A 55971-nucleotide genomic window follows, 5' to 3' on the forward strand; every position below is an offset into this window, starting at 1 on the left:
ATCAAGACTCCGATGGTCATGGACCGTTCGCTGTGGGAAGCCTCGGGCCACTGGCAGAACTATCGTGAAAACATGTTCACGACCGAATCGGAAAAGCGCGACTACGCGATCAAGCCGATGAATTGCCCCGGTCACGTGCAGGTGTTCAATCACGGCCTGCGTTCGTATCGCGACCTGCCGCTGCGTTACGCGGAATTCGGCTCGTGCCATCGGAACGAGCCGTCGGGCGCGCTGCACGGGCTGATGCGCGTGCGCGGTTTCGTTCAGGACGACGCTCACATCTTCTGCACCGAAGACCAGTTCATTCAGGAGTCGATCGCGTTCAACACGCTCGCGATGAGCGTGTACAAAGACTTCGGCTTCGACCAGATTGCCATCAAACTGTCGCTGCGGCCCGAGCAGCGCGCCGGCACCGACGAAACCTGGGATCGCGCGGAGCAGGGTCTGCGTGAAGCGCTGACCGCGTGCGGGCTGGAATGGGAAGAACTTGCGGGCGAAGGCGCGTTCTACGGTCCGAAGATCGAATATCACATCAAGGACGCGCTCGGCCGTTCGTGGCAATGCGGCACGCTGCAGCTCGACATGGTGCTGCCGGAGCGGCTTGGCGCCGAGTATGTGGCGGAAGACAACAGCCGCCGCCGTCCGGTCATGCTCCACCGTGCAATCGTCGGCTCGATGGAGCGTTTCCTCGGCATTCTGATCGAGCACCACGCCGGTGCAATGCCGCCTTGGCTCGCGCCGGTGCAGGCAGTCGTGCTCAATATTGCGGAAAGTCAGTCGGAATATGCTGCTTCTTTGGCCCAATCGTTGCAAAAACAAGGGCTTAGAGTTGAGAGCGATTTGCGCAACGAGAAGATTAGCTATAAAATACGCGAGCACACGCTGCAAAAGGTTCCGTATTTGCTAGTTGTCGGGGACAAGGAGCGTGAGGCGCAAACCGTAGCCGTGCGTGCTCGTGGCGGTGTCGATCTGGGTGTCATGCCGGTCGACGCATTCCTCGAACGTCTGCAGCAGGAAGTGCGGGCGTTCAAGTAAGTCACTCGCAGCGCGGCTTGTTTTTTCATTTTTAGAGGAAACGTAACATCGCTACTGATAAGTCGTCACATCGCATCAACGGTGAAATTACGGCACCGGAAGTGCGCTTGGTCGGAGTGGACAACGAGCCGCTCGGAATCGTGAAACTGGCCGAAGCGTTCCGTCAATCGGAACAGCTCGACGTGGATCTCGTCGAAATCGCGCCGCAGGCTTCGCCGCCTGTCTGCCGTTTGATGGATTACGGCAAGTTCAAGTATTCGGAAGCGAAGAAGCAGCACGAGGCGAAGCTCAAGCAGAAGATCGTGCAGGTGAAGGAAGTCAAATTCCGCCCCGGCACGGATGACGGTGACTACAACGTCAAGCTGCGCAACCTCACGCGCTTTCTCGAAGACGGCGACAAGACGAAAATCACGTTGCGTTTCCGCGGTCGCGAAATGGCGCACCAGGAAATCGGCATGCGCATGCTCGAACGTCTGAAGACGGATCTGGATGAAGTCGGCCAGGTCGAGCAGATGCCGAAGATGGAAGGTCGCCAGATGATCATGGTGCTTGCCCCGAAAAAGAAGGGTAAGTAACCGAAGGCAGTAAGGTGATGGATCGCGCGCCGCCCCACGCGGGAACAGGGCGGCTGGCGCGGCATTGCCGACGGTTTCAGGGCGGCGTCATTTCGGTGGCGTCGCTCATGAAAAGCGGCGGTTCTCAGGAACCGCTCGCCACAAGTGGAGCGTGGGTTTCGAAGGGCGGAAAGCGGTCTTGGCCGGCACGGAAAGATCAACCGCACACCCATGACCATCTAATAAACTGGAGTAGTTATGCCGAAGATGAAGACCAAGAAGAGCGCTGCAAAGCGCTTCGTGGTGCGTCCGGGCGGTACCGTCAAGCGCGGTCAGGCTTTCAAGCGCCACATTCTTACCAAGAAAACCACCAAGAACAAACGCCATCTGCGTGGCGCCACGGCCGTTCATGATTCCGATCTGAACTCCGTCCGCGCAATGCTGCCGTTCGCCTAACCTCAACTAACACTCCAAGGAGCGCAACATGCCTCGAGTAAAACGTGGGGTTACCGCACGGGCCCGTCACAAGAAAATCATTCGTCTGGCCAAGGGTTACCGCGGCCGTCGCAATAACGTCTATCGCATCGCCAAGCAGGCGGTCATGCGCGCAGGCCAGTACGCCTACCGCGATCGCCGCAACAAGAAGCGTGTGTTCCGCGCACTGTGGATCACGCGTATCAACGCGGCGGTGCGTCAGCACGACATGACCTACAGCGTGTTCATCAACGGCCTGAAGAAGGCTTCGATCGAACTCGACCGCAAGGTTCTGGCTGACATGGCTGTGTTCGACAAGGCTGCTTTTGCTGCGATCGTCAAGCAGGTGAAAGCCGCCGTTGCAGCCTAATTGCGAAATTAGTACTGCGTGGTTTGCCTTCTCGTCGCCGGGTCGTTGACGGCGGCGCTTCAGGCAGAAAACGGGGCTCTCACCGAGCCCCGTTTTCGTTGGACGGACGGTTTTGCGCATGACTTGCGAGCAATCATCAGGGCACGCGCAAAACCGTAATTCAGTTAGACCTTCGACGTTGAAAAGATGGGATCAATGGATCTGGACCAGATTGTCGCCGACGCGAAAAGCGCCTTTGAAAACGCCACCGATGCCGCCACGCTCGAAAACGAGAAGGCCCGCTTTCTCGGCAAGTCCGGCGCGCTGACCGAACTGCTGAAGGGTCTGGGTAAGCTCGATCCGGACGCGAAGAAGACCGAAGGCGCGCGCATCAACGTCGCGAAGCAGCAGGTCGAAGCGGCGCTCAACGCCCGCCGTCAGGCGCTGGCCGACGCGCTCCTGAACCAGCGGCTCGCCGAGGAAGCCATCGACGTCACGCTGCCCGGGCGCGGCGCGGGCGTCGGCACGCTGCATCCGGTGATGCGCACGTGGGAACGCGTCGAGCAGATCTTCGGCTCGATCGGTTTCGACGTCGCCGATGGTCCCGAGATCGAGACCGACTGGTACAACTTCACTGCGCTGAACAGCCCGGAGAACCATCCGGCGCGTTCGATGCAGGACACCTTCTATGTCGACGGCAAGGACGCCGAAGGACGCCCGCTGCTGCTTCGCACGCATACGAGCCCGATGCAGGTGCGTTACGCGCGCATGAACAAGCCGCCGATCAAGGTGATCGTGCCGGGCCGCACGTATCGCGTGGACAGCGACGCCACCCATTCGCCGATGTTCAATCAGGTCGAAGGGCTGTGGATCGAAGAGAACATCAGCTTCGCGGACCTGAAGGGCGTCTACACCGATTTCCTCAAGAAATTTTTCGAGCGCGACGACATCCTCGTGCGCTTCCGTCCGTCGTATTTCCCGTTCACGGAGCCGTCCGCCGAGATCGACATGATGTTCGAGCACGGCAAGAACGCGGGCAAATGGCTGGAGATCTCCGGTTCGGGCCAGGTGCATCCGGCGGTTATCCGCAACATGGGTCTCGACCCGGAGCGCTATATCGGCTTTGCGTTCGGCAGCGGCCTCGAGCGCCTGACCATGCTGCGTTACGGCGTGCAGGACTTGCGCCTCTTCTTCGAGAACGACCTGCGTTTCCTGCGCCAGTTCGGTTAAAGACGCCCAGCCCGCGGCGTTCGGCATCCAACGAGGCCGGACGAGAGACTCCAAACATTTTGAACGTAGACACACATGCAATTCCCCGAATCCTGGCTTCGCAGCTTCGTCGATCCCAAGCTCTCCACCGACGAGCTCGCCCACGCGCTGACCATGGCCGGTCTCGAAGTCGAAGACCTGCGCCCGGTCGCGCCGCCGACCACGAAGATCGTCGTCGGGCAAGTGCTGGAAGTGGCGAAGCATCCGAACGCCGACAAGCTCAACGTCTGCCAGGTCGATGCCGGCACGGGCGAACAGTTGAACATCGTGTGCGGCGCGCCGAATGTGTCGCCGGGCATCAAGGTGCCGGTCGCGCTGATCGGCGCGGTGCTGCCGCCGTCCGAAGCGGGCGGCGAGCCTTTCGCCATCAAGCCGACGAAACTGCGCGGCATCGACAGTCAGGGCATGCTGTGCTCGGCGCGTGAACTGAAGCTGTCTGAAGATCACAGCGGTCTCCTGATCCTTTCCGCCGATGCGAAGGTCGGCCAGGACATCCGCGAAGCGCTCAATCTCGACGACACCGTCTTCGAAATCAAGCTCACGCCGAACAAGGCGGACTGCCTCTCGGTGTTCGGCGTCGCGCGCGAAACCGCCGCCATCACCGGCGCGCCGCTGAAGGCGCTGGAGATGCCGCCCGTCAAGGTGACGCTCAACGAAAAGCTGCCGGTCAAAGTGCTCGCGCCGGACCTGTGCGGACGCTTCTCGGGCCGCGTGATTCGCGGCGTGAACGCGCACGCGAAGACGCCGCAATGGATGGTTGAACGCCTCGAGCGCTCGGGTCAGCGCAGCATTTCCGCGCTCGTCGATATCTCGAATTACGTGATGCTCGAACTCGGCCGACCGACGCACGTGTTCGACCTCGACAAGATCCACGGTGCGATCGAAGTGCGCTGGGGCAAAAAGGGCGAGTCGCTCAAGCTGCTGAACGGCAACACCGTCGAACTCGATGAAACGGTCGGCGTGATCGCGGATGATCGTCATGTCGAAAGTCTCGCGGGCATCATGGGCGGCGACAGCACGGCCGTCTCGCTCGACACGACCAACATCTATCTGGAAGCCGCGTTCTGGTGGCCGGACGCTATCCGCGGCCGCGCGCGCAAATACAACTTCTCGACCGATGCGGCGCATCGCTTCGAGCGCGGCGTCGATTATTCGACGACCGTCGAGCATATCGAACGCATCTCGCAATTGATTCTCGACATCTGCGGCGGCGAGGCCGGTCCGGTCGACGATCAAATTCTCAACGTGCCCGAGCGTCGTCCGGTGTCGATGCGCGTGGCGCGCGCGCATCGAATCATCGGCGTGGAGATCGGCGCGGAAGAGATCGCGCAGATTTTCACGCGCCTGAACCTCGCGTTCGAGCGCGACGGCGATACTTTCCGCGTCACGCCGCCGCCGTATCGCTTCGATATCGAGATCGAGGAAGATCTGATCGAAGAAGTCGCGCGCATCTACGGCTTCGAGAAGATTCCGGCGCGCCCGCCGGTCGCCGCGAGCGAGATGCGCCCCACGAACGAGACGAAGCGCTCGATCCATGTGCTGCGTCACGCCGTCGCCGCGCGCGATTATTCGGAGACGGTCAACTTCAGTTTCGTCGATGCCGAATGGGAGCGGGACTTCGCCGGCAACGACAATCCGGTGAAGCTGATCAATCCGATCGCGAGCCAGCTCTCGGTCATGCGCACGACCCTGTTCGGCAGCCTGATCGAAGTGCTGCGTCACAACCTGAATCGCCGCGCGGATCGCGTGCGCGTGTTCGAGGCGGGTCGCGTGTTCCTGCGCGATGCATCGGTGAAGGCGGGCGAGCTGGCTGTCGAAGGCTTCGCACAGCCGAAGATGATCGGCGGTCTCGCGTACGGCCCGGCGGTCGAAGAGCAATGGGGCGTGGCATCGCGCAACGTCGATTTCTTCGACGTGAAGGGCGATGTCGAAGCGCTCTTCGCGCCCGTCGTGCCGCGCTTCGTGAAGGCGGAGCATCCGGCGCTGCATCCCGGACGCAGCGCGCGCATTGAAGTGGCGGGGCGCGCGGTCGGCTGGATCGGGGAATTGCATCCGCGCTGGCTGCAAAAGTACGACCTGCCGCACGCGCCGATTCTCTTCGAAATCGAAGCCGAAGCGTTGATGGAACGCGCGCTGCCGGTGCCGTCGGAAGTATCGAAATTCCCGCCGGTGCGGCGCGATATCGCGATCGTCGTCGACCAGTCGGTGCCGGTGCAGTCGCTCATCGACGAGCTTGAAAACGCCCGTTCCGAGCCTGCCTGCAAGTACGTCACGAGGGTTGCGCTTTTCGACGAATTTCGTCCAAAATCAAATACTTCCGGTGGTTTGGGGGAGCATGAGAAAAGTCTTGCCTTCCGTGTAACGTTGCAAGATACTGGCGGCACGCTACAGGACGAAACGGTCGACACGGCCATGAAAACGCTGGTGGATCGCCTGGCTCGAGTACACGGCGCGCGGTTGCGCGGATAGCCTGCAGTTGGCCCGTCCGTATGGATCGCCAAGTCAAATCATGTTTCGCGCCGTTTTACCGATATGAACCAAATGAACTCGAGTGATTTCGAAGCCCTTCTTTCGGCGCAGCGCAGCGCCATGACCCGAGACAACACCGCTTCGGGCGCGATGTCGAACGACACGCCGACGCTCACGAAGGCTGAACTGGCCGAAATGCTTTTCGATCACGTCGGCCTTAACAAGCGCGAAGCGAAGGACATGGTCGAAGCGTTCTTCGAAGTCATCCGCGACGCGCTCGAAAGCGGCGACAGCGTCAAGCTGTCGGGCTTCGGCAACTTCCAGTTGCGCGACAAGCCGCAGCGCCCGGGGCGCAATCCGAAGACCGGCGAAGCCATTCCGATCGCGGCGCGGCGAGTCGTCACTTTTCATGCAAGCCAGAAACTGAAGGCGCTGGTCGAAACGGGCGCGGAGACGAGCCTCGCTCGTTGACGCGTTCCATGCGCCGATAGGCGCTTCTTGCAGTCCGACCGCCGCGCTTCAATCGACATCACTCAAACGATGGTTGATCGACGATGGAAAAAGTCGTCTTGCCTCCGATCCCGGCCAAGCGTTATTTCACGATTGGCGAAGTCAGCGAACTGTGCGGTGTCAAGCCGCACGTATTGCGCTATTGGGAACAGGAGTTCACGCAGCTGAGGCCGGTCAAGCGGCGGGGGAATCGCCGGTATTATCAGCACCACGAAGTCTTGCTGATCCGGCGCATTCGCGAGTTGCTGTACGAGCAGGGCTTCACGATCAACGGCGCGCGCAATCGGCTCGATTCGCAGGGGCGCGCCATCGACGACGACGCCATGAACGCCGATGCTCGCGCCGTAGCCGAGCAGCAGCAACCGGTCGATGTAGACGCGTTGCGGCGAGAGATCATGCAAGTCATCGACTTGTTGGGCGGGTGACAAGGAAAGCCGCGATATTGCATCGCGGCTTTTTTCGTTCTGACGTCAAGCCTTAAGCGGGCGCGACGCGTGCGGTTTGCGTGGGTCCGGCCGCCGACCAATAGACGATGCTCGGGCCGACGCCCCACGGCGGATAGATGCGCCAATCGTCGACACCATGATGGAAGAAATAGAGCGCGAAGAATCCGCCGCGATGACGGTTGGGCGCGCTCAGACAAACGTAGCGGCTGCCGCCCGGATAAATACGACCGAAGCGCGTGACGCGCGCAGCACTCGCCGCGCTGAACCATCTTGCGATTTCGGCGCGTAGCGAGGATGGGGGACGATCAGGCAGGGCGCGGCGTGGCCGGACGGGGCCGCGGGCTGACGAAGGCATTGCAGTGCCGCTCCTTAAGTGTCACGCGAAGAATAGAGCTTAAGTTGCTGGCGGGCAAGTATTTGTTGCGGTTTTGGCGACTTGAGAAAGACGCGTGGCGGTTCGGAGAATTATCGGCAGAAAAGCAAAAAGCCCACGCGATGATGAATCGCGTGGGCTTTTTATTCTGGTCGGGGCGAGAGGATTTGAACCTCCGACCACCTGCACCCCATGCAGGTACGCTACCAGGCTGCGCTACGCCCCGAAAGAGCAAAAGTATATCAGAGCGAATCGAATAGTAGAACTGCTGCGGCGATTTTTGCTGCAAATCTCGCAGAATCCACTTCCGTCGCTGGAAGAGGAAACCGGATCAGGAAGCCGCCACCGACGACGGCTCACCGCGCACCGCCGATCCGCCATCCGCTCTGACAGGCGAGCCCGCGAACCGCTGACGCTTGCGAAACCGGAGCGCCATCACGAGCGACACAGCGCACGGGATCAGATAGACAAGCACGCGCCCGGACCACGCCGTCCGCGATGCAACGCTCTCATACTGCGTGTGGTCATGAAAAATAGCGGACGCGAAGACCATTGTCAGCGTGAAATCTAGAACCATCGCCAGAAAGCAGAAGACGAAATAGATCAGCGCGCCGTTCCACAGCAGTTTGCCGTGGCTCGCATTGATCGTGCGGCAAACGAACAGCACGATAGCAAGCAATAAGAAGTTGAAAAACAACGGAATCCAGGGGAAGTCCATGTGTGTGATGCCTCGTGCGAAGAAGGAAAGCCGGTCCGGAACCGGACGCCGGCGCGATCTTCACACGAGGTCGAGAACGCTTGAATAAGAGTATTCCTAATCAGTTTGGCTGATCCCCGAGCGTCTCAGAAAGGAAGTCGATGAACGTGCGGACCTTCGTCGTCATGTATTTGCGGCTCGTGTAGACCGCATAGACCGATGGCGCGAAGGCCGCATAGTCCGGCAACAGGCGCACGACCGCACCGGACGCCACTTCGTGGTCGATCATCCACAGCGGAAAATACGCGAGCCCCATGCCGGCATGGACGAGCTGCAGCGCCATGGAACTGTCGTTGGTCTTGAGCACGGCGTGATTCTTCGCGATGAACGCACCGTCCGGACCCGTCAGCGTGACGGATTCGATATTCGTATAAGTCGGCAGAATCAGTCGATGACGCGCCACGTCATCCGGATGACGCGGCTCGCCGTGGCGGTCGAGATACGCGCGCGAGCCCACCAGCACGAAGGGCGTCTTGCACAGCGGCCGGACGATCAGCGAAGGCGACGGCTCCGATGTCGCGCGCAACGCCATGTCGTAGCCTTCCTCGACGAGATCGACGAAGCGGTTCTCCAGCCGCAGATCGACGAGCACGTCCGGATAACGCGCCTGATACGCGACGAGCATGTCCGCGAACCGTCGATTGGCGAACCAGCCGGGCGCCGTCACTTTCAGCACGCCTTGCGGCTGCGCGGTCTGCACGCCGACCGCCGCCTCGGCCGCCTTCAGAATGTCGAGCGCCTCGCTGCATTGTTCGTAATAGACGCTGCCCGCTTCGGTGAGGCTCAGATGGCGCGTCGTCCGGTTAAGCAGCCGCACGCCCAGTTGACGCTCCAGATTGGCGACGTGCTTGCTCGTCATCGCGGTCGAGATGTCGAGGCGCTCGGCGGCCTTCACGAAGCTGCCCGCTTCGACGACTTCGCGGAACACGCGCAAGCTGGTCAGAGCATCCATCGGTTATTTCTTCGCGGGAAACAAAACGGCGATGTTAGCGCCATTTCCCGACGCGTTCACTTCGGCCATTCGTCGAGCGCGTCGTTGAAAAGCGAAGCGACGACGCCGCGCAGCCAGCGAATGCGCGAATCGTTATGAAACTTGCGATGCCAGTGCTGCCGCAAATCGAAGCGCGGCAGCGGAAGCGGCGGCTCGGCGAGCGTGATCGACGCATGTTCGGCGACATACGCGAAGCCGATCGCATGCGGCACCGTCGCGATGAGATCCGTGCGCGACAGGATGAACGGCAGGCTCATGAAGTGCGGCGTTTCGAGCACGGCGCGGCGTCGCACGCGTTCCTTGTCGAGATAATTTTCGAGCACTTCCTGGCTGCGTCCTTCGGCGCGCACGACGGCGTGTCCGCATTCGACGAAGCGCTCGAGCGTGAGCGGCTCGTTCGCGTACGGATGATCGCGCCGCATCAGACAAATGAATCGATGCGAAAAGAGCCGCTGTTGGAAAAAATTGTTGCCGCGCAGGTCGGGAAAGTAGCCGACGGCCAGATCGATTTCACCGGCTTCCAGCCCGCGTTCCACATCGCCATGCGATGCCGACACCGACCGCAGATTCGCGCGCGGCGCGTCCTTCGCGAAGGCCTGCAACAGACGCGGCAGGAACACGATCTCGCCGACATCCGATAACGCGATCGAGAACGTATCCGTGCTCGACGACGGATCGAAGTGCTGCGTATCCAGCAGCCCGCGTTCGATTTTGCCGAGCGCGTCGCGCGCCGCGGGCACGAGCGCGAGCGCGCGAGGCGTCGGTTCCATGCCGCGCGATGTGCGCACGAAGAGCGGATCGTTGAAATACTCGCGCAGCCGCCCGAGCGCCGTCGAGACGCGCGGCTGGCTCACGCCGAGCCGCTCGGCCGCGCGGCTCACGTTGCGCGTCTCCTCGATCGCGACGAGGTACGGAATCAGGTTGAGGTCGAGATCGTGCATGCGGGTGGCGTCGTCCACGCTATTTGCATTGGTCTAACCGCGCCGCGCGACCATGTCCGACACGCGCTGCGCCGCGTCCTGCAATGGGTCCAGAAACGCCTTCACCATCTGCTTCGCGTTCTTGCGCTGCGCGTTGCCGCTGATGTTGAGCGCCGCGATGATGCGGCCTTGCCGGTCGCGGATCGGCGCGGACATCGAAATCAGGCCTTCTTCCAGTTCCTGATCGACGATCGCCCAGCCCTGGCGGCGCACGACGGCGATCGCTTCCTTCAACGCGCCCCGGTCGACGATCGTATGCGGCGTGCGCGCGGAGATATCGCTTGCGTCGAGCACGGCGTCGAGGCGGTCGTCGTCGAGCGCGGACAGCAGCACGCGGCCCATCGACGTGCAGAACGCAGGCAGGCGGCTGCCGATCGACAGATTCTGCGTGATGATCTTGTGCGTCGGCACGCGCAGCACGTAGACGATCTCCGCGCCGTTGAGCACGGCCGCCGAACAGCTCTCGTGCACCTGTTCGACAAGATCTTCCATGACCGGCTCGGCGAGGTTCCAGAACGGCATCGAGGTGAGATAGGCGAAGCCCAGGTCCAGAATCTTCGGCGTAAGCTGAAACAGCCGGCCATCGGCTTCGACATAGCCGAGCGCCTGCAGCGTCAGCAGAATGCGCCGCGCGCCCGCACGCGTGAGGCCCGCGGCGGCCGCCACTTCGGTGAGCGTCTGCGCGGGGCGGTTCGCATCGAACGAGCGGATGACCGCGAGCCCGCGCGCGAACGACTGCACATAGGCATCGCCGGGGCGGGAGGGCGCGTCTTGCGCGTCGGACGGCATCGGTTGAGCGGTAGATGATGTGTTCATGGATCTCGCTTAAAGCAGCGCAAGCAGTTCCAACGGGTCGGTACAAACCCGAGAATCATGCGAGCTTCGTTGACACGGCAACGAACGCGGGACTAACATGCCGATGTTCGCTAAACGAATCCATGTTCGCATGACGAACATTTCGATGCAAGAGGGCGCGGGAGCGGGTATACCCCGGCTTCGAGCGCACATGCGCTGGCGGTTTCACAAGGCGGCGAGCAGGCGACGCCTGAGTCTCGTCGACAGGAGAGCAACGCAATGATCAACAAGATTTTCGATTCGCTCGCGTCGGCGGTGGCCGACGTCCACGATGGCGCGACCATCATGATCGGCGGTTTTGGCACGGCGGGCATGCCGTCCGAACTGATCGACGCGCTCATCGAGCAGGGCGCGCGCGATCTGACCATCGTCAACAATAACGCCGGCAACGGCGACACGGGTCTCGCCGCGCTGCTGAAGGCGAAGCGCGTGCGCAAGATCATCTGCTCGTTCCCGCGCCAGACCGATTCGCATGTCTTCGACGCGCTGTATCGCGCGGGGGAAATCGAACTGGAACTCGTGCCGCAGGGCAATCTGGCAGAGCGCATTCGCGCGGCGGGCGCGGGCATCGGCGGTTTTTTCACGCCGACCGGCTACGGCACGAAGCTCGCGGAAGGCAAGGAAACGCGCGAGATCGACGGCAAGCATTACGTGCTGGAATCGCCGCTGCACGCGGACTTCGCGCTCGTGAAGGCGTTCAAGGGCGACCGCTGGGGCAATCTGGTCTATCGTAAAACGGCGCGCAACTTCGGGCCGATCATGGCGAGCGCCGCGAAGACCGCCATCGTGCAGGTGTCGAAGGTCGTGCCGCTCGGCGAACTGGACCCTGAAAATATCGTGACGCCGGGCATCTTCGTGCAGCGCGTCGTGGAAGTGCCGCAAGCGGTGCATCAAGCCGAACTCGCTGCCTAAGGACGAAAAAGCCATGAAGAAACTCACTCGTGATGAAATGGCCAAGCGCGTGGCCGCGGACATTCCGGAAGGCGCGTATGTGAACCTCGGCATCGGCGTGCCGACGCTCGTCGCCAATCACCTCGCGGCGGATCGCGAAATCTTTCTCCATAGCGAAAACGGATTGCTCGGCATGGGCCCCGCGCCCGCGAAAGGCGAGGAAGACGACGAACTGATCAACGCCGGCAAGCAGCACGTGACGCTGCTGACGGGCGGCGCGTTCTTCCATCATGCGGATTCGTTCGCGATGATGCGCGGCGGCCATCTCGATTTCTGCGTGCTCGGCGCGTTCCAGGTGTCGGCCAAGGGCGATCTCGCCAACTGGCACACCGGCGCACCGGACGCGATTCCCGCCGTCGGCGGCGCGATGGACCTCGCCATCGGCGCGAAGCAGGTCTACGTGATGATGGAATTGCTCACGAAGCAGGGCGAAAGCAAGCTGGTCGCCGACTGCTCGTATCCGGTGACGGGCGTGCAGTGCGTGAACCGCGTCTACACGGATCTTGCCGTGTTCGATGTGACGCCGGAAGGCTTCGTCGTGCGTGAGATCGTCGATGGTCTGTCGTTCGACGAACTGCAGAAGCTGGCGAACGTGCCGCTGCAATACGCGCCGATTTCCGAAGCAGCCTGAGAGTCAGCCTGAGAGACACAACAGAAAACTGGAGCAACCGATGAAAGAAGCATTCGTATGTGATGCCATCCGCACGCCGATCGGCCGTTACGGCGGCGCGCTCTCGTCCGTGCGCGCCGACGACCTGGGCGCGGTGCCGCTGCGTGCGCTCGTCGAGCGCAACAAGGAAGTGGACTGGGAAGCCGTGGAAGAAGTGATCTACGGCTGCGCGAATCAGGCGGGCGAGGACAATCGCAACGTCGCGCGCATGTCGGCGCTGCTCGCGGGGCTGCCGGTCGGCACGCCGGGCTCCACGGTCAACCGCCTGTGCGGCTCGGGCATGGACGCGGTCGGCATCGCGGCGCGCGCCATCAAGTCCGGCGAAGCGGGATTGCTGATCGCGGGCGGCGTCGAAAGCATGAGCCGCGCGCCTTTCGTGATGGGCAAGGCCGCGACGGCGTTCGCGCGCCAGGCCGAGATTTTCGATACGACCATCGGCTGGCGTTTCGTGAATCCGCTGATGAAGAAGCAGTACGGCGTCGATTCGATGCCCGAGACGGCCGAGAACGTCGCCGACGACTACAAGGTGAGCCGCGCCGATCAGGACGCGTTCGCGCTGCGCTCACAGCAGAAGGCGTCGCGCGCGCAGAAGGACGGCACGCTCGCGCAGGAAATCACGCCGGTCACGATCCCGCAAAAGAAGGGCGATGCGGTCGTCGTCACGCAGGACGAGCATCCGCGCGAAACGACGCTCGAAGCGCTCGCGAAGCTTAAGGGCGTCGTGCGTCCGGACGGCTCGGTGACGGCGGGCAACGCGTCGGGCGTGAACGACGGCGCGGTCGCCATGCTGATCGCCGATGAAGACAGCGCGAAGCGCCACGGCCTCATGCCGCGCGCGCGCATCCTCGGCATGGCGACGGCGGGCGTGCCGCCGCGCGTGATGGGCATCGGTCCGGCGCCGGCGTCGCAAAAGCTGCTCGCGCGCCTCGGCATGACCATCGACCAGATGGATGTGATCGAGCTGAACGAAGCGTTCGCGTCGCAAGGGCTCGCCGTGCTGCGCATGCTCGGCGTCGCCGACGATGATGCCCGCGTCAATCCGAACGGCGGCGCGATCGCGCTCGGCCATCCGCTCGGCGCATCCGGCGCGCGGCTTGTGACGGCGGCGACGTATCAGCTGCATCGCACGGGCGGCCGCTACGCGCTTTGCACGATGTGCATCGGCGTGGGGCAGGGCATCGCGATGGTCATCGAGCGTGTCTGATCGCATGTTTTCATCGACCGGACGGCTCACCGATCTGATCTGCGGCAACGCCGAAGCCAACGCCGTATGGTCGCCGCGCGCGACCGTCCAGGCGATGCTCGATGTCGAAGCGGCGCTCGCGCGGGCGTCGGCGAAAGCGGGCGTGATTCCGCCGGACGCGGTCGATGCGATCGTCGCCGCGTGCGACGCCGACAACATCGACGCCGCCGCGCTGATGACCGGCGCGGCCGCCGGCGGCAATCTCGCGATTCCGCTCGTCAAGCAACTCACGGCCGTCGTGAAGGCGAGCGATGAGCAGGCCGCGAAATACGTGCACTGGGGCGCGACGAGCCAGGACATCATCGATACGGGCGTCGTGCTGCAGCTTCGCGCCGCGCTCGATTTGCTCGATGCCGATCTGCGCGTGCTCGCCGATTCGCTCGCGGCGCAGGCGGAGAAGCATCGCGCGACGCCGATGATCGGCCGCACATGGCTTCAGCAGGCGCTGCCGATCACGCTCGGCCTCAAGTTCGCCCAGTGGCTCGATGCCGTCACGCGGCATCGCGCGCGTCTCGCGGATCTGCGCGCCCGCGCGCTCGTGCTGCAGTTCGGCGGCGCGGCGGGCACGCTCGCGAGTCTGCGCGAGAAAGCGCTGCCCGTCGCGCACGCGCTCGCCGACGATCTCGGCCTGCAACTGCCCGCGCTGCCGTGGCATACGCAGCGCGACCGGATCGCTGAAGCTGCGTCGTTTCTCGGCATGTTGACGGGCACGCTCGGCAAGATCGCGCGCGACATCTCGCTGATGATGCAGACCGAACTCGGCGAAGTCGCCGAACCGGCGGCGGCGGGCAAGGGCGGTTCGTCGACGATGCCGCACAAGCGCAATCCCGTCGGCTGCGCGGCGGTGTTGACCGCGGCGACGCGCGCGCCGAACCTCGTCGCGACGATCTTCGCCGGCATGGTGCAGGAGCACGAACGCGCGCTCGGCGGCTGGCAGGCCGAATGGGAAGCGCTGCCCGATCTCGCGCGGCTCACCGCCGGCGCGCTCGCGAACGTGAAGGGCATCGTGCCGGGGCTGGAAGTGAACGTCGAGCGGCTCGCGGCGAATCTCAACGCGACCAACGGACTCGTGCTCGGCGAAGCGGTGATGCTCGCGCTCGGCGACGCCATCGGCCGGCTGGACGCGCACAAGCTCGTGGAAGGCGCATCGAAGGCGGCGGTCGCGAACGGGCAATCGCTCTACGACGTGCTCGCCGCCGATGAAACCGTCGCGCGCCATCTGTCGCCGGAACAGTTGAAGTCCTTGCTCGATCCGGCCAATTACGTCGGTCAGGCGCAAGCGTTCGTCGATGCCGCGCTGGCGCAGCATCGCGCGACGGCGTGACTAAGCTCGCGCCGCACAAACAAACAGGAGCACAACCAACATGCCTCTCGCCGCTGTAAACGGAACCCGGATTCACTACCGCGTCGACTCGACAGCCGGCGACCACGCGCCGTGGCTCGTGCTGTCGAATTCTCTCGGCGCGGACGTCTCGATGTGGACGCCGCAAATCGAGGCGTTCGCGAAGCATTACCGCGTCGTGCGCTACGACACGCGCGGCCACGGCCACTCGGACGCGCCGCAAGGTCCGTACACCATCGACCAGTTGATCGGCGATGTCATCGGCCTGATGGACCATCTCGGCATCGAGCGCGCCAACTACTGCGGACTGTCGATGGGCGGGCTGACCGGCATCGGACTGGCCGCACGTCATCCGGAGCGGTTCTCGCGCGTGGTGCTGTCGAACACGGCGGCGCTCATCGGCTCGGACGCCGTCTGGACGCCGCGCGCCGCGAAAGCGCGTGAGACGAACGGCATGGCCGCGCTCACGGATGCCGTCATCGCGCGCTGGTTCACCGCGCCGTTCGTCGAGCGGGAGCAGCTTGCGCTCGCCAATATCCGCGACGTGTTCCGCCACACGTCGGGCGACGGCTACGCATCGAATTGCGAAGCGATCCGCGACGCCGACCTTCGCGAGGAAGCGAAGACCATCGCGCTGCCGGTGCTCGTGATCGCGGGCACGCACGATCTTTCGACGACCGCCGAGCAGGGCCGCGAGCTGGCGGGCTATATCGATGGCGCGCGCTACGTCGAACTGGACGCGGCGCATCTGTCGAACATCGAGAAGCGCGACGAGTACACGCGCGCCGTGCTGGACTTCCTCGGAGAAAAACAATGACTGACGACGAACGTTACGAAGCCGGCATGAAGGTGCGCCGCGCGGTGCTGTCCGACGCGCACGTGGACCGGTCGCTTGCGAATCGCACGGAATTGACGACCGAGTTTCAGAACTTCATCACGCGCTATGCGTGGGGCGAGATCTGGACGCGCGACGGCTTGCCGCGCCATACGCGCAGCCTCATCACGATCGCGATGATGGTCGCGCTGAACCGCAGCGAGGAACTCGCGCTGCACTTGCGCGCCGCGAAGAACAACGGCGTCACGCAGGACGAGATCAAGGAAGTGCTGATGCAAACGGCCGTTTATTGCGGCGTGCCGGCGGCGAACTCGGCGTTTCACTTGGCGCAGAAGATATTCGACGAGGAAAGCAAGGCGGGCGGGCAGTAAGCGCGCGTTTTTGTTTTCTTATGGAAAGCCGTCGCCCGGAATTCCGGCGGCGGCTTTTTCCTTTCTAGAACGCGTAGTACGGTCCATTGCCCGCGGGCGTGGCGCGTCCTTCCAGCGCGGTGAACACGCGCCTGCCGTAGAAGAACGGCAATCCCCAGTCGAAGAAACCGTTCGCGGGCCCGGCCAGATTGTTGAACGCGTAATTGCCGCTCGCGAATAGCGCCGTCGATTTCGCGACGCTGAACGAAACGTCCGCGGTGACGCCTGTCGTCGAGCTGAGCGTCGCGCTCAACGCCTGCGTCGTCGCGGGGCAAAACCACACGCCGCATGCCGTGAGCGTCGCCGATGGAAAGAACAGGCCGTTCGATCCGCTGTCGATGAAGCTCGATCCGTACTGGCTGCCGGAGAAGCTCGTCGAGACGTAGCCGGTGACCGAGTTCGACTTCAGCACGGTTGCGTCGCCGAGCACATTGTTTGCCTGCGATCCGATGCCGAAGGTCATCGTTCCCGTCACCGTCGAAGCGCCTTCCGGCGGCACCGCCGGCAATTCGATCAGCACGCCGTTGTTGTCGGATGCGAAGCGCGAGACCGGATTCGTCACCTGCTGCGCGACCGCGAGCGCGCTCGCCGAGCAGGCGCCCGGGGTGCAGCTGTAATACCAGCGCGGCATCGCCGAATTCGCGCAGCCGGCGCCGCAATCGGCGATGAACGGGCCGACGCCCAGGATGCCGTTGCCGCGCAGCTTCGTGGTGTCGAGCATCGGCAGGCCCGATTGCGCGCAATCGGCGGCCGCGCCGGGCACGGCGGAATCCGCGATCAACTGAACCGACGTCGCGCTGGCGACCTGACCGGCGAGGCGGACGTCGGCCTGTCGCACCGCGCCCCACGTGTAGCCCGAGCCGAACACCGCGCACTCCGCCATCGCGGTATTGGTCGCGTTGCCGGCGACGAGCGGCAGCGCCATCGACGGATTCAGCGCCGAAGCGAGAATGCGCAGCCCTTGCGAGCCGGTATCGACCTGAATGTTGTCGATCGTCTGGCACGTATCGGTGCCGGGAATGCACAGCGTGACGCTCGTTTGCAGCATGTTGCGCGTGCCGCTCGCGATGCCGGCGATGCGGATCGGCTGCACGTTGGGCGTCGTCGACTGCACGACGACGTTGCTGGCCGGCGCGGGAAGGCTCGCGGTGGAACTCGCGGCGGCGGGAGCGCTTGCTGCCGACGGCGTGCTCGCCGCCGCCGGCGCGCTGGTTGCCGCCGGCGCGCTGGCGGGCGCGGGGCTGGCGCTGGTGCTCGAACTGCCGCCGCCGCCGCATCCGTGAAGCAGAGTGCAAAGCGCGACTGCCGAAAGAGAAAGAAGGGCGCGGATCGTCATGTCTGGTCTCCCGCGCTCACTGAATATCCGCAGCCGTGACGCCCGGCGGCAGCGCCGTTGCGAGCCACGCGCGGCCGCTGAACTCGCGCAGCCGCGTGCGGTTTTCGACGAAGAGATCGCCATCCGCGACGCGCGCCGTGTGCAGGCCCCCATTGCCCGCCGATGCGTTCGCGCCATTCCTGAAGCGCTGGAAGTACGCGCCGAGCAGCGTCTGCACGTCGGGCATCGCGGGGCCGCGCCAGGACACGGCGTAGACGGTGCCGGTCGAATCCACGTACTGCCTCACGACGATGCCGTTCGCATCGGTCGTCTCGCGGTAAGTCGCAAGCCCGCTTTCCGACCGCCGCACGACCGCGCCATCGGATGCATCCGCTGCGCGCGCTGTCGCGCCGAGTTGTGCGTGGCAAAGCGGACATGCGCCGAGCAATGCGATCATGACGGCCCGAAACAGATACTGAGGATGTCTTATGTTCTTCACTGCGTTCCCTCCGACTTTATTAGGAGTGTTCCTATTTTTGAGATCGGATTTTAGGATGAATGCGAGGCCGGGCGATACGGGTAAGCCAAAGCGGTGAAGAACGCCGTGAGAAGTGAAGATGTGCCTTTAAAACAAGGTGTTGCGCGAACCGGGACGGCATTTCGTCGATTTACGTGAATGTCATAAATTGTCAAAGTGCGCGAAAAGCGGTGCAATTATCGATTGAGCGGCGCATGGCGATCGTTGCCGAATCGATCCCAAGCTGCGGCGAGCCAGTCGCCCGTCATCGACGATTGATCGCGCGCAGCGTTCGGACGCGCGACCCGCCGATGCCTCTTTTTGCACGGCTGTCCGCCGGACCGGTAAAATGCTGGGTTGATCCACGGACGAACGCCGTGGCGTAGCGGAAGGACTTTCCAGACATGACAGATTTTCGTGTGACCAAGCGGGTGGCTGCGCTCTTCACGGTGGCCGGTATCGTGGCGGGATGCGGCACGTCTTCTCCCACCGCGATCAATTACAAGAGCGACCAGCGCTCGAAGCAGTCGTCGCTCGCCATTCCGCCAAACCTGCTCGACGAAGCGGGCGATCAGCGTTCGCTGCCGCCGCAAAGCGGGCAGGCATCCCTCTCCGATCTCCAGCAGGTCCGGAAAGTCGCGCCCGATGCGCCGACCGTCGTGCCGCCCGTCTCGGGCATGCACATCCAGCGTGACGGCGCGGAACGGTGGCTCGTCATCGACGGCAAGGCGCCGGATCAGGTCTGGCCGCAAATCCGCCGTTTCTGGCAGGAGCAGGGCTTCCTGCTCGTCGTCGATTCGCGCGACAAGGGCGTGATGGAAACGGACTGGAACGAAACGCATCCGCAGATTTCGGACGGCCTGATCCGCGACACGCTCGCCAAGGCCACCGGCAATTCGTATGTCACGGCCGAGCGCAACAAGTACCGCACGCGTCTCGAAGCGGCGCCTAGCGGCGGCACCTACGTGTTCATCAGTCAGAAGGGCATGCGCGAGGCGCTGACCGGCATCAACAACGATACGAGCCAGTGGCAGGCGCGCCCCAACGATCCCGCGCTGGAAAACGAATACCTGAAGCGGCTGATGTCGTCGCTTGCCTTGGCGGATACGCGGCAGGCGTCGGGCGTCGCCGGCTCGTCGGACGCGGGCGCGCAAGCGGCGAACGCGAGCGCACAGCCGGCCAAGAGCGGCGATTCGAAAGCCGCCACTGTGGCTGCGCAAAACGCGGCGAACGCAGGCAACAGCGCGATCCGGAACGAATCGGTGCCGGAGGCGGCATCGGCGCAGTTGACGCTGCCCGAGGCGTATGACCGCGCGTGGCTGCGCGTGGGCATCGCGCTGGATCGCGCGAGCTTCACCGTGGACGATCGCGACCGCGCGCGCGGCGTGTATTACGTGCGCTACGTGGATCCGAACGACAAATCGGCGCGCGAACAAGGCTTCTGGAGCCAGGTCTTCCACGGCCGCAAGGAAATCATCGCGAAACAGTATCAAGTCAACGTCCGCGCGATCACGGAAGCCCAGACGCGCGTTGCTATCGTCAATGACAAGGGCGAAGTCGATTCTTCACCGCAGGCGCGTCAGATCATGGCGCTGCTCGCCGACCAGATCAGCTAAGCCGCTGTTTCTGCAAGCGCAGTTTTCATCGCGTGCAAACCGCCTCTTCACGAGGCGGTTTTTTTTCGACTTGTTTTCCCGCTGCGCGAACTTCTTTTTCGCTTTCTTTTAAAACGCCAGCGGACGCGCGCGATATAAACCGCACACAGATATTGCGCTGACAATAGTTTTTATCGCCGAATGTGCGCAATAGCTTATAAAAATTGGCGCGCGAACAGTACATTGCGTGCATGGCGAGATTCCTTCGCCGCACGTAGTTCCGACGATGGCGCAAGCCCGCTTTCACCGTAGTCGACCCAGACAATCAAACAATGGCTCGCCCCCGCGAGCCCCGATGGCCCCGTCGCCTATCCTCGTAGGGCGACGGCTTTTGCCCGCGTTTCCAACGAAACGCGGGCTTTTTCTTTATCCGTACGATATGCGTTTCAGGCACGCTTTGCGGCGCGCGTTTATGCTTCGCTTTTAACCTTTTACTGAAAACAGGGAGAATTGCTCATGCAGGAAGTCGCCGTCGTCGCCATTTTCGTCGCCAAGCCAGGAAAGGAAGAAGAACTGAGGCAACTGGCGGAAGCCAACGTCGAGCCCACGCGCCAAGAGCGCGGCGCGCTTCAGTACGATCTGCATCGGGATATCAAGGAGCCGCGCCGCTTTATCTTCGTCGAGCGCTGGGAAAGCGAAGCCGCGCTCGCGGAGCACGGCAAGACGGCGCATATTCAGGCGTTTCGCGCGAAGTCGCCCGAGTTCGTCGAGCATGGCGAAGTGCACGTCGCGAGCAAGCTGCTCTGAGCGTGCGGCGCGGGCTGCGCGCCGTCGGGCGTCATCAGTGCGTTGCTTGCGGGACGTCGAGAATGAGGATGATGGTCCAGTCCGCCTCGCCGTCATGGTGATACTGACGTTCCGCGACGATAAACGGCTGCTGCTTGCCATCCGGCCCGAGAAAAAGCACGTCGCCTTCCATCGGCAGACATTCGATCGGCGGCAGCGCCAGAAACGCGTCCTTGTTCGCGTTGCGCGGCATCAGCTTTTCGATCTTGCGCGATGCCGCTTCGGTCCATTCGATATCGAGCTGGATATTGCTCATGCTGTCGTTCGCACGGTGAGTGCGCTCCACGGTTGAATCGTTGAAAAAGACGATGCGCAATGTAGCACACGCCGTGCTCGTTCCGTGGCACGCGTCGCATGAAAAACGGCTCGCGGGCGTGAACCCGCGGGCCGTTCTTTTCGCCACGCGAACGAATGGCGCGATCAGATTTCCTCGTACAGCGGCAGTGTCAGGAATTCGGTGAATTGCTCCGACGTCGACATCGTTTCGAAGATCTTCGCGGCGCGTTCGTACGGCTTCGTGTCGCTGCCCGAGCCGCCGACGGTCGCCTTCACTTTCTCCAGCTCATCGATGGTGATTTCGCGCACCATCGCCGCCGTGACCTTGCGGCCGTCGGCGAGTTTGCCCTTCGGCGAGCGAATCCATTGCCACACTTGCGAGCGCGAAATTTCGGCGGTCGCGGCATCTTCCATCAGGTTGTGGATCGGCACGCAGCCGTTGCCCGCGAGCCACGAGCCGAGATAGTGGATGCCGACGTTCACGTTGTTGCGCAGGCCCGCTTCGGTGATCGGCGCTTCCGGGCGGAAATCGAGCAGATCGTGCGCGGTCACCAGCACGTCGTCGCGCTGCTTTTCGATCTGATTCGGCTTGTTGCCGAGCACCTTGACGAACTCTTCCATCGCGATCGGCACGAGCCCCGGATGCGCGACCCAGCCGCCGTCGTAGCCGTCGGTGGCGTCGCGGGCCTTGTCGGCGCGCACGCCGCCCATCGCCTTGTCGTTCGCGGCGGGATCGTTCTTGATCGGAATCAGCGCGGCCATGCCGCCGATTGCCGGCGCATTGCGCTTGTGACACGTCTTCAGCAATTCGAGCGCGTAGGCGCGCATGAAGGGCACGGTCATCGTGATTTGCGAGCGGTCCGCGAGGCAGAAGTCCGGGTCGTTCTTGAACTTCTTGATCGCGGAAAAGATGTAATCCCAGCGGCCCGCGTTGAGGCCGGAACTATGCTCGCGCAGTTCGTAGAGGATTTCGTCCATCTCGAACGCGGCAAGGATTGTTTCGACGAGCACGGTCGCGCGAATCGTGCCGCGCGCAATGCCGATGCCTTCCTGCGCCGCGACGAAGATATCGTTCCACAGACGCGCTTCGAGATGGCTTTCCATCTTCGGCAGATAGAAGTACGGGCCGCTTCCGCGCGCAATCAGCTCCTTCGCGTTGTGAAACAGGAACAGCGCGAAATCGAAGATGCCGCCGGAGACGCGCTGGCCATCGACGGTCACATGCTTTTCGTCCAGATGCCAGCCGCGCGGGCGCACGATCAGCGTCGCGACCTTGTCGTTCAGCTTGTACGACTTGCCGTTTTGCTCGAGCGAAATGGTGCGGCGCACGGCTTCCTTGAGATTGATCTGGCCGACGATCTGGTTCTCCCAGACCGGCGCGTTCGAATCCTCGAAGTCGGTCATGTAGGAGTCCGCGCCGGAGTTGAGCGCGTTGATGATCATCTTGCGCTCGACCGGCCCCGTGATCTCCACGCGACGGCATTGCAGGTCCTTCGGCAGCGGCGCGACTTTCCAGTCGCCTTCACGGATGGCCTTCGTCGCTTCGAGAAAGCCGGGGCGCTCGCCGGCATCGAGCCGCTTCGTGCGCTCGACGCGCGCGGCGAGCAATTCCTGGCGGCGCGGCTCGAACTGACGATGCAGCTTCGCGACGAACGCGAGCGCATTGGGCGTGAGGATCGATTCGAAGCCGGGCTGGATATCGGCCGAGATTGCCATGCCTTCGGGAAGCGTGAGCGGATTCGACGATTGCGTCATGTGTTTTCTCCTTGGTCGGTCAGACGGTTTTGCTATTGCAGTTGTACTTTCAATGCGATGTGCGCTTCACGCGCCTTCGATGAACACGACGAGCTCGGTCATGTCGCGTCCGGTTTCATGCGGCGCGACCCCCAAATTCTCGAGAGGCAAAGCCGCGCGATTGATCCAGAACGTCGTGTAGCCGAACCACGTCGCGCCCGCGACGTCCCATCCGTTCGACGACACGAACACGATCTCCCGCGCCGCCGCGCGCGTTGCGCCGAACGCGCGCGTGCCGAGTTCGTACGCGGCGGCGGCGGGCTTGTAGGCGCGCACGGAATCGACGGAAAGGACGTGATCGAAGAGGCCCGACATGCCGGCGCTTTTCACGGCGATATCGAGCATCGGCGGATTGCCGTTCGAGAGGATCGCGAGCGGAATGCCGAAGCGGTCGCGAAGCGCCTTGAGCGCGGGCAGCGCGTCGGGGAACGCCGACAGGCACGCGTATTCGTCCATCAGGCGCTTCTCGGCGACGCTCGTCAGCGATGACGCAAGCCCGAGCCGCGCGGCGGCGTGGCGCAGCGCGTCGAGCGTGATGTCCCAGAACGGCGCGTAATGACTGCCGGACGGATCGGCGAGCGTGCGCAACTGCGTGTATTCGATCTGCTTCTGACGCCAGAGCTGCGAGAGCGCGTTTCCGTTGCCGGGGAAAAGCTGCTCGGCGGCCGCGATGACCGAATGGACGTCGAAGAGCGTGCCGTAAGCGTCGAAGATGACTGCGCGGGGAGATGCGGACGAACCGGATGAAGTTGCGTGTGTCGTTATGGCCGACATAGCCGTGCGCTCCTGGAAGAGGTCAAGGTCGATTCTATTCGTGATCGAACTGATGGAAAAAGCACCGGCGAATCACTTGATCTTTTACTTTTTCATACCTAATCTGTGCGCAGACATTCCGTATCGACAAAGAAAACGCATGGATCGGTTCAAACAAATAGAGACGTTCGCGTCCGTCGCGGCGAAGGGCAGTCTTTCGGCGGCGGCGCAGGCTGAAGGCATCGCGCCGGCCGTGATCGGCAGGCGGCTGGATGCGCTGGAGGAGCGGCTCGGCGTCAAACTGCTCGTGCGCACGACGCGCAAGATCACGCTGACGTTCGAAGGGTCGGCGTTTCTCGAAGACTGTCAGCGCATCATCAACGACATGCAGAACGCCGAAGCGAGCGTGTCGGCGGGCGGCGTGAAGGCGAGCGGGCATCTGCGCGTGTCCGCGCCGGCGGGATTCGGGCGGCGTCATGTCGCACCGCTGGTGCCGAGATTCACAACGCTGCATCCGGATGTCTCCGTCAGCCTCGATCTCACCGACCGCATGGTCGATCTCGTCAACGAAGGTTTCGACTGCGCGGTGCGGCTGGGCGAGTTGCCCGACTCGTCGCTCGTGTCGCTCAAGCTCGGCGAGAACCGGCGCGTGTGCGTGGCCTCGCCTGACTATCTCGCGAGGCGCGGCACGCCTGCGGGGCTGGCATCGCTCGCGCAACACAATTGCCTGGCGCTGGGGGCATCGGCTAATCAGCAGCGCGGCTGGGTGTTTCAGCAAGACGGCAAGGTCGTGACGATCAAGGTGTCCGGCACGATGGAATGCTCCGATGGCGCGGTGCTCCATGAATGGTGTCTGGAGGGTCGCGGACTCGCGTGGCGATCGTGGTGGGAAGTGGGCGCGGACATCCGCGCGGGACGGCTCGTGAGCGTGCTCGACGACTTCGCCGCACCGGCCGTCGGCATCCACGCGGTGTTTCCACAGCGGCGGCATTTGCCTTTGCGGGTGCGGCTGTTTCTCGATCTGCTCAAGCATTCCTATCACGCTCCGGAGTATTGGGAAAAGTAGGCCGTTCGGCTAGTTGATCGCGTGCGGAGTTCTGGTACACTTTCCTCACGAGTCGGGAGTGTTGACCATCAATCGATGCGCTTGAGCGTTTGTCTCACCTGGCTTGCCTATCTCAGAACGGGCTACCTTCGGGTAGCCCGTTTCTGTATCAGCGACGTTATTATGGATTCCTATGCATCTGCTATATCTCGATGAATCGGGCTCGGCCGCTGATCCTCACCAGCGATATTTCGTGCTTGCCGGCGTTTGCGCATTCGAGCGCACCACTCACTGGATCGAACAAAAGCTCAATGCCATTGCGGCGCGTTTCGAGCCGGTCAACAGTCATCTGCTCGAACTGCACGGCTCGCCGATGCGTTCGGGCCGCGACGGCTGGAAGCGCTTTCCGCTGCAAGACCGTCTACAGGCGATAAAAGATGCGCTCCACGACTGCATCGCCGCGCAGTCGCAGATCAACGTTCGCCTCTTCGGCGCGGTCATCACGAAAGCGTCGCTCGAAAAGCAGGAAGCGGTCGAACTCGCGTTCGAGCAACTTGCGAACCGTTTCGATTTATTCCTGCTGCGTCGCTACCGGAAACACGGCGATGCCCAGCGTGGACTCATCCTGTTCGACAAGTCATCGACCGAGCAGCGCGTGCAGACGCTGGCGCGCGAATTCAAGTACATCGGTCATACGTACGGCAAGACGCGCAACTATGCGGAAGTGCCGGTCTTTCTGGATTCACGCTCGTCCCGCCTGATCCAGCTCGCCGATTTGGTTGCCTTCGCGCTCTTTCGGTCTCACGAATACGACGACCATCAGTTCTACGACATCATCAAGCACCGCTTCGACAGCGAGGGCGGCGTCAAGCACGGGCTCTACCTGTATCCGGCGGTCGAAGCGGCCAATGCATCGGAAGCTGTTGCGGAGTTCGCAGCCTGACTACAATGAAATGGTGCCCCGACGTTCCGAAGGAGGACGCCATGTTCAAGCACATCCTCGTACCGACTGACGGCTCCGAGTTGTCGCAGAAGGCCATCGACGGCGCCATCGATCTCGCGCAGTCCGTCGGCGCGCGCATCACCGCTTATGCGTGCCTGCCTCAGTACCCATACTCGTCGTTCGCGGATGTCGCCGTCGAGCCGCCCGACGACTTCCACGCCCGTGCCGAACGCGAGGCGCGCGAACATCTGCGCGCCGTCGAACGGGCGGCGGAAGGGGCGGGCGTCCCATGCACGAGCGTGACGAGCATCGAAGCCGCGCCGTACATCGGCATCATCGACGCTGCGGAACAGAATGGCTGCGACGTCATCCTGATGGCTTCGCACGGCCGGCGCGGGCTCGGCAGCCTCCTGATCGGCAGCGAGACGCAGCGCGTGCTCACGCACACCAAGATTCCCGTCATCGTCTACCGTTGACGACCCGCATTTGTACAGCAGCGGCCGCGGCGCGCTCCCAACCCGCCGCACCACGGCCGCCGCTTTCTTCACCGCTCTCCCTGATTCAGCCTGCTGTCACGTCGCTTCACGCGACTTTCTTGTCGAAGAACTGCTCGTCTTCCGTCGATCCGTGCAGCGCGGTCGTCGATGCTTCGCGCTCGACCGTCTGCGTGACCGCGTCGAAGTAGCCGGTGCCCACTTCGCGCTGATGCTTCACCGCCGTGAAGCCCTTGTCGGCGGCGGCGAACTCGGCCTGCTGCAACTCGACGAACGCGCTCATCTGCGTGCGGGCGTAGCCGTGCGCGAGGTTGAACATCGAGTAGTTGAGGGCGTGGAAGCCCGCGAGCGTGATGAACTGGAACTTGTAGCCCATCGCGCCGAGTTCGCGCTGGAACTTCGCGATGGTCGCGTCGTCGAGATTCTTCTTCCAGTTGAACGACGGCGAGCAGTTGTACGACAGCAGCTTGCCCGGAAACTCCTTGTGGATCGCTTCGGCGAACTTCTTCGCGTATTCGAGATCCGGCTTGCCCGTTTCGCACCAGACGAGATCCGCGTACGGCGCGTAGGCGAGCCCGCGCGATACGGCTTGCTCCAGGCCCGGCCGCGTGCGATAGAAGCCCTCGACTGTGCGCTCGCCGGTAAGGAACGGCTTGTCGTTGTCGTCGATGTCGGACGTCACGAGATCCGCGGCTTCGGCGTCCGTACGCGCGACGAGCAGCGTCGGCGTGCCGCAGACGTCGGCGGCCAGACGCGCGGCCACCAGTTTCGCGACGTTCTCGCGCGTCGGCACGAGCACCTTGCCGCCCATGTGGCCGCACTTCTTGACCGACGCCAGTTGATCTTCGAAGTGCACGCCTGCCGCACCGGCTTCGATCATCGCCTTCATGAGTTCGAAGGCGTTGAGCACGCCGCCGAATCCCGCTTCGGCATCGGCGACGATCGGCGCGAAATAATCGATATAGCCTTCATCGCCGGGATTCTTGCCTTCGGACCATTGAATCTGATCGGCGCGTGTGAAGGTATTGTTGATGCGCTTGACGACGAGCGGCACCGAGTTCGCCGGATACAGCGACTGGTCCGGATACATCTCGCCCGCGATGTTCGCGTCGCCGGCCACTTGCCAGCCCGACAGATAGATGGCCTTCAGTCCGGCCTTGACCTGCTGCATCGCCTGATTGCCGGTCAGCGCGCCGAGCGCGTTCACGAACGGCTCTTCCTGGATCAGCGACCACAGCTTTTCAGCGCCGCGTCGCGCGAGCGTGTGCTCGACGGGCACGGAGCCGCGCAGACGCACGACGTCTTCCGCCGAATATCCGCGCTTGATGCCTTTCCACCGCGGATCGGTTTCCCATTGTTGATGAAGTTGCTGAGCTTGTTGTTGACGGGAGGTCATGGCGTTTCTCCTTGAAGATTGGCTGTACGACGAAACCTGGATCGCTACATCTCGCGACTTGAGCAGTGATGCGCCGGGTAGGGCGGTCTACGTTTGCTCAACTCTTATATAAGAGTGTAGGCGCGCGGGGCGCTACGAAACAGGCTTCTCAAGCGAAACTTTCAAGGAATTTAACAGCGATAAATCAACGACCTACGAGCGCGATTCCGTATTGAGAAACGTCTTTTCCCATGCTGCAACATGATTGGTTGTGCCTTGCAGCACCGCTTTTGCGACGCAAAAAGCCATTGCACATCGTGAAATATCGCGATGGGCGAAAAAAAACCGATGCTCGAAGCATCGGTTCTTGTCTGCATCAGCGAGGCGGCGGCTCGCACCGCCTCGAAGCTCGCGCTTCTTCGACTGATCAGTTGCCGCGGCGGGGTGCGCGCGGGCCGTCGTTGCGACGTGCGCTGTAGCCGTCGCGCTGGCCGCCGTAGCCGCCGTCACGATTGCCGCCGCGATAGCCGCCTTCACGGTCGCCGCTGCCGCTGCTCGCGCCGCGATAGCCGCCGTCACGATAACCGCCTTCGCGCGATCCGCCGCCGCTCGGCTTGTTGCCGTAGCCACTTGCGTTGCCCGGACCGTAGCTACGGCCGCCGCCGTTGCCGCTACCGAAGCGGCGACCGCCGCCGTTACCGCCGCCCGGACGGCCGCGACCGCCGAAACCGGTCTTCGGCGGCGACTTGCGCGGCTCGAAACCAGCGACGACGTCGACCGGCAGCGGCGCGCGCACGAAGCGCTCGATACGCTTCAGCGCACCCGTTTCGGCGTGGTGCACGAGGCTCACGGCGATGCCGCTGCGTCCCGCGCGACCCGTGCGGCCGATGCGGTGCACGTAGTCTTCCGCGAACTTCGGCAGGTCGTAGTTGAAGACGTGCGTGATGCCGGGAATGTCGATACCGCGCGCGGCGACATCGGTTGCGACCAGCACGCGCACGCGACGCTCACGCAGCGCGCGAATCGTACGGTTGCGGGCGCCTTGCGGCAGGTCGCCGTGCAGCGCGGCGGATTCGAAGCCCGCGTCGGCGAGACGATTCGCGATCAGATCGGCGTCGCTCTTCGTCGCCGTGAAAACGATGGCCTGGTCGAGGTCGGTGTCGCGCAGAAGGTGATCGAGCAGACGATCCTTATGATCGCGGTCATCGACGTAATGCACGGTTTGCGCGATGTTGCTGCGCGCTTCGAGCTTCTGCACGATCTCGATGCGCTCCGGATCGTTCAGGAGACGGCCCGTGAGCGACGAAATCTTGCCGTCGATGGTTGCCGAGAAGAGCAGCGTCTGACGCGTGGCCGGCGTGGCCGCGACGATCGTCTCGATGTCTTCGATGAAGCCCATGTCGAGCATGCGGTCGGCTTCGTCGAGCACGAGCATGTTGAGGTTCGACAGGTCGATGCGGCCGCGCTCGAGGTGGTCGATCAGACGGCCCGGCGTTGCAACGAGAATTTCGGGGTTCTTCGCGAGCAGCATCAATTGCTGGCCGTACGCGACGCCGCCCAGAATGCTCACCGTGCGCAGACGGCGCAGGTGACGGCCGTACGTGGTCGCGGCGGCGGAGACTTGCATCGCGAGTTCGCGCGTCGGCGTGAGCACGAGCAGTTGAGGGCGTGCGACCGGCTGCGGACGGCGGCCGGGACGCGCGTTCGGATCACGCGGCTGACGCGGCTGCTGCGCCTGGAGCTTTTCCAGTTGCGCGAACTTTTCGATGGCCGGCAGCATGAACGCCGCGGTCTTGCCGGAGCCGGTCGGGCTCGACACGAGCAGGTCGCGGCCGGCGAGCGCGGCGGGAATCGCGCGCTGCTGCACGGGCGTGGGCGACTGATAGCCGGCGGCGGTCAGCGCGGACACGATGTCGGCGGACAGGCCGAGGGATTCGAACGTCGGGCCGGCGGGCGTTTCGACGGCCGGGGCGGCGGCGACTGCCACGGCTGCGTCTGCCGCGGTGTCGTCTTTGACGGGGATGATGCCAAGCGTTTGTGCTGCGATATTGTCCAACGGGCTGGGGGTGATACTCGAAGTCATGTCGATCCTTGAAGCGGAAGATAAGGCGTCGGCGCCAATCGGCATACCCAAGTCGTTGGATTCAGCGAGCGAAGAAACAGCGAGCAAATCGAAAAACGGGGGCAACTCGCGCAAACAGACGGCGAGCATTGTTGTTAGAAGCTGTATCGGATACGACAGGCTCGGGGAGCGCTGACGTCAGCCTGATGCATGATTGGCCGGGAAACAGACAGCGCATGAATCCGCGCTACGGCCTAGCAGGGAAGGGACAGTTTCTAAACTGGATTGGAGCGAAACGCTACGAAGCGTCTTGCCATGCACCGCATGCTTTGAAGCACGCGGCTCACAGTCAACGCTTAAGCGCCAGTATATCGGAATTTGCTGCACCGCGCCACATATTGACGCATTTCCGCGCCACCACAGGGCATCGGCGGCGCGGGGAACGAGCGCGCGCGTGGTCAGCTTGCGTCGCCGCGCTTCAGCGACTCGACCAGCTCGGCGTAATGCTGTTTCGCCGTGTCGGCGGGCGTGCCTTTCAGCGCCGACCACGCTTCGTATTTGTATTTTCCTGCGATGTCCGTGAAACCCGGCTTTTCGCCTTCAACGTCGCCGACGCTCGCCTGCTTGAAGAGCGCATAAAGACGCAGCAGCGTGAGATTGCCGGGGCGCTCGGGCAACTGTTTCACGTCGATTTGGGCCTGGGCGAATTGCTGCTCGATGTCGGTCATGCGCGTGTCCTTTGCATCGTAAAGAGATCTGGAAGGGCCGACGATCTTAGCAAGCAGTGCGCGCTTCGCCTGTCGAGGCTTTCCTCGAATCAAGGCGCCGGACGTGCCTTTCGGACCGCATCGACTGCGAACGGGGGGCGAAAGCATCGCAGGTCCCGCATTACAATACCGGCTATGACACGCACCGCACGCACCGTACTGCTCGCCCTCGATACTTCGACGGAATTCTGCTCCGTCGCGCTTCTGCTCGACGATGCCGCCGCGCAGCCACCTTTGCGCTCAGCGCCTCATTTCCAAACCGGCGACACGCGCGTGTGGTTTCGCCACGAAGCGACCGGTGCGGTATCGAGCACGCGCCTTCTGCCCGCCGTGCGCGAATTGCTCGATGAAGCCGGTCTCGCGCTCGCCGACTGCAACGCGATTGCATTCGGCGCCGGGCCGGGCTCGTTCACGGGCCTTCGCACGGCGACGGGCGTAGCGCAAGGGCTTGCATTCGGGCTGAACGTGCCGGTCGTGCCGGTGAGCACGCTGCTCGCCTGTGCCGAAGCCGCGCGCCTTGCCGATCCGTCGCTGCCGCCGCGCGTGCTCGCGGCGCTCGATGCGCGCATGGACGAGGTGTACTGGGCCGACTACGAATATCGATCCGATGCCGATGCCGATCCCGATTGGCGCGTCGTGCATCCCGCATCGCTGGATGCGCCCGCTGCCCTGCCGCTCCCCGATGTGCCGTTCGCGCTCGTCGGCAACGCGGCGGCGGCCTTCGGCGATCGATTGCCGGCGCTCGCGGCTGCCGCGCGCGTCGACCGTGAAGCGCTGCCGCATGCGTTGCCCGTCGCTTTGCTGGGTCTGCGTGCGTTGCGCGCCGGGCGGGCCGTCGCACCGGAACTGGCTGCGCCCGATTACGTGCGCAACAAGGTCGCGCAGACCACCGCCGAGCGCATGGAAGCGCGCGCCGCCGCGGGCAAGGGCAGCGCCGACGCCGCTCCCGAGGAGGCGCTTCGGTGAGCGGCGTGCTGCTCACGGATCGGTATCTGACGGCGATGACCGAAGCCGATCTCGACGAAGTCGCCGCCGTCGAAAAGCTCGCATACGAGTTTCCCTGGAGTCGCGGCAATTTTCAGGATTCGCTGCGCAACGGCTATTACGGCGTGTGCCTGCGTCATGTGACGGGGACGCTCGTCGGCTATTGCGTGCTGATGCCGGTCGTCGACGAAATGCATTTGCTGAACCTGTGCGTCGCGCCGGCCGCCCAGCGCGCGGGCGCGGGACTCGCGCTCTTGCGTGAAGCGGTGCGGATCACGCGCGCCGAGAAGCTCGATGGCATGTTGCTCGAAGTGAGGCCGTCGAATCCGCGCGCCATTCAGCTTTACGAGCGCTTCGGTTTCACGGCGATCGGGCGTCGCAAGAACTATTACCCCGCGCGGCATCGGGCGCGCGAGGACGCAATTGTCATGCGTCTGTCGTTCAAGGAGAGTGCGCATGGCGCTCGATGAATTGCTGGTCGAGGAACTCGGTTTCGGGCCGGTTTGGGTGCGGCGTGGGACTGTCGCTGTGGATATCGACGCGTCTGACACGTCGAAGTCGGCGTCACGAGACGAGTCGGAGTCTTCGCCGGCGACTGCACGTATTCCGACGCCATCGTCCGACAAAGCCCCGGCCGCCGTAAGCGCCGCAGCCGACCCAAACGCCGCCGAAGCGCCGCAGCCGTCACCCCGTCCGCGCGCCGACGACGCATCGGTCGATAAGCGCGAACCCGCCGCATCGCCGCAAGATTTCGACGCGCCGCCCTTCGAAGCCTACGACGACCTTCCGTGGACCGACGACGCGCCGCATTTCCAGCCGCCCGTCGCGCAAGAACCCGCCGACGATATCCGCACGCTCGACTGGACTTCGCTCGCCGAGCGCGTCGCCGGTTGCGAGCGATGCCGCCTCTGCGAGCGCCGAACGAACACGGTTTTCGGCGTCGGCGACCGCGAGGCCGACTGGATGCTCATCGGCGAAGCGCCCGGCGAGAACGAGGACAAGCTGGGCGAGCCGTTCGTCGGGCAGGCGGGCAAGCTGCTCGACAACATGCTGCGTTCGCTTTCGCTGTCGCGCGAATCGAACGTGTTTATCGCCAACGTGATCAAGTGCCGGCCGCCCGGCAACCGCAATCCCGAGCCCGAGGAAGTCGCGCGCTGCGAGCCGTATCTGCAGCGTCAGGTAGAACTCGTGAAGCCGAAGGTGATCGTCGCGCTCGGGCGCTTCGCCGCGCAGAGCCTGTTGAAGAGCGAGGGAAGCATCGCGTCGCTGCGCGGGCGCGTGCACGAGTATCGCGGCGTGCCGGTCATCGTCACGTATCACCCGGCGTATCTGCTGCGCAGCCTGCCCGACAAGGCGAAAGCCTGGGCCGATCTGTGCCTCGCCCGCCAGACGTATCAGGACGCGCTCGCCGCGCTCGGCGTGCTCAGCGCGCAACCGGGAGCCGGGAAGGGCACACGGGGATGATCGCGCTGTCGCGTCTCATCGATCGATTCGAGGACGCGACCGTGCGCGATCTGGCGTGGCTGCTTTTCGCGCCCGATCTGCTGCGCGCCGATGAAGCCGGCGCGGCGCTGGCGCAGCCGTTCGCATCCGATGCAGAACGCGACGCCACGCTCGCCTGGCTGCACACGCTCGACGGCGCCCCCGATCCGCTTCATGTCCGCTCGCGCAATCCCAAGTCCACGCGCCTCGGCATCTATGCCGAAAGCCTCCTCGAATTCTTCCTCGCGCACGGTCCGGCCGCGCGGCTGATCGCGGCGAACGTGCCGCTGAGACGCCAGCGCCGCACCATCGGCGAATGTGATTTTTTGCTGCAAACGGCCGGCGGCGCGCGGCAGCACTGGGAACTGGCCGTGAAGTTCTATTTGCATATCGGCGATGGCGCATTGCGTGCCGCGCGCCTCTCAGACTATGTCGGGCCGAATCTGCAGGATCGCTTCGATCTGAAGCACGCGCGGCTCCTGACGCATCAGCTCGGGCTGACCTCGCGCGTGGAATTCGCGGCGCTCGGGCTCGACGGGCCGTGGGACGCGCAGTTGTTCATCAAGGGCCGGCTTTTCTATCACGACGATGCCGTCCCGCCCGCGCCCGAAGTCGGCGAGCGGCATTTGCGCGGCTTTTGGCTGACGGCGTCGGAATGGGGTGAGCGCAACGACGCCATCGACGACGCTCGCGCGTGGGTCGTGCAGCCGCGCATGGCGTGGCTTGCGTCGCGCCGTCTGCACGCGGACGACGCCGAATCGCTGATGGCGGAAGCCGCGGGGATCCACGCAGGCTTGCGCGCGATTGCGCAGCCGACGATGGTCGCGTCCTACGTGCGCGACGACGCAGGCGGCTGGACCGAGGAATCGCGCGGCTTCATCGTGCCGGACGACTGGCCGGAGCGCGCAAGGGCGTTCGCCGCTGCCGCGCTGTGACCCGCGTTCGACTCACCACCACCGATAAAAGTGATGCACCGGCCCGACGCCGTGCCCAACATCGAGCCGCGCGCTGGCTTCGATCGCGCCGGTGAGGTAGCGCTTGGCCTCGGCGGTGGCGCTGGCCAGATCGCTGGTTTGCGGGATCAGCGCCGCGATGGCCGACGACAACGTGCAGCCCGTCCCGTGTGTATTTCTGAGCGCGATGCGCGGGCTCGACAGCCTGAGCGCGCCCGCCGTCTCGATGAGCCAGTCCGGACTGTCCGGCGATGCGAGATGCCCGCCCTTCATCAGCACCGCGCGCGCGCCGGCGGCGAGGAGCGCTTCGCCCTGACGCACCATCGCGTCTTCGTCGTGGGCGGCGTCGGCGCCGAGCAAGGCCGCCGCTTCCGGCAAATTCGGCGTGACGAGCGTCGCGAGCGGCAGCAGTTCGTCGCGTAGCGCGGCGACGGCTTCCGGTGCGAGCAGCGCGTGATTGCTCTTCGAGATCATCACGGTGTCCAGCACGACATGCGCCGGGCGATGCCGCCGCAACGCATCGGCGACCGCGCGCACGATGCCCGCGTTCGCCAGCATGCCGATCTTCACCGCGTCGATGCGGATGTCGTCGAACACGGCGTCGAGTTGAGCCGCGACGAACGCCGGCTCGGGCGCGTGGACCGCTGTGACGCCGCGCGTGTTTTGCGCGGTCAGCGCCGTGATGACGCTCGCGCCGTACGCGCCGAGCGCCGAGAACGCCTTCAGGTCGGCCTGGATGCCCGCGCCGCCGCCGGAGTCGGAACCGGCGATCGTGAGCACGTTGGGGATGGGTTTCGTCGATGTCATCGGAAAAATCAGGATTGAGCGCGAGTGATCGCCGCGCGCAGCGCCGCCGACGCGTCGCGCGGATTCGCGGCCTTGCAGATCGCGGACACGACCGCCAGGCCCGCCGGTTTCGCGCGCATCACGTCGGCGGCGTTGTGCGCCTGAATGCCACCGATCGCGACCGTCGGAAAGCGCGCCGCCTGGCACATCGCCGCGAGGCCGTCGATGCCGCAGGGCGCGGACGCGTCGGTCTTGGTCGGCGTCGCGTAGACCGGCCCCGCGCCGAGATAATCGACGACGCCTTGCAGCCGGTTCGCATCCGCGACTTCCGCGAGATTCGACACCGACAGGCCGATCAGCGCGTCCGGTCCCATGAGCCGCCGCGCGACGTCCGCGGGCAGATCGCGCTGGCCGACGTGCACGCCATCGGCGCCGGCGGCGAGCGCAATGTCCACGTGATCGTCGATGACGAGCGGCACGCCGTGCGCGCGCGTGATCGGCAGGAGATCGGTTGCGAGCGCGAGCCACGCGCGCTTGTGCCACTCGGGCGCGCGCAGTTGCACGACGGTCGCGCCGCCTTCCAGCGCCGCCCGCGCGACGGCGAGCGCGGCATCGTGACCGCCGCACTGCACGGGATCGAGCACGAGGTAGAGCGAAAGATCGAACGAATCGCGCATGTCAGGAAAGCGCGACGTCGCGCTGCACGAGCGTGGCTTCGAACGCTTGGGCATCCAGCGACGCCAGCCGGTCCAGATACGCGACCGCGAAGCTGCCGGGCAGCGCCGAGTCGCGGGCGGCGAGTTCGCCGGCCACGGTCGAATACGCGATGGCGGCCACCGTCGCCGTCCAATGTTCATCGCGAGAACCGGCCACGCCGACGAACGCCGCGACCGTCGCCGACAGCGCGCAGCCGACGCCCGTCACGCGCGTCATCAGCGGCGAGCCGTTCGACAGCGCGATCACGCGCCGGCCATCGGTGATGTAGTCGGTTTCGCCCGTCACCGCGACGACGGCCTGCGTGTTCAGCGCGAGAATCTGCGCGGCGTCGAGGGCGGCGTCGGTGGCGGCGGTGCTGTCCACGCCGCGCGCGCTCGACGTGCCGCCCGACAGGCTGATGATTTCCGACGCGTTGCCGCGAATCACGGCCGGCTTCGCATCGAGCAATTCGAGCGCGAACTGCGTGCGAAACGCGAGCGGGCCGACGGCGACCGGATCGAGCACCCAGGGCTTGCCCGCGCCGTTGGCGGCATCGACGGCGGCGCGGATCGCGCGGGACTGCGGCAGGTCCAGCGTGCCGAGGTTGACCGAAAGCGCATTCGCGACAGGCGCGAACTCGGCGACTTCCTCGCGCGCGACGACCATCGCGGGCGCGGCGCCGACAGCGAGCAGCACATTCGCGGTGAAATTGGTGACGACGAGATTCGTCAGGCAGTGCACGAGCGGCGCGGTATCGCGCACGCGCGTGACGAAGGAGTAGAGATCGGCTGATTGCATGATGAGGAAAGACTAGCCGATGCAGGCGCAAAAAGCAGTCAGTGCCGCGCCTCGCCGATCAGCGCGACCGAATCGAACGCGCGCTGATTCGCCTGATGACGGCGCATGACGAAGTACATCATGAGACAGACGAACGAGCCGAACATCACGATGACGAACTGGATCGGCATGTCGAGCCACACGAGCACGGCATACAGGCACAGCATCACGAGCACCGAGAGATTCTCGTTGAAATTCTGCACGGCGATCGAGTGTCCGGCGGACAGCAGCACGTGTCCGCGATGCTGCAGAAGCGCGTTCATCGGCACGACGAAAAATCCGGACAAACCGCCGACGACCATCAGGAACAGATACGCGACGAGCAGATAGCCGGGGAAATGCATCCTGCCGAAGTAGATGCCCCAGTGCGCGGGAAAGAGGTGCCGCGTGTAGAAGGCCATCAGCATGACGGCGAGCCCCATCATGATGCCCACCGGCAACACCGACAGCGAGCGCTTGAGCGGCACGCGCGCCGCCGCGAGCACCGCGCCCGCCGCGACGCCGACCGCGATGACCGCCTGCAGGATGGCCGCCTGCGAAAGCGTCATGCCGAGCGACACTTCGGCCCACTTCAGCACGATGAATTGCAGCGTCGCGCCCGCGCCCCAGAAGAGCGTCGTGACCGCGAGCGAGATCTGTCCGAGCTTGTCGCGCCAGAGCGTGAGGAAGCAATCGGCGAAATCGGTGATGAGCTTGATGGGCCGCGTTTCCTGCTTCGGATAACGCGCGCCGGTATCGGGAATGCGCAGGTTGAAGATCGCGGCGATCACGTACATCAGCATGATGACGAGCATCGCGGCTTCGGCGGGCGTCGAAATGCGCGGAATATGCAGGCTCAGCAGGTGACTCGCGATATGCGGACTGATGAGCGCGCCGCCCATGACCGTGCCGAGGATGATCGAGCCGACCGTGGTGCCTTCGATCCACCCGTTCGCCGCGACGAGCCGATCGGGCGGCAGAAGCTCGGTGAGAATGCCGTACTTCGCGGGCGAATAAGCCGCTGCGCCGAAGCCGACGATGCCGTACGCAAGCAGCGGATGCGCGCCGAACAGCATCGTGATGCAGCCGACGACCTTGATCGAATTGGTCACGAACATCACATGACCCTTGGGCCGCGAATCGGCGAAAGCGCCGACGAAAGCCGCGAGAATCACGTAGGAGAGGACGAAGAAGAGCTTCAGCAGCGGCGTCATCCAGTTCGGCGCGTGAAGGTCTTTCAGCAATGCGATGGCAGCGATCAGTAGTGCGTTATCGGCCAGCGATGAGAAAAACTGCGCGGCCATGATGGTGTAAAAACCTTTTTTCATCTGATCCGAAGCTTTCCTCACTGCGGGTGATCCGCCCCGGACGCTGGTCGTGCTTGCTGTCATGCGTTCGGGCTTATGCCGTTCGAAATGGGTTGTGCGCAGGGCTTTATAACACGAAAATAGGCGCATTCTGACTAGCACTAATCTCGATCGGGCAGCAAACGCCTGCACCGCAGCCGCGCCCGCGCACCGGTTTCTTCATAAGGTACTGATTCGCAAGGCGTCTTGATCGGCGCTGCGGCCGCTCGTTGCCCTGGCGTATGCTTGTGTCTTTCCGCCCGAATCGAAATTCATCGAAACGCTCATGCCGCGCCCCCTTTCCGCAACCATTCACACGCCCGCACTCGCCAATAACCTCGCCATTGCGCGCAAATACGCGCCGAAATCGAAGATCTGGGCGGTCGTCAAGGCCAATGCATATGGCCACGGACTCGCGCGAGCGTTCCCCGGACTTCGCGCGACGGACGGCTTCGGCCTTCTGGACCTCGAAGAAGCCGCGAAGTTGCGCGAGCTGGGCTGGGCCGGTCCCATTCTTCTGCTGGAAGGCTTTTTCCGGCCGACGGATATCGACGTGATCGACCGCTACAGCTTGACCACGGCCGTCCATTGCGACGAGCAGTTGCGCATGCTGGAGATGGCGCGGCTGTCGAAGCCGGTCAACATCCAGTTGAAGATGAACAGCGGCATGAACCGGCTCGGCTACACGCCCGAGCGCTTTCGTGCGGCGTGGGAGCGGGCGCGCGCGTGCCAGGGCGTCGGGCAGATCACGCTCATGACCCATTTTTCCGATGCCGACAGCGAACGCGGCATCGCGCATCAGCTTGAGGCGTTCGAGCGGGGCGCGGAAGGCATTGCGGGGGCGCGCAGCCTGTCGAATTCGGCGGCGGTGCTCTGGCATCCGTCCGCGCATTTCGACTGGGTGCGGCCCGGCATCATGCTGTACGGCGCGTCGCCGTCGGGCGTCACCACCGATATCGCCGATACCGGCCTGAAGCCAGCGATGACGCTTTCGTCCGAACTGATCGCCGTGCAGACGGTGCAGCCGGGGCACAGCATCGGGTACGGATCGACGTATCGCGCGGGGCAGACCATGCGGATCGGCGTGGTCGCGTGCGGCTATGCGGACGGGTATCCGCGCGTCGCGCCGGAAGGCACGCCCGTGATCGTCGACGGCGTGATGACGAAGCTCGTCGGCCGCGTGTCGATGGACATGCTTACCGTCGATCTGACGCCGTGCCCCAACGCGGGCATCGGCTCGCGCGTGGAGTTGTGGGGTACGAACCTGCCGATCGACGACGTGGCGGCTGCGTGCGGCACCATCGGCTACGAGCTGATGTGCGCGATCGCCCAACGCGTGCCGGTGCGGGCGGAGTGAGCGCGGGCCGTCGGCGCGGGCGCGGGATCGAATCGAATTCTTATAAGGCAATACGTGGCAAAAGCAGCGAAGGCGAAGACGCTCTATATCTGTAGCGAATGCGGCGGGCAGGCGCCGAAGTGGACGGGGCAGTGCGCGGCGTGCGGGGCGTGGAACACGCTGGTGGAATCGGTGGAGCAGGCGCCGGCGGCGCATCGCTTTCAGGCGCTGGCCAAGAGTTCGGCGGTGCAGCGGCTGGCCGAAATCGAAGCGTCGGACGTGCCGCGCTTCACGACGGGCGTCGGCGAGTTCGACCGCGTGCTCGGCGGCGGGCTCGTGCCGGGCGGCGTGGTGCTGATCGGCGGCGATCCGGGCATCGGCAAATCCACCCTACTGTTGCAATCGCTCGCCGAGATCGCGCGCGACCGGCCCGCGCTCTACGTGAGCGGCGAGGAATCCGGCGCGCAGATCGCGCTGCGGGCGCAGCGGCTCGGGCTGATCGGCGGCAAGGAAAGCGCCGCCGCCGATCTTTCGCTGCTCGCGGAAATCCAGCTCGAAAAGATTCAGGCCACGATCGACGAGCAACGTCCCGAAGTGGCGGTCATCGATTCCATCCAGACCATCTATTCCGAAGCGCTGACGTCCGCGCCCGGCTCCGTCGCGCAGGTGCGGGAGTGCGCGGCGCAACTGACGCGCATCGCGAAGCAGACGGGCACGTCGATCATCATGGTCGGCCACGTGACGAAAGAGGGCAGTCTCGCGGGGCCGCGCGTGCTGGAACATATCGTCGATACCGTGCTGTACTTCGAAGGCGATACCCACTCGTCGTTCCGGCTCGTGCGCGCGTTCAAGAACCGCTTCGGCGCGGTCAACGAACTCGGCGTGTTCGCGATGACGGAAAAAGGGCTGCGTGGCGTCGCGAATCCTTCGGCGCTGTTTTTGTCGCAGCACGAGCAGAGCGTCGCCGGTTCGTGCGTGCTCGTCACCCAGGAAGGTTCGCGGCCGCTGCTGGTCGAAGTGCAGGCGCTCGTCGACACTGCGCACGTGCCGAATCCGCGGCGGCTCGCGGTGGGACTCGAACAGAACCGGCTCGCGTTGTTGCTGGCGGTGCTGCATCGGCACGCGGGCATCGCGTGTTTCGATCAGGACGTGTTCCTCAACGCAGTGGGCGGCGTGAAGATCACCGAACCCGCGGCCGACTTGGCCGTCTTGCTCGCGATCCATTCGTCGCTACGCAACAAGCCGCTGCCGAAGGGACTCATCACGTTCGGCGAAGTGGGTCTCGCCGGTGAAATCCGGCCTTCGCCGCGCGGACAGGACCGGCTGAAGGAAGCCGCGAAGCTCGGCTTCTCCGTCGCGCTCATTCCGAAGGCGAACGCGCCGAAACAGGCGATCGACGGCCTCAAGGTCATCGCGGTGGATCGCATCGAGGAAGCGATCGATCGCGTGCGCGACCTCGAATGACGCACTCGGCGCCGATTGTCGGATCGGACCCTGCGTAACGGCCCGTAAGAATGGCGTCGCCGCCTGTAACCCAAGGTGCGCGCGATTTCCCTATGCTCCCGAGGCAATCGCCGGTCGGCTTCCTTTCTGAGGCGGCCGGCAGCATCGAGAGGACCACGCTTTGAAACACGCCAAATCAATGCGCGCGAAGCCCGCGTTCCATCTGCGCGGATGTCGCGTGTCGGCGCCCTTGCAGCAGCCGTGGGGCAGCGGGTGCCGGATCGTCGAGTGGATCGACGGCGAAGGACAGATTTCGCGGCGGGTCGTGGCTGCGAATGTCACCGAGGACGAAGTCGTCGCTACCATCCGCCGGCACGTGACGGGCCGCAAGCACGTGCTCGTCGACGACGAGCGCCAGCCGCGCCAGACCTTGCCGCGACGCTAGGCTTCACGCTTTAACGCCGCGAAGAGCGGATGCGCCGCCGCTTCTGCCGGCGTGAGGACCGGCGCGACGCAACAGTCGAGCGGCTCCAATAGCGCGGTCCATTCGTCGCGCGTGCGCTCCCGAAAACACGCGGCGACTTCGGCGGACAATTGCTTCGCGTCCGCACCGCCGATGGCCTGCCCGAGACTCCAGTGCCGCGCGGCCCATTCTTCATGGCCGAGCGCCCGGCAGAGCGCCTGCCAGAACTTCAGTTCCAGCGCGCCCACCGCGACGAAGCGGTCATCCAGCGTGCGATACACGTCGTAGCACGGCACGCCGCCGTTCAGGAGGCCGCCGCCTGCGCACGTGCTCGCGTCGTCGCCACGTGCGAGCGCGACGTGCGCCATGACGTTGTGCGCGTGAACCGCGTGGGTCATCGAGACATCGAGGCGGCGTCCGTCGCCGCCGCGCGCGACGTGCCACAACGCCGCGAGCATCTCCGTCACGGCCGAGAGCGCGCCGCCGAGCAGATCCGCCAGTTGAAAGTTCGGCGCGATGGGCGTGCCATCGCGCGCGGCGAGCTGATGAAGCACGCCCGCATAGGCGATGTAGTTCAGATCGTGCCCCGCCTTGTCCGCGAACGGGCCGTCGCTGCCGAAGCCGGTGACCGCGCAGTAGACGAGCTTCGGATTCGCCTCGCGCAACACGTCGTAGCCGATTCCGAGCCGCGCCATCACGGATGGCCTGAAGCTCTCGACGAGGACGTCGGCATGGCGCGCGAGATCGATCAACGTCGCGCGGCCGTCGTCCGTCTTGAGATCGAGCGTCATCGTGCGCTTGCCGCGATTGACGATGCGATAGAACGCGCTCGGCATTCCGCTCTGGCGCTCGGCGTCGGTCTGCAGCATCGTGCGGGCGTAGTCGCCTTCGCCCGGCGGTTCGATCTTGAGCACGTCCGCGCCCAACTCCGCGAGCCGCAGCGTGGCGACAGGACCGGGCAGCAGCCGCGTCAGATCGAGTACACGGAGGCCGGCGAGGGCGGGGGAAGTCGTCAAGTCGTCGGTCTCCGGGGACGGTTATGAACCGATCTGTTCCAGTTCCTCGTGGGCTTCGAGCCACTCCATTTCGAGCGTTTCGAGCCGCGAGTTGACTTCGCCCTGGCGACGGATCGTTTCCGTGAGCTTCGCCTTGAGCGCCGCGTCGTAACTGGCGGGATCGGCGACGAACGCATCGAGCGTCGATTTCTCCGCGTTGAGCGCGTCCATTTCCTTCTCGATCTTCGCGATGCGCGATTGCAACGGCTTCTTCAGATGCGACAGCTTTTGCCGCTCCTGCGCTTCCTGCTTGCGCTGCTCCTTGCGATTCACCGCGCTGTCCGCCGCGTCACTCGCCGCCGATGCCGCGCCGCTCGCTTCCTTCGCCGCCGCGCGTGTTTCGGCGGCGTGCTGCAAGAGCCAGTCGCGATAGTCGTCCAGATCGCCGTCGAACGGGCTCAGGCGATGTTTCGCGACGAGCATGAAAGTATCCGTCGTCGCGCGCAGCAGATGCCGGTCGTGCGACACGAGAATCAGCGTGCCTTCAAACTGCGCGAGCGCCATGGTGAGCGCGTGGCGCGTTTCGAGATCGAGGTGGTTCGTCGGTTCGTCGAGCAGCAGCAGATTCGGCTTCTGCCAGATGATGAGCGCCAGCGCGAGCCGCGCCTTCTCGCCGCCGGAGAAGGGCGCGATTTTCGCGGTCGCCATGTCGCCCGAGAAGTTGAAGCTGCCGAGAAAATCGCGCAATTCCTGCTCGCGCGTGTCGGGCGCGAGGCGCGCGAGATGCTGAATTGCGGAATCGTCGGGACGCAGCGTTTCGAGCTGATGCTGCGCGAAGTAGCCTATCTGCAGTCCCTTGCCCTGACGCACGTGGCCGGACAGCGGTTCGAGCGTGTCGGCGAGCGTCTTGATGAGCGTCGATTTACCCTGGCCGTTCGCGCCCAGCAAGCCGATGCGCTGCCCGCTTTGAATCGACAGCGTGACGCCCTCGACGATCGGAATCTCCGCGCCGTCCTCGCCGTGATAGCCGCAGCGCACGTCTTCCATGACCATCATCGGATTCGGCGCGGCATCGGGCGTGCGGAACTCGAACGTGAACGGCGAACTCGCATGCGCCGGCGCGATCAGTTCCATTTTTTCCAGCGCCTTCACGCGGCTTTGCGCCTGTTTGGCTTTGGTCGCCTTTGCCTTGAAGCGGTCGATGAAGCTTTGCAGATGCTGCACGGTCTTCTGCTGCTTCTCGTAAGCGCTCTGCTGCAGCGCGAGTTGTTGCGCGCGCAGGATTTCGAACTGGCTGTAGTTGCCGCCGTATCGCTTCACCTGGCGATTTTCCAGATGCAGCGTGACGTTGCACACGGAGTCCAGAAACTCTCGGTCGTGCGATATCACGACGAGCGTGCCCGGGTACCGCGCGAGCCAGTCTTCCAGCCAGACGATGGCGTCGAGGTCCAGGTGGTTGGTCGGTTCGTCGAGCAAAAGAAGGTCGGACGGACACATCAGCGCTTGCGCGAGGTTCAGGCGCATGCGCCAGCCGCCCGAGAAGCTCGAGACCGGCTCGCGTGTCTGCGCGAGCGTGAAGCCCAGGCCGAGCAGCAGCGTTTCGGCGCGCGCGGGCGCGGTGTAGCCGTCTGCATCGGCGAAGGCGGCGTGCGCTTCGGCTTCGGCAGCGCCGTCATGCGCGGCGGACGCGGACGCGATACGCGCTTCGATGGCCCGCAAATGCGTGTCGCCGTCGAGCGTGTAGTCGAGCGCGGTGCGATCCACCGCGGGCGTTTCCTGCGCGACGTGCGCGATGCGCCACGACGGCGGCATCGAAAAATCGCCGCCGTCTGCGTGCAATTCGCCGCGCAGCACGGAAAAGAGCGTGGACTTGCCTGCGCCGTTCGCGCCGACGAGACCGGCTTTCTCGCCCGGATTGAGCGTGAAGCTCGTCTCTTCGAAAAGCGGCTTGGTGCCGCGGGACAGGCTGAACTGGTTGAAGCGGATCACGTCGGAATGGCGGCGGGCTTTGAAGGAAAGCGCTATTTTAGACCGGGCGCGTCACGGCGAAGGGATCGTCCGTTCGGCTAATGGCAGGCGAGCGCGCGCGGTAGTAGCATCGCCTGACTTTCAATTCTTCGCGGGGAACATGTCATGAGCTCAACCACCGACAGCATCTATGGTTTCACGGCCGAAACGCTCGACGGCGCAACCGTCGGTCTCGACAAGTACCGCGACAAGGTGCTGCTGATCGTCAACACGGCGAGCGAATGCGGATTCACGCCGCAATACAAGGGGCTGCAAGACCTGTACACGCGGCTGTCGGCGCGCGGCTTCGAAGTGCTCGGCTTTCCGTGCAACCAGTTCGGCAAGCAGGAACCGGGCGATGCCGCGCAGATCGGCAGCTTCTGCGAGAAGAACTACGGCGTGACGTTCCCGATGTTCGCGAAGATCGACGTGAACGGCGCGAATGCTCATCCGCTCTACAAGTATTTGACGGAGAAGGAGCCGGGCGTGCTCGGGCTCGAAGCGATCAAGTGGAATTTCACGAAGTTTCTCGTCGATCGCAAGGGGAACATCGTGAAGCGTTACGCGCCGCTCACGAAGCCGGAGGCGATCGTGGGCGACATCGAAAAGCTCTTGTGAACTCGCGCCGCCCTCAAAGAATCGGCGAGAAGAGCCGTGCGACATGCATCGCCATGCGCCGCCAGAACGCGTTGCCGAGATAGTCGTTTACGTCGATCTCATATGCATGCGCGAAGTCGATGAGCAGCATGCTTTCGACTTGTCGCGCGAAGGTGTGATCGACGGTCAGCACGGTGATTTCGAAGTTGAGCCTGAACGAACGGTTGTCGAGGTTCGCGCTGCCGACCGACGCGGCGATGTCGTCCACGAGCACGACTTTCTGATGCAGGAAACCCGGCTTGTAGCGGAAGATGCGCACGCCGGCCTGCACGAGGTCGTAAGCGTAGAGGCGCGAGGCCGCGAACACCACGCGATGATCGCGCCGGCTCGGAATCAGGATTCGCACGTCCACGCCTCGCATCACGGCCAGGCGCAGCGCCGAGAACACGGCTTCATCGGGAATCAGGTACGGCGACGTGATCCAGATGCGCTCGCGCGCCGCGTTGATCGCCTCGACAAAGAACAGCGAGCAGGTCTCTTGTTTGTCGGCGGGGCCGCTGGAGAGCACCATGCAGTGCATGTTCTCGTCGGCGTGCGGGGCGGGGCCGAGTTCGGGCAGGCGCTGAGTCGCCCAGTACCAGTCCTCGGTGAAGACGAACTGAATGCTGGCAATGGCCGGACCGCGCACTTCGACGTGCGTATCGCGCCACGGCGAAAGCCGCGGATTGCCGCCGAGATACTCGACGCCCACGTTGTGCCCGCCGACGAACGCGCGCTTGCCGTCCACGACGACGATCTTCCGATGATTTCGGAAGTTGATCTGAAACCGATGCACGAACTTGCGATTGGCCGCGAACGGATGCGCCTCGACGCCGCCCGCGCGCAACGCCTGCACGTAGCGATGCGGCAAGTCGAAGCTGCCGATGCTGTCGTAGAGAAAGTAGACGCGCACGCCCGCTTTTGCTTTTGCGATGAGCGCATCGCGCAGCATGTCGCCGAGCGCGTCGGCGCGCACGATGAAAAACTGCACGACGATATAACTTTCCGCGGCTTCGATCGCTTCGAGGATCGCGGCGAACGTCGCGTCGCCATTCACGAGCACGCGCACCGAATTGCCGCGCAGAAACGGCATGCCCGAAAGCCGCTGCAGCGTGCGGATGGTCGGATTGCCGAGATATTCCGCCGGTCCCGGCGCGACTTCGCCGCGCGCGCTGGTTGTGTCCAGGAGAGCGGGATCGGTGCGGGGCGCGTCGCTGCGCTCCTTCGATTCCCATTCGGCGGGCTTCGTGCGATTGCGAAGGATTTCTATTTCGAGGCGCCGCTCGTCGATATAACCGGCGAATTTGCTGCGGCCGAGGAAGAGGTAAGGGATGAGCGTGAAATACGGCATCGCGACGAGCGACACCGCCCACGCAACCGCGCCTTGCGACGTGCGTGTATGGATGACCGCGTGCACGGCGGCGATCACGCCGAGCACATGCGCGGCCATCACGAGCGTGCCGACGTGGAGCCAGTCTGCTGCTTGCATAGTCATGCGTAAGGTTCGATGCGTCCCACGCCTAAAGCCGCGCGGACCCGGATGACGAACGCCGCGGGAGCGGCGATGCGTCATCTTACCGAACCTTGCCCGCTCGAAGCCCGCCGGAGCGGGCGGCGCGAGGCATCAGGTGAATCAAAGGATCAGACGATCAGACGATCAGACGATCAGACGATCAGGCGGGCAGGTCGGCAGCCTGGATCAGGAACACGTTGTCGTCGCCCGCGCTCGTCGAGAGCCAGACCAGATCGAGGCCGCCGAGCGCCGCTTCCACGTTCGCGCGTTCGTTGCCGATCTCTACGACGAGCACGCCGTCTTCGGTCAGCCACTTGCCGGCCTCGCGCACGATGCGCCGCACGACGTCCATGCCGTCGGCGCCGCCCGCGAGCGCGAGTTCCGGCTCGTGACGATATTCGGCGGGAAGCGACTGCATTGCGTCGGCGTTGACGTACGGCGGATTCGTGATGATGACCTCGTAACGCGCGGCGGGCAGCGGCGCGTACAGGTCGCCTTCGTACAGCGTCACACGATCTTCGAGTTGGTAATCGGCAACATTGCGGTGCGCGACGGCGAGGGCATCGGCGGAAATATCGACGGCGTCGATATCGGCGTTTTCGAACGCTTGCGCCGCGAGAATCGCGAGGCAGCCGGAGCCGGTGCATAGTTCGAGTACGCGCGTGACGTGATCGGGATCGGCCACATACGGCTGCAAGCCGTCCTGCAGCAACTCGCCGATGAACGAACGCGGCACGATCACGCGCTCGTCGACATAAAAGCGATGACCGTGCATCCACGCTTCCTGCGTGATGTACGCGGCGGGCACGCGGTCTTTCGCGCGGCGCTCGATGACCTGCATCACGGCGTCGATCTCGGTGTCGAGCAGGCGCGCGTCGAGGAACGGTTCGAGCGTGTCGAGCGGCAGATGCAGCGTATGCAGGATCAGATACGCGGCTTCGTCGTAGGCGTTGGTCGAGCCGTGGCCGAACGAGAGGCCCGCTTCGGTGAAACGCGAGACGCCGAAACGCAGCAGGTCGCGCACAGTGGAGAAGGGTAGCGCCATCGATGGCTCCTTGTTATTTTCGGGTGAATTCAGGCGATCAGTTCTTCGAGCACGCGGCGGTACACGTTCTTGAGCGGCTCGATGAATCGCACTTCGACATGTTCGTCGATCTTGTGGATGCTGCCGTTCGGCGGGCCGAATTCCACGACCTGCTCGCAGATGCGCGCGATGAAGCGGCCATCGGACGTGCCGCCCGTCGTCGACAGTTCGGGCTGCACGCCGGTTTCCTCGCGGATCGCCTTGTCGAGCGCATTGGAGAGCGCGCCGCGCGGCGTGAGGAACGGCAGGCCGCTCACGATCCACGTGAGATCGCAGTCGAGCGCGTGCTTGTCGAGGATCGCGTGCACGCGGCTTTGCAGGCCTTCGACCGTGCTCGCGGTCGAAAAGCGGAAGTTGAACATCAGCTCGGCGTGGCCGGGAATGACGTTCGTCGCGCCCGTGCCGGAATGCAGGTTCGACACTTGCCAGGTGGTCGGCGGGAAATATTCGTTGCCGCCGTCCCAGCGCTCGGCGACCAGTTCCGCGAGCGCGGGCGCGAGCAGATGAATCGGATTCTTCGCAAGATGCGGATACGCGATATGCCCCTGCACGCCCTTCACGACGAGCTTGCCCGTCATCGAGCCGCGACGCCCGTTCTTGACCATGTCGCCGAGCGTTTCGTTCGAAGTCGGCTCGCCGACGATGCAGTAATCGAGCCGTTCGCCGCGCGCCTTGAGCGCTTCGACGACCTTGACGGTGCCGTCGGTCGCGGGGCCTTCTTCGTCGCTCGTGATGAGCAGCGCGAGCGACCCGCGATGCGCCGGATGCTTCGCCACGAACTCCTCGCTCGACACGACGAACGCCGCCAGCGACGCCTTCATGTCGGCGGCGCCGCGTCCGTAGAGCTTGCCGTCGCGATGCGTCGGCGTGAAGGGCGGCGAGGTCCATTGCTCGACCGGGCCGGTCGGCACGACGTCGGTGTGTCCGGCGAACGCGAGCAGCTTGCCCGATGCGCCTTCCGTGCCGCGCTTGACGGCCCACAGGTTCGTGACGCCGCCCGATGCGATCGTTTCGCACACGAAGCCGGCAGCGGACAAGCGTTCGATCATCAGCGACTGGCAATCGCGGTCTTCGGGCGTGACCGACGCGCGCGCGATCAGGGCTTCGGTAAGGGAGAGAGTGCCGGACATGGTTTCGAGCCTGCTTCTGGACAGCGATAAAAAATGCCGGCGCGGCGGCCGGCAAGCGATTGAGCGTTCATGCGACGACACCGGGCTTCGAAACACCGGAGTCATCGCGCCGCATCACGCGAAGAGCGTTTCGTACTGCTCGGCGGAAAAGCCGAGCGACTTCACGCGTCCGTTCACGACGACGACCGGCCGCTTGATGATCGACGGCTTGTGGATCATCAGCGCGATCGCGCCGGCGGTCGTGTCGGCTTCGGCCTTGTGGACCTCGGACAAGCCGCGCCACGTCGTGCCGCGCTTGTTGATGAGCTGGTCGAGCGGCACGTCCTTCAGCCAGTCCTGCACCAGCTCCTCGTTCACGCCGGCCTTCTTGAAGTCGTGAAATTCGAACGGCACGCCGTGCTCTTCGAGCCACACGCGCGCTTTCTTCACCGAGTCGCAGTTCGGAATGCCGTAGACGACAGTCGTCGGGGTGGATCCGCGTGCCAAATCAGTCGCCTCGCAGCAGTTCGTTCAGGCCGACCTTCGCGCGCGTCTTGGCGTCCACCTTCTTCACGATGACCGCGCAGTACAGGCTGTGCGAGCCGTCCTTCGAAGGCAGGTTGCCCGCGACGACGACCGAGCCCGCCGGAATGCGGCCGTAGCTGACTTCGCCGGTTTCGCGGTCGTAGATCTTGGTCGACTGGCCGAGATAGACGCCCATCGAAATGACGGAATTTTCCTCGACGATCACGCCTTCCACCACTTCCGAGCGCGCGCCGATGAAGCAGTTGTCCTCGATGATGACCGGGTTCGCCTGCAACGGCTCCAGCACGCCGCCGATGCCCACGCCGCCCGACAGATGCACGTTCTTGCCGATCTGCGCGCACGAGCCGACGGTGGCCCACGTGTCGACCATCGTGCCTTCATCGACGTAAGCGCCGATGTTCGTGTACGACGGCATCAAAACGACGTTCTTCGCGATGAACGAGCCGCGACGCGCGATGGCCGGCGGCACCACGCGGAAGCCGCCTGCCGCGAAGTCTTCGGCGGTGTAGTTCGCGAACTTCGAGGGCACCTTGTCGTAGAACTGCGAATAGCCGCCTGCGGCCATTGGCGCGTTGTCCTCGAGGCGGAACGAAAGCAGCACGGCCTTCTTCAGCCATTGATTGACCACCCAGTCGCCGTCGCGCTTCTCGGCGACGCGCAACGCGCCCTTGTCGAGCTGTTCGATGGCATGCGCGACGGCGTCGCGGACCTCGGCCGGCGCGGCTTTCGGCGAAAGCTCGGCGCGGTTTTCCCAGGCGTTGTCGATGATGCTCTGCAGTTGTTGCGACATAGTGATTTCAAGGATGGAGAGTTGGACCGGCTGCGCTCGTCAGGGCTTGAGCGTGCGGCAGAATTCGACGATGCGGCGGGCGCCTTCGACACATTCCTCGGTCCCGGCGACGAGCGCGATGCGAACGAAGCCCTCGCCGGGATTCGTGCCATGCGCGGGACGAGCGAGATAGGAGCCCGGCAGAACCGTCACATTATAGTCGGCGTAGAGACGCGCCGCGAACTCGGTGTCGGAGAGTCCGGTGCGCGAAACGTTCGCCCAGAGATAGAACGCGGCATCGGGCAAACGCACGTCCAGCACGTCGGCGAGCATGGGCGTGACCGTTTCGAACTTCTTCACGTACTTCGCGCGGTTGTCGCGCACGTGCGCCTCGTCCTGCCATGCGGCGATGCTCGCGCGCTGGAACAGGGTCGAAAGCGCCGCGCCGTGATACGTGCGATACAGCAGGAACTGCTTGAGGATGGCCGCGTCGCCCGCGACGAAGCCCGAGCGCATGCCCGGCACGTTCGATCGTTTCGAAAGGCTCGACAGCATCACGAGGCGCTCGAAGCCGCGGTTAAGCAAGCGCGCGGCTTCCAGGCCGCCGAGCGGCGGATGCGCCTCGTCGAAGTAGATCTCGGAATAGCATTCGTCGGAGGCGATCACGAAGCCGTGCTTGTCGGACAGCGCGAAAAGCTCGCGCCAGTTGTCGAGCGTGAGGACCGCGCCGGTCGGGTTGCCCGGCGAGCAGACATAGAGCAGTTGCGTGCGCGCCCAGATGTCGTCGGGGACAGCCGAGTAATCGCACGCGAAGTTGCGCGCCGGATCGCTATTGACGAAATACGGCTCCGCGCCCGCGAGCAGCGCCGCGCCTTCGTAGATTTGATAGAACGGGTTCGGACAGAGTACGATCGGCGGTTTCGCGCCGGCGAGTTCGGGCGTGCTGCGGCTGTCGATGACCGCCTGCGCGAGCGCGAACAAGGCTTCGCGCGAGCCGGACACGGGCAGCACTTCGGTGGCCGCATCGAGCGACGCGAGACCGTAGCGCGCCTTCGCCCACGTGGCGATGGCTTCGCGCAGCGGCTCGCTGCCGAGCGTCGGCGGGTAGGAGGCGAGGCCGTCGAGCGCATTGACGACGGCATCGCGGATGAGCACGGGCGTCGGATGTTTCGGCTCGCCGATGCCGAAGCTGATCGGCGTGAATCCGGCGCGCGGCTCGATGCCTTTGAAGAGCGCGCGGAGCTTTTCGAACGGATACGGCTGGAGTTTCTTGAGAAGTGGATTCACGGCGTGACCGGTAAGCGATGAGCGACGAACGTTCAGGCGGCTACGAAGCCATTCATGCCGATGCGAACGCAGCTTTGAAAGACCCGCGGAAAACCCGCGGCGGCGGCACGACAAAGACATCGGCGAAGCGGACGATTATACCCCGCGCCCCTGCAGCAAAGGGCCGCAGGCCAACGACGACACAGCATGACGAACCTGAATCGCTTCAAGCGAGCGAGCGCGGGAGCGCAACGATGACCCGCCGTTTCCACGACGCCTTGCCCACACTTGCGATCATGCTCGGCGCATCGGTATGGGGACTCGTCTGGTACCCGATGCGCATGCTCGCGTCGATGGGCCTCACCGGCACCCTCGCCAGCGCGACGACGAGCGGCGCGGCGTGTCTCTTCGTGCTGCTGCTCAAGCGCCGCTCCGTCCGCACGATCCGCTGGCACTGGCTGCTCGTCGCGCTGGGCGCGGCGGCGGGCACGACGAGCGTCGGTTTCGTGTGGGGCGCGATCCACGGCCAGGTCATGCGCGTGCTGTTGCTCTTCTATCTGACGCCCGCATGGACCGCGGTGTTCGCGCATTTCATCCTCGAGGACCGCCTCACGCGGGCCGACGCCGCGCTCTCCCTGCTGTCGCTCGCCGGCGCGGTCACCATGCTCTGGTCGCCCGCGCTCGGCTTTCCGCTGCCCGCGAATCTCGCGGAATGGGCGGGCCTGATGGGCGGCATGGGCTTCGCGATGAGCAACGTGCTCGTCGTCAAGCTCACGCGGACGATGCCCGGCATGAAGCCCGAAATGCGCACGGCGGTGATCTTCGGCGGCGCGGCCATCGTCGCGACGCTCGTGAGCTTTTTCGAGCCGATGCCCGCGCCGCCCGCCGCATCGCAGATGGGCATGGTCGCGTTCATTGTGATCGGACTCGGCGTGGTGCTCGCGGCGAACAACGTGATCATGCAGATCGGACTTGCGCGCGTGCCGGCCAATCGCGCGTCGATCATCATGCTGTTCGAACTCGTCGTGACCGCGCTGTCGTCGTGGCTCTTCGCGGGCGAAGCGCCGGGGCCGCGCGAATGGGCGGGCGGGGCATGCATCGTGGCCGCGTGCGTGCTGTCGGCGTGGGTGCATCGGCAGGCGCGCGCGTCCGGCGAGGCATCGTCGGCGGCGAATCAGCAGGCCGCAAGCGAAAAGAAATCGACACGCGCGATGGTATGATGGTGTCCGCTCGCGACCGGCCCGCGAGGCCTTCGCGCGCATGAAACCATTGCCCGCGACGGGCCGCGCTGCCGCCTGTCTGCCATTCATCTTCCGTCACTCACTTCAAACAGCGATATCGCCGTGCGTCTGACTTCGATCAAACTCGCTGGTTTCAAGTCCTTCGTCGATCCCACGCATTTCCAGGTACCCGGCCAGCTCGTCGGCGTCGTCGGGCCGAATGGCTGCGGTAAGTCCAATATCATCGACGCCGTGCGCTGGGTGCTCGGTGAATCGCGCGCATCCGAATTGCGCGGCGAGTCGATGCAGGACGTCATTTTCAATGGATCGACGGCGCGCAAGCCCGGCAGCCGCGCGAGCGTCGAACTGATCTTCGACAACGCCGATGGGCGCGCCGCCGGCCAATGGAGCGCGTACGGCGAGATCGCCGTGAAGCGCGTGCTCACGCGCGACGGCACGTCCAGCTATTACATCAACAACCTGCCCGCGCGACGCCGCGACATTCAGGACATCTTCCTCGGCACGGGACTCGGGCCGCGCGCCTACGCGATCATCGGGCAGGGCATGATCGCGCGCATCATCGAAGCGAAGCCGGAAGAACTGCGCGTGTTTCTGGAAGAAGCCGCGGGCGTGTCGAAGTACAAGGAACGCCGCCGCGAGACGGAGAATCGTCTGCACGATACGCGCGAGAACCTGACGCGCGTCGAGGACATCGTCCGCGAACTGACGACGAATCTCGAGAAGCTCGAAGGCCAGGCGATCGTCGCGACCAAATACAAGCAGTTGCAGGCCGAAGGCGAAGAAAAGCAGCGCCTGTTGTGGCTCTTGCGCAAAAACGAAGCGGGTAACGAGGCCGAGCGCCAGCAGCGCGCCATCCGCGAGGCGCAGGTCGAACTCGAAGCGCAAACGGCGCGTCTGCGCGAAGTCGAAGCGCAACTGGAGACGCTGCGCGTCGCGCACTACAGCGCCAGCGACGCGATGCAGGGCGCACAAGGCGCGCTCTACGAAGCCAACGCCGAAGTCAGCCGGCTCGAAGCGGAGATCAAGTTCATCGTCGAGTCGCGCAATCGCGTGCAGGCGCAGATCGCCGCGCTCGCCGCGCAGCGCGAGCAATGGCTCATGCAGGCGCAAAAGGCGCGCGACGAGATCGAGACTGCATCGGAAGCGCTCGCCGAGGGCGAGGAAAAAGCCGCCATCGCGCAGGAAAACGCCGCCGCCAAGCAAGACGCGCTGCCCGAACTCGAAGCCCGCTGGCGCGATGCGCAGGCGCAGCTCAACGAAGAGCGCGCGGGCATCGCGCGGGCGGAACAGGCGCTGAAGCTCGAAGCGGCGCATCAGCGCAACGCGGATCAGCAGCTTCAGCAATTGCAGCAGCGTCAGGAACGTCTGAAGAACGAAGCAAGCGGACTCGACGCGCCGGACGAAGCGCAGCTCGAAGAACTGCGCATGCAGCTTGCCGAGAACGAAGAGATTCTCGCCGAGGCGCAGGCGCGTCTCGCCGATGCGCAGGAAACCGTGCCGCGTCTCGACGCCGAACGTCGCGCGGCGCAGGAGCGCGTGCAGGCGGAAAGCGCGCAGATTCACCAGTTGGAAGCACGTCTTGCCGCGTTGAAGCAGCTTCAGGAAAGCGTGCAGACGGAAGGCAAGATTCAGCCGTGGCTCGACAGGCACGAACTCGGCGCGCTGCCGCGTCTGTGGAAGAAGCTGCATGTCGAAGCGGGCTGGGAAGCGGCGCTCGAAGCCGTGCTGCGTGAGCGGCTCGCGGCGCTGGAAGTATCGAATCTCGACTGGGTGAAGGCGTTCGCCACCGATGCGCCGCCCGCCAAGCTCGCCTTCTATTCGCCGCCGGTTGCGGGCAAGCCGCTCGACGCGCCACAGGGCTTGCGGCCGTTGTTGTCGCTCGTGCGCATCGATGATCCGGGCTTGCGCGCCGTGCTCAACGAATGGCTCGGCACGACCTTCATCGCGGACGACATCGCGCAAGCGCTCGCCATGCGCAGCCAGTTGCCGGAAGGCGGCGCGTTCGTCGTGAAGGCGGGGCACACGGTGACGCGCGTCGGCGTGCAGCTTTATGCATCCGATTCCGAGCAGTCCGGCATGCTCGCGCGGGCGCAGGAAATCGAAAATCTCACGCGGCAGGTGCGCGCCCAGGCGCTGCTCGCCGACGAAGCGAAGAGCAACGCCGTTCGCGCCGATGCCGCGCACACGCAGGCATCGCAGACGCTCGCCGATGCGCGCGCTGCCGCCGAACGCGCGACGCAACGCGTCCACGCGCTGCAGATGGACGCGCTGAAGCTCGCGCAGGCGCATGAGCGCTACACGCAGCGCAGCACGCAGATCGGCGAGGAACTGAACGAGATCGCCGCGCAGATCGAGGAGCAGCGCGCGCTGCGGGCGGAATCCGAAGCGGCGTTCGAGCAGCACGACGCGGAAATCGCGCAATTGCAGGCGCGCTTCGAGGACAACCAGCTCGCGTTCGAATCGCTCGACGAGACGCTCACGAGCGCGCGCCACGAGTTGCGCGAACTCGAACGCGCCGCGAGCGACGCCAGCTTCGCCGTGCGCGGGCTGGCCGCGAAGATCGCGGAGTACGAGCGCAATATCGGCACGGCGGAAGAACAGAGCGAGCGCGTCGCGGGTGCGCTGGAAGACGCGCGTGCGGAACTCGAAACCATCAACGAGCAGACGGCGCAAACCGGCCTTCAGGATGCGCTCGAAGTGCGCGCGGCGCGCGAGGAATCGCTGCACGCGGCGCGTATCGAACTGGACGATCTGACCGCGCGTCTGCGCCAGTCCGACGAGCAGCGCCTCTTCGCCGAGCGCTCGCTGCAGCCGCTGCGCGACCGGATCAACGAGTTGCAGTTGAAGGAGCAGGCGGCGCGTATCAGCGGCGAGCAGTTCGTCGAGCAATTGCAGGCGGCGGGCGTCGATGAAGCCGAACTTCAGGCGAAGCTCACGCCCGACATGAAGCCTTCGTATCTGCAAGGCGAAGTCACGCGCCTGAACAACGCGATCGTCGCGCTCGGGCCGGTCAACATGGCCGCGCTCGAAGAACTCGCGGCGGCTACCGAGCGCAAGCATTTCCTCGACGCGCAATCCGCCGATCTGAACGACGCCATCGGCACGCTCGAAGACGCGATCCAGAAAATCGACCAGGAAACGCGCGCGCTGCTGCAAGGCACGTTCGACGAGGTGAACCGTCACTTCGGCGAACTGTTCCCGCGGCTTTTCGGCGGCGGTCAGGCAAAGCTCATCATGACCGGCGACGAAATCCTCGACGCCGGCGTGCAGGTGATGGCGCAGCCGCCCGGCAAGAAGAATTCGACGATTCACCTGCTTTCGGGCGGCGAGAAGGCGCTCACCGCGACGGCGCTCGTCTTCGCGATGTTCCAGCTGAATCCCGCGCCGTTCTGTCTGCTCGACGAGGTTGACGCGCCGCTCGACGACGCCAACACCGAGCGTTTCGCGAATCTCGTGCGCGCGATGTCGGCCAAGACGCAGTTCCTGTTCATCTCGCACAACAAGATTGCGATGGAGATGGCGCAGCAATTGATCGGCGTGACGATGCAGGAGCAGGGCGTGTCGCGCATCGTCGCGGTGGACATGGAATCCGCCGCGGGCTTTGCGCAGAATGGCTGACGCCTTTGCGTCATGCGAACTTGAATGAATGAACGGACGGCCGGGCGTTGACCCGGCCAGGCGCGCAGGCGCGGAGTGGTGCGCATCGGGCAGGCGGCGGCAGACAATGCCGGAACGCGGCGGATGCGCGCGACAGATCGCGCGGCGCTTCGTAACCCAAAATGTGGAGCGTGCATGGACGAGTTGACACTCGGTTTGATCGGAGCAGGAGCCGTGGTGGTGGGCGGTGTGGTGGTGTACAACGCGTGGCAGGGCGCCAAAGTGCGGCGCAAGATGCCGCGCCCGATGCCCGACGAAGCCGCCGATGCGCTCGCGCGCCAGGAAGCCGACGACGAGCATCCGTTCATCGAGCCGGTGCGCCCGGCGCGGCGTGAGCCGATCGCGGGCGATGCCGCCGACGAAGCCCCGCGCGATGTGCGCGTCGAGCCGAGTTTCGGCGCGGCGTCGGAATCCGGCGAAGCGCACGCTGCCGTGACGCCGCCGGTCGCGCCGGCGGATACGCCCGTCGATTTGCAGGCCGAGGCGACATCCGCGAACGGCGTCGCGGACGAATCCGCGATCATCGACGAAGACGAGCGCAACGAGCC

Annotated in this window: 57 protein-coding genes and 1 tRNA gene (2 of these 58 cut by a window edge); 31 read left to right on the forward strand and 27 right to left on the reverse strand. The window is 64.4% G+C overall.

The window, feature by feature from the left end:
• From thrS to AWB72_RS23615, 8 genes are all read left to right on the forward strand, one after another.
• On the forward strand, positions 1-1035 hold the 3' portion of the coding sequence (gene thrS, locus AWB72_RS23580) for a threonine--tRNA ligase (RefSeq protein ID WP_040049525.1). 873 nt of this gene lie to the left of the window's left edge; only the last 1035 of its 1908 coding nucleotides appear in the window; the start codon falls outside the window, past its left edge; its stop codon occupies positions 1033-1035.
• 47 nt (positions 1036-1082) lie between these two features.
• Entirely contained in the window at positions 1083-1610 is a 528-nt protein-coding gene (infC, locus tag AWB72_RS23585) for a translation initiation factor IF-3 (RefSeq protein ID WP_084592761.1), read from the forward strand.
• Positions 1611-1847: 237 nt separating this feature from the next.
• Complete coding sequence (gene rpmI, locus AWB72_RS23590; protein ID WP_004191477.1) at positions 1848-2045, forward strand: 50S ribosomal protein L35; 198 nt, start codon at positions 1848-1850, stop codon at positions 2043-2045.
• A 28-nt stretch (positions 2046-2073) separates the two neighbouring features.
• Positions 2074-2433 carry a 50S ribosomal protein L20 gene (rplT, locus tag AWB72_RS23595; RefSeq protein WP_008350196.1) on the forward strand — a complete coding sequence of 120 codons (360 nt, stop codon included), beginning with the start codon at positions 2074-2076 and terminating at the stop codon, positions 2431-2433.
• A 195-nt stretch (positions 2434-2628) separates the two neighbouring features.
• On the forward strand, positions 2629-3642 hold the full coding sequence (pheS, locus tag AWB72_RS23600; protein ID WP_040049341.1) for a phenylalanine--tRNA ligase subunit alpha: 1014 nt from the start codon (positions 2629-2631) through the stop codon (positions 3640-3642).
• Positions 3643-3717: 75 nt separating this feature from the next.
• Positions 3718-6150 (forward strand): phenylalanine--tRNA ligase subunit beta, encoded by a 2433-nt coding sequence (gene pheT, locus AWB72_RS23605; protein ID WP_040049342.1) that lies wholly within the window; start codon positions 3718-3720, stop codon positions 6148-6150.
• A 63-nt stretch (positions 6151-6213) separates the two neighbouring features.
• Positions 6214-6621: an integration host factor subunit alpha gene (locus AWB72_RS23610; protein ID WP_040049343.1), complete on the forward strand. Its 408-nt coding sequence runs from the start codon at positions 6214-6216 to the stop codon at positions 6619-6621.
• Between the two features lie 83 nt (positions 6622-6704).
• Positions 6705-7085, forward strand: coding sequence for a MerR family transcriptional regulator (locus tag AWB72_RS23615; RefSeq protein WP_040049344.1), 381 nt, complete (start codon positions 6705-6707; stop codon positions 7083-7085).
• Between the two features lie 52 nt (positions 7086-7137).
• Here AWB72_RS23615 and AWB72_RS23620 read toward each other — a convergent pair whose 3' ends face one another.
• The 6 genes from AWB72_RS23620 to AWB72_RS23645 all read right to left on the reverse strand — a co-directional run bounded on the left by AWB72_RS23620 (position 7138) and on the right by AWB72_RS23645 (position 11023).
• Positions 7138-7461 (reverse strand): hypothetical protein, encoded by a 324-nt coding sequence (locus AWB72_RS23620; protein ID WP_052449756.1) that lies wholly within the window; start codon positions 7459-7461, stop codon positions 7138-7140.
• A gap of 167 nt (positions 7462-7628) precedes the next feature.
• Positions 7629-7705 (reverse strand) — tRNA-Pro (locus tag AWB72_RS23625).
• Between the two features lie 105 nt (positions 7706-7810).
• Complete coding sequence (locus tag AWB72_RS23630) at positions 7811-8197, reverse strand: hypothetical protein (protein WP_040049345.1); 387 nt, start codon at positions 8195-8197, stop codon at positions 7811-7813.
• Between the two features lie 100 nt (positions 8198-8297).
• A complete protein-coding gene (locus AWB72_RS23635) occupies positions 8298-9188 on the reverse strand; it encodes a LysR family transcriptional regulator (protein WP_040049346.1) in 891 nt (296 codons plus the stop codon).
• 56 nt (positions 9189-9244) lie between these two features.
• Entirely contained in the window at positions 9245-10168 is a 924-nt protein-coding gene (locus AWB72_RS23640) for a LysR family transcriptional regulator (RefSeq protein WP_040049347.1), read from the reverse strand.
• Positions 10169-10201: 33 nt separating this feature from the next.
• A complete protein-coding gene (locus AWB72_RS23645; protein WP_052449757.1) occupies positions 10202-11023 on the reverse strand; it encodes an IclR family transcriptional regulator in 822 nt (273 codons plus the stop codon).
• A 258-nt stretch (positions 11024-11281) separates the two neighbouring features.
• Here AWB72_RS23645 and AWB72_RS23650 point away from each other — a divergent pair, with 258 nt between their 5' ends.
• Genes AWB72_RS23650 through pcaC form a run of 6 tightly spaced genes read left to right on the forward strand, consistent with a single transcriptional unit; the run spans position 11282 to position 16474 of the window.
• On the forward strand, positions 11282-11974 hold the full coding sequence (locus AWB72_RS23650; RefSeq protein ID WP_040049349.1) for a 3-oxoacid CoA-transferase subunit A: 693 nt from the start codon (positions 11282-11284) through the stop codon (positions 11972-11974).
• Positions 11975-11987: 13 nt separating this feature from the next.
• Positions 11988-12644 carry a 3-oxoacid CoA-transferase subunit B gene (locus AWB72_RS23655; RefSeq protein ID WP_040049350.1) on the forward strand — a complete coding sequence of 219 codons (657 nt, stop codon included), beginning with the start codon at positions 11988-11990 and terminating at the stop codon, positions 12642-12644.
• Between the two features lie 40 nt (positions 12645-12684).
• Positions 12685-13887, forward strand: coding sequence for a 3-oxoadipyl-CoA thiolase (pcaF, locus tag AWB72_RS23660; protein ID WP_087128768.1), 1203 nt, complete (start codon positions 12685-12687; stop codon positions 13885-13887).
• Positions 13888-13891: 4 nt separating this feature from the next.
• Positions 13892-15250: a 3-carboxy-cis,cis-muconate cycloisomerase gene (locus tag AWB72_RS23665; RefSeq protein WP_040049352.1), complete on the forward strand. Its 1359-nt coding sequence runs from the start codon at positions 13892-13894 to the stop codon at positions 15248-15250.
• Between the two features lie 40 nt (positions 15251-15290).
• Positions 15291-16085 (forward strand): 3-oxoadipate enol-lactonase, encoded by a 795-nt coding sequence (gene pcaD, locus AWB72_RS23670; RefSeq protein ID WP_040049353.1) that lies wholly within the window; start codon positions 15291-15293, stop codon positions 16083-16085.
• Positions 16082-16474 carry a 4-carboxymuconolactone decarboxylase gene (gene pcaC / locus AWB72_RS23675; RefSeq protein ID WP_040049354.1) on the forward strand — a complete coding sequence of 131 codons (393 nt, stop codon included), beginning with the start codon at positions 16082-16084 and terminating at the stop codon, positions 16472-16474. Before pcaD ends, pcaC begins: the two co-directional genes overlap by 4 nt.
• 64 nt (positions 16475-16538) lie before the next feature.
• Here pcaC and AWB72_RS23680 read toward each other — a convergent pair whose 3' ends face one another.
• Entirely contained in the window at positions 16539-17561 is a 1023-nt protein-coding gene (locus AWB72_RS23680; RefSeq protein WP_374728917.1) for a DUF3443 domain-containing protein, read from the reverse strand.
• Between AWB72_RS23680 and AWB72_RS29825 the strand changes: the two genes are divergently transcribed.
• Complete coding sequence (locus tag AWB72_RS29825) at positions 17542-17796, forward strand: hypothetical protein (protein WP_374728918.1); 255 nt, start codon at positions 17542-17544, stop codon at positions 17794-17796. The genes AWB72_RS23680 and AWB72_RS29825 overlap by 20 nt on opposite strands.
• A gap of 69 nt (positions 17797-17865) precedes the next feature.
• Here the strand turns inward: AWB72_RS29825 and AWB72_RS23685 are convergent, their stop codons facing one another.
• A complete protein-coding gene (locus AWB72_RS23685; RefSeq protein WP_244285726.1) occupies positions 17866-18327 on the reverse strand; it encodes a DUF2844 domain-containing protein in 462 nt (153 codons plus the stop codon).
• 422 nt (positions 18328-18749) lie between these two features.
• On the opposite strand from AWB72_RS23685, the gene bamC reads away from it, so the two are divergent.
• A complete protein-coding gene (gene bamC / locus AWB72_RS23690; RefSeq protein ID WP_040049356.1) occupies positions 18750-19961 on the forward strand; it encodes an NlpB/DapX family lipoprotein in 1212 nt (403 codons plus the stop codon).
• Positions 19962-19986: 25 nt separating this feature from the next.
• On the opposite strand, the gene AWB72_RS28660 is transcribed toward bamC, so the two are convergent.
• The gene (locus AWB72_RS28660; protein WP_143754677.1) at positions 19987-20193 is read right to left on the reverse strand and encodes a hypothetical protein; all 207 of its coding nucleotides are present in this window, start codon (positions 20191-20193) and stop codon (positions 19987-19989) included.
• Between the two features lie 263 nt (positions 20194-20456).
• Between AWB72_RS28660 and AWB72_RS23695 the strand changes: the two genes are divergently transcribed.
• Entirely contained in the window at positions 20457-20747 is a 291-nt protein-coding gene (locus tag AWB72_RS23695) for a putative quinol monooxygenase (protein ID WP_040049528.1), read from the forward strand.
• A gap of 34 nt (positions 20748-20781) precedes the next feature.
• Here the strand turns inward: AWB72_RS23695 and AWB72_RS23700 are convergent, their stop codons facing one another.
• The 3 genes from AWB72_RS23700 to AWB72_RS23710 form a co-directional block, all read right to left on the reverse strand.
• The gene (locus tag AWB72_RS23700; protein WP_040049529.1) at positions 20782-21042 is read right to left on the reverse strand and encodes a hypothetical protein; all 261 of its coding nucleotides are present in this window, start codon (positions 21040-21042) and stop codon (positions 20782-20784) included.
• Positions 21043-21206: 164 nt separating this feature from the next.
• A complete protein-coding gene (aceB, locus tag AWB72_RS23705) occupies positions 21207-22817 on the reverse strand; it encodes a malate synthase A (RefSeq protein WP_087128770.1) in 1611 nt (536 codons plus the stop codon).
• Between the two features lie 66 nt (positions 22818-22883).
• Positions 22884-23630, reverse strand: coding sequence for a haloacid dehalogenase type II (locus tag AWB72_RS23710; RefSeq protein ID WP_040049358.1), 747 nt, complete (start codon positions 23628-23630; stop codon positions 22884-22886).
• A 139-nt stretch (positions 23631-23769) separates the two neighbouring features.
• Between AWB72_RS23710 and AWB72_RS23715 the strand changes: the two genes are divergently transcribed.
• The 3 genes from AWB72_RS23715 to AWB72_RS23725 all read left to right on the forward strand — a co-directional run bounded on the left by AWB72_RS23715 (position 23770) and on the right by AWB72_RS23725 (position 26073).
• Positions 23770-24675, forward strand: a complete 906-nt coding sequence (locus AWB72_RS23715) for a LysR family transcriptional regulator (protein WP_040049359.1) — start codon at positions 23770-23772, stop codon at positions 24673-24675.
• A 172-nt stretch (positions 24676-24847) separates the two neighbouring features.
• Entirely contained in the window at positions 24848-25597 is a 750-nt protein-coding gene (locus tag AWB72_RS23720) for a DUF3800 domain-containing protein (protein ID WP_084592762.1), read from the forward strand.
• Positions 25598-25638: 41 nt separating this feature from the next.
• Positions 25639-26073, forward strand: a complete 435-nt coding sequence (locus AWB72_RS23725) for a universal stress protein (protein WP_040049531.1) — start codon at positions 25639-25641, stop codon at positions 26071-26073.
• A 106-nt stretch (positions 26074-26179) separates the two neighbouring features.
• Here AWB72_RS23725 and aceA read toward each other — a convergent pair whose 3' ends face one another.
• The 3 genes from aceA to AWB72_RS23740 all read right to left on the reverse strand — a co-directional run bounded on the left by aceA (position 26180) and on the right by AWB72_RS23740 (position 30256).
• The gene (gene aceA, locus AWB72_RS23730; RefSeq protein WP_040049360.1) at positions 26180-27487 is read right to left on the reverse strand and encodes an isocitrate lyase; all 1308 of its coding nucleotides are present in this window, start codon (positions 27485-27487) and stop codon (positions 26180-26182) included.
• Between the two features lie 406 nt (positions 27488-27893).
• A complete protein-coding gene (locus AWB72_RS23735; RefSeq protein WP_040049361.1) occupies positions 27894-29549 on the reverse strand; it encodes a DEAD/DEAH box helicase in 1656 nt (551 codons plus the stop codon).
• A 437-nt stretch (positions 29550-29986) separates the two neighbouring features.
• On the reverse strand, positions 29987-30256 hold the full coding sequence (locus AWB72_RS23740; protein WP_040049362.1) for an acyl-CoA-binding protein: 270 nt from the start codon (positions 30254-30256) through the stop codon (positions 29987-29989).
• A 174-nt stretch (positions 30257-30430) separates the two neighbouring features.
• Between AWB72_RS23740 and tsaB the strand changes: the two genes are divergently transcribed.
• Genes tsaB through AWB72_RS23760 form a run of 4 tightly spaced genes read left to right on the forward strand, consistent with a single transcriptional unit; the run spans position 30431 to position 33696 of the window.
• Positions 30431-31261, forward strand: a complete 831-nt coding sequence (gene tsaB, locus AWB72_RS23745; protein WP_040049363.1) for a tRNA (adenosine(37)-N6)-threonylcarbamoyltransferase complex dimerization subunit type 1 TsaB — start codon at positions 30431-30433, stop codon at positions 31259-31261.
• Entirely contained in the window at positions 31258-31749 is a 492-nt protein-coding gene (gene rimI, locus AWB72_RS23750) for a ribosomal protein S18-alanine N-acetyltransferase (RefSeq protein WP_040049364.1), read from the forward strand. The genes tsaB and rimI overlap by 4 nt, the downstream gene beginning before the upstream one ends.
• Positions 31736-32743: a uracil-DNA glycosylase gene (locus tag AWB72_RS23755; protein ID WP_040049365.1), complete on the forward strand. Its 1008-nt coding sequence runs from the start codon at positions 31736-31738 to the stop codon at positions 32741-32743. Before rimI ends, AWB72_RS23755 begins: the two co-directional genes overlap by 14 nt.
• Complete coding sequence (locus AWB72_RS23760; protein ID WP_040049366.1) at positions 32740-33696, forward strand: DUF1853 family protein; 957 nt, start codon at positions 32740-32742, stop codon at positions 33694-33696. The genes AWB72_RS23755 and AWB72_RS23760 overlap by 4 nt, the downstream gene beginning before the upstream one ends.
• Before the next feature lie 12 nt (positions 33697-33708).
• Here the strand turns inward: AWB72_RS23760 and thiD are convergent, their stop codons facing one another.
• The 4 genes from thiD to lplT are packed head-to-tail and all read right to left on the reverse strand — an operon-like array spanning position 33709 to position 37340.
• On the reverse strand, positions 33709-34521 hold the full coding sequence (gene thiD, locus AWB72_RS23765) for a bifunctional hydroxymethylpyrimidine kinase/phosphomethylpyrimidine kinase (protein WP_040049367.1): 813 nt from the start codon (positions 34519-34521) through the stop codon (positions 33709-33711).
• Between the two features lie 8 nt (positions 34522-34529).
• Positions 34530-35177 (reverse strand): thiamine phosphate synthase, encoded by a 648-nt coding sequence (thiE, locus tag AWB72_RS23770; protein WP_040049368.1) that lies wholly within the window; start codon positions 35175-35177, stop codon positions 34530-34532.
• A gap of 1 nt (position 35178) precedes the next feature.
• A complete protein-coding gene (thiM, locus tag AWB72_RS23775; RefSeq protein ID WP_040049369.1) occupies positions 35179-35994 on the reverse strand; it encodes a hydroxyethylthiazole kinase in 816 nt (271 codons plus the stop codon).
• Between the two features lie 38 nt (positions 35995-36032).
• Positions 36033-37340, reverse strand: a complete 1308-nt coding sequence (gene lplT / locus AWB72_RS23780) for a lysophospholipid transporter LplT (protein WP_040049370.1) — start codon at positions 37338-37340, stop codon at positions 36033-36035.
• A gap of 304 nt (positions 37341-37644) precedes the next feature.
• On the opposite strand from lplT, the gene alr reads away from it, so the two are divergent.
• The 3 genes from alr to AWB72_RS23795 all read left to right on the forward strand — a co-directional run bounded on the left by alr (position 37645) and on the right by AWB72_RS23795 (position 40582).
• Complete coding sequence (gene alr, locus AWB72_RS23785) at positions 37645-38715, forward strand: alanine racemase (RefSeq protein ID WP_040049371.1); 1071 nt, start codon at positions 37645-37647, stop codon at positions 38713-38715.
• 54 nt (positions 38716-38769) lie between these two features.
• Complete coding sequence (gene radA / locus AWB72_RS23790; protein ID WP_040049372.1) at positions 38770-40158, forward strand: DNA repair protein RadA; 1389 nt, start codon at positions 38770-38772, stop codon at positions 40156-40158.
• A 178-nt stretch (positions 40159-40336) separates the two neighbouring features.
• A complete protein-coding gene (locus AWB72_RS23795) occupies positions 40337-40582 on the forward strand; it encodes a DUF2866 domain-containing protein (protein WP_208863181.1) in 246 nt (81 codons plus the stop codon).
• Here AWB72_RS23795 and AWB72_RS23800 read toward each other — a convergent pair.
• Both AWB72_RS23800 and AWB72_RS23805 read right to left on the reverse strand, forming a co-directional pair.
• Positions 40579-41616, reverse strand: coding sequence for a CaiB/BaiF CoA transferase family protein (locus AWB72_RS23800; RefSeq protein WP_040049374.1), 1038 nt, complete (start codon positions 41614-41616; stop codon positions 40579-40581). The two genes, AWB72_RS23795 and AWB72_RS23800, sit on opposite strands and share 4 nt — an antisense overlap.
• A 21-nt stretch (positions 41617-41637) precedes the next feature.
• Positions 41638-43584 carry an ATP-binding cassette domain-containing protein gene (locus AWB72_RS23805; RefSeq protein WP_040049375.1) on the reverse strand — a complete coding sequence of 649 codons (1947 nt, stop codon included), beginning with the start codon at positions 43582-43584 and terminating at the stop codon, positions 41638-41640.
• Positions 43585-43728: 144 nt separating this feature from the next.
• On the opposite strand from AWB72_RS23805, the gene AWB72_RS23810 reads away from it, so the two are divergent.
• Positions 43729-44220 carry a glutathione peroxidase gene (locus tag AWB72_RS23810; protein ID WP_040049376.1) on the forward strand — a complete coding sequence of 164 codons (492 nt, stop codon included), beginning with the start codon at positions 43729-43731 and terminating at the stop codon, positions 44218-44220.
• A 13-nt stretch (positions 44221-44233) separates the two neighbouring features.
• On the opposite strand, the gene cls is transcribed toward AWB72_RS23810, so the two are convergent.
• The 6 genes from cls to dapC all read right to left on the reverse strand — a co-directional run bounded on the left by cls (position 44234) and on the right by dapC (position 50546).
• Positions 44234-45811, reverse strand: coding sequence for a cardiolipin synthase (gene cls, locus AWB72_RS23815; RefSeq protein WP_374728919.1), 1578 nt, complete (start codon positions 45809-45811; stop codon positions 44234-44236).
• Positions 45812-45911: 100 nt separating this feature from the next.
• On the reverse strand, positions 45912-46796 hold the full coding sequence (prmB, locus tag AWB72_RS23820; RefSeq protein WP_040049378.1) for a 50S ribosomal protein L3 N(5)-glutamine methyltransferase: 885 nt from the start codon (positions 46794-46796) through the stop codon (positions 45912-45914).
• 29 nt (positions 46797-46825) lie between these two features.
• A complete protein-coding gene (gene dapE, locus AWB72_RS23825) occupies positions 46826-47965 on the reverse strand; it encodes a succinyl-diaminopimelate desuccinylase (RefSeq protein ID WP_040049379.1) in 1140 nt (379 codons plus the stop codon).
• A 114-nt stretch (positions 47966-48079) separates the two neighbouring features.
• Positions 48080-48451, reverse strand: a complete 372-nt coding sequence (locus tag AWB72_RS23830) for an ArsC family reductase (RefSeq protein WP_040049380.1) — start codon at positions 48449-48451, stop codon at positions 48080-48082.
• A gap of 1 nt (position 48452) precedes the next feature.
• On the reverse strand, positions 48453-49280 hold the full coding sequence (dapD, locus tag AWB72_RS23835) for a 2,3,4,5-tetrahydropyridine-2,6-dicarboxylate N-succinyltransferase (RefSeq protein ID WP_040049381.1): 828 nt from the start codon (positions 49278-49280) through the stop codon (positions 48453-48455).
• A gap of 39 nt (positions 49281-49319) precedes the next feature.
• Positions 49320-50546, reverse strand: a complete 1227-nt coding sequence (gene dapC / locus AWB72_RS23840; RefSeq protein WP_040049382.1) for a succinyldiaminopimelate transaminase — start codon at positions 50544-50546, stop codon at positions 49320-49322.
• A 233-nt stretch (positions 50547-50779) separates the two neighbouring features.
• Here dapC and AWB72_RS23845 point away from each other — a divergent pair, with 233 nt between their 5' ends.
• The 3 genes from AWB72_RS23845 to AWB72_RS23855 all read left to right on the forward strand — a co-directional run.
• A complete protein-coding gene (locus AWB72_RS23845; protein WP_087128771.1) occupies positions 50780-51745 on the forward strand; it encodes a DMT family transporter in 966 nt (321 codons plus the stop codon).
• A gap of 123 nt (positions 51746-51868) precedes the next feature.
• Positions 51869-55384 carry a chromosome segregation protein SMC gene (smc, locus tag AWB72_RS23850; RefSeq protein ID WP_040049384.1) on the forward strand — a complete coding sequence of 1172 codons (3516 nt, stop codon included), beginning with the start codon at positions 51869-51871 and terminating at the stop codon, positions 55382-55384.
• A 174-nt stretch (positions 55385-55558) separates the two neighbouring features.
• Positions 55559-55971, forward strand: partial view of a cell division protein ZipA C-terminal FtsZ-binding domain-containing protein gene (locus AWB72_RS23855; protein ID WP_040049385.1) — the beginning only. The gene runs 856 nt beyond the window's last position; 413 of the gene's 1269 nt are visible here — the first part of the coding sequence; the start codon lies at positions 55559-55561; its stop codon lies off the right edge, out of view.

Origin of the sequence: Caballeronia concitans (assembly GCF_001544615.1) — a bacterium.
Classification (GTDB): Bacteria; Pseudomonadota; Gammaproteobacteria; order Burkholderiales; family Burkholderiaceae; genus Caballeronia; species Caballeronia concitans.

Excerpts from the sequence above, each read along its gene's own strand:
- rpmI (WP_004191477.1), top strand. The coding sequence starts at position 1,848 with ATGCCGAAGATGAAGACCAAGAAGAGCGCTGCAAAGCGCTTCGTGGTG.
- rplT (WP_008350196.1), top strand. The coding sequence starts at position 2,074 with ATGCCTCGAGTAAAACGTGGGGTTACCGCACGGGCCCGTCACAAGAAA.
- pheS (WP_040049341.1), top strand. The coding sequence starts at position 2,629 with ATGGATCTGGACCAGATTGTCGCCGACGCGAAAAGCGCCTTTGAAAAC.
- pheT (WP_040049342.1), top strand. The coding sequence starts at position 3,718 with ATGCAATTCCCCGAATCCTGGCTTCGCAGCTTCGTCGATCCCAAGCTC.
- AWB72_RS23610 (WP_040049343.1), top strand. The coding sequence starts at position 6,214 with ATGAACCAAATGAACTCGAGTGATTTCGAAGCCCTTCTTTCGGCGCAG.
- AWB72_RS23615 (WP_040049344.1), top strand. The coding sequence starts at position 6,705 with ATGGAAAAAGTCGTCTTGCCTCCGATCCCGGCCAAGCGTTATTTCACG.
- AWB72_RS23620 (WP_052449756.1), bottom strand. The coding sequence starts at position 7,461 with ATGCCTTCGTCAGCCCGCGGCCCCGTCCGGCCACGCCGCGCCCTGCCT.
- AWB72_RS23630 (WP_040049345.1), bottom strand. The coding sequence starts at position 8,197 with ATGGACTTCCCCTGGATTCCGTTGTTTTTCAACTTCTTATTGCTTGCT.
- AWB72_RS23635 (WP_040049346.1), bottom strand. The coding sequence starts at position 9,188 with ATGGATGCTCTGACCAGCTTGCGCGTGTTCCGCGAAGTCGTCGAAGCG.
- AWB72_RS23640 (WP_040049347.1), bottom strand. The coding sequence starts at position 10,168 with ATGCACGATCTCGACCTCAACCTGATTCCGTACCTCGTCGCGATCGAG.
- AWB72_RS23645 (WP_052449757.1), bottom strand. The coding sequence starts at position 11,023 with ATGAACACATCATCTACCGCTCAACCGATGCCGTCCGACGCGCAAGAC.
- AWB72_RS23650 (WP_040049349.1), top strand. The coding sequence starts at position 11,282 with ATGATCAACAAGATTTTCGATTCGCTCGCGTCGGCGGTGGCCGACGTC.
- AWB72_RS23655 (WP_040049350.1), top strand. The coding sequence starts at position 11,988 with ATGAAGAAACTCACTCGTGATGAAATGGCCAAGCGCGTGGCCGCGGAC.
- pcaF (WP_087128768.1), top strand. The coding sequence starts at position 12,685 with ATGAAAGAAGCATTCGTATGTGATGCCATCCGCACGCCGATCGGCCGT.
- AWB72_RS23665 (WP_040049352.1), top strand. The coding sequence starts at position 13,892 with ATGTTTTCATCGACCGGACGGCTCACCGATCTGATCTGCGGCAACGCC.
- pcaD (WP_040049353.1), top strand. The coding sequence starts at position 15,291 with ATGCCTCTCGCCGCTGTAAACGGAACCCGGATTCACTACCGCGTCGAC.
- pcaC (WP_040049354.1), top strand. The coding sequence starts at position 16,082 with ATGACTGACGACGAACGTTACGAAGCCGGCATGAAGGTGCGCCGCGCG.
- AWB72_RS23680 (WP_374728917.1), bottom strand. The coding sequence starts at position 17,561 with ATGCTGCAAACGAGCGTCACGCTGTGCATTCCCGGCACCGATACGTGC.
- bamC (WP_040049356.1), top strand. The coding sequence starts at position 18,750 with ATGACAGATTTTCGTGTGACCAAGCGGGTGGCTGCGCTCTTCACGGTG.
- AWB72_RS28660 (WP_143754677.1), bottom strand. The coding sequence starts at position 20,193 with ATGCACGCAATGTACTGTTCGCGCGCCAATTTTTATAAGCTATTGCGC.
- AWB72_RS23695 (WP_040049528.1), top strand. The coding sequence starts at position 20,457 with ATGCAGGAAGTCGCCGTCGTCGCCATTTTCGTCGCCAAGCCAGGAAAG.
- AWB72_RS23700 (WP_040049529.1), bottom strand. The coding sequence starts at position 21,042 with ATGAGCAATATCCAGCTCGATATCGAATGGACCGAAGCGGCATCGCGC.
- aceB (WP_087128770.1), bottom strand. The coding sequence starts at position 22,817 with ATGACGCAATCGTCGAATCCGCTCACGCTTCCCGAAGGCATGGCAATC.
- AWB72_RS23710 (WP_040049358.1), bottom strand. The coding sequence starts at position 23,630 with ATGTCGGCCATAACGACACACGCAACTTCATCCGGTTCGTCCGCATCT.
- AWB72_RS23715 (WP_040049359.1), top strand. The coding sequence starts at position 23,770 with ATGGATCGGTTCAAACAAATAGAGACGTTCGCGTCCGTCGCGGCGAAG.
- AWB72_RS23720 (WP_084592762.1), top strand. The coding sequence starts at position 24,848 with ATGCATCTGCTATATCTCGATGAATCGGGCTCGGCCGCTGATCCTCAC.
- AWB72_RS23725 (WP_040049531.1), top strand. The coding sequence starts at position 25,639 with ATGTTCAAGCACATCCTCGTACCGACTGACGGCTCCGAGTTGTCGCAG.
- aceA (WP_040049360.1), bottom strand. The coding sequence starts at position 27,487 with ATGACCTCCCGTCAACAACAAGCTCAGCAACTTCATCAACAATGGGAA.
- AWB72_RS23735 (WP_040049361.1), bottom strand. The coding sequence starts at position 29,549 with ATGACTTCGAGTATCACCCCCAGCCCGTTGGACAATATCGCAGCACAA.
- AWB72_RS23740 (WP_040049362.1), bottom strand. The coding sequence starts at position 30,256 with ATGACCGACATCGAGCAGCAATTCGCCCAGGCCCAAATCGACGTGAAA.
- tsaB (WP_040049363.1), top strand. The coding sequence starts at position 30,431 with ATGACACGCACCGCACGCACCGTACTGCTCGCCCTCGATACTTCGACG.
- AWB72_RS23755 (WP_040049365.1), top strand. The coding sequence starts at position 31,736 with ATGGCGCTCGATGAATTGCTGGTCGAGGAACTCGGTTTCGGGCCGGTT.
- AWB72_RS23760 (WP_040049366.1), top strand. The coding sequence starts at position 32,740 with ATGATCGCGCTGTCGCGTCTCATCGATCGATTCGAGGACGCGACCGTG.
- thiD (WP_040049367.1), bottom strand. The coding sequence starts at position 34,521 with ATGACATCGACGAAACCCATCCCCAACGTGCTCACGATCGCCGGTTCC.
- thiE (WP_040049368.1), bottom strand. The coding sequence starts at position 35,177 with ATGCGCGATTCGTTCGATCTTTCGCTCTACCTCGTGCTCGATCCCGTG.
- thiM (WP_040049369.1), bottom strand. The coding sequence starts at position 35,994 with ATGCAATCAGCCGATCTCTACTCCTTCGTCACGCGCGTGCGCGATACC.
- lplT (WP_040049370.1), bottom strand. The coding sequence starts at position 37,340 with ATGAAAAAAGGTTTTTACACCATCATGGCCGCGCAGTTTTTCTCATCG.
- alr (WP_040049371.1), top strand. The coding sequence starts at position 37,645 with ATGCCGCGCCCCCTTTCCGCAACCATTCACACGCCCGCACTCGCCAAT.
- AWB72_RS23795 (WP_208863181.1), top strand. The coding sequence starts at position 40,337 with ATGCGCGCGAAGCCCGCGTTCCATCTGCGCGGATGTCGCGTGTCGGCG.
- AWB72_RS23810 (WP_040049376.1), top strand. The coding sequence starts at position 43,729 with ATGAGCTCAACCACCGACAGCATCTATGGTTTCACGGCCGAAACGCTC.
- cls (WP_374728919.1), bottom strand. The coding sequence starts at position 45,811 with ATGACGCATCGCCGCTCCCGCGGCGTTCGTCATCCGGGTCCGCGCGGC.
- prmB (WP_040049378.1), bottom strand. The coding sequence starts at position 46,796 with ATGGCGCTACCCTTCTCCACTGTGCGCGACCTGCTGCGTTTCGGCGTC.
- dapE (WP_040049379.1), bottom strand. The coding sequence starts at position 47,965 with ATGTCCGGCACTCTCTCCCTTACCGAAGCCCTGATCGCGCGCGCGTCG.
- dapD (WP_040049381.1), bottom strand. The coding sequence starts at position 49,280 with ATGTCGCAACAACTGCAGAGCATCATCGACAACGCCTGGGAAAACCGC.
- AWB72_RS23845 (WP_087128771.1), top strand. The coding sequence starts at position 50,780 with ATGACCCGCCGTTTCCACGACGCCTTGCCCACACTTGCGATCATGCTC.